A 56,913-nucleotide genomic window follows, 5' to 3' on the forward strand; every position below is an offset into this window, starting at 1 on the left:
CGCGAACGCGGCCAGGTAGGGCGCGAGCGCGTGCATGCCGTCGGGGGCGATCGGCAGGGCGATCCGGACGAAACCGTACGTACCCATCTTCAGCAGGACGCCGGCGAGGAGGACGGAGCCGACGGTCGGCGCGGCGGTGTGGGCGTCCGGCAGCCAGCTGTGCAGCGGCCACATCGGGGTCTTCACCGCGAGGCCGATCCCGATCGCGAGAACCGCGATGACCTGCACGGACGTGGTGATGTCGCGGCCGTTGTCAGTGGCGAGTGCCACCATGTCGAAGGTGCCGGCCTTCAGTCCGATGAGGAGCAGGCCGAGCAGCATGACGACCGAACCGAGCAGCGTGTACAGGATGAACCGCCAGGCGGCCGGCCGGCGGCCCTCGCCGCCCCAGCGGGCGATGAGGAAGTACATCGGGATGAGGACCATCTCGAAGGCCACGAAGAACAGCAGCAGGTCGAGGACGGCGAAGGTCGCCAGCGTGCCGGACTCGAGGACGAGCAGCAGGGCGACGAAGGCCTTCGGGGACGGGCCCGCGGGCATCTTGAAGTAGCTGTAGAGCGCGCAGAGGAAGGTCAGCAGCGCGGTCAGGACCAGAAGGGGGAGGGAAATGCCGTCGACACCGAGGTGGATCCGCACGTCGAGCGCCGGGATCCAGCTGATGTCCGTCGTGGCCTGCATCCTCGACGGCTGGTCGTGGTCGAACCCGAGCGTGAGGACGATCGCGGCGGCGAGGATCGCGCCGGTGACGGTCACGCCGTGGCGGAGCACGGCCTGGTCCGGGGTCCTCCCCCTCAGTCCGGGCGGGGCGGGCAGGAGGGCTGCCGCGGCGCCGATGAGCGGGCCGACGACGAGGAACGCGAGAAGGAACTGCATCACGGATTCGCTGATATCGATCACGGCTCACGCTCCGGCGGCTACGAGGACGGCGGCGATCGCCAGGACGACGGAGCCGGCGAGCAGGGCGCTGAGGTAGGTCTGCACATTGCCGGTCTGGGCGTGCCGGACTGCCCGGCCCAGCAGGTTGGTGCCGCTGCCCGCTCCGCGGACGTACGTCTCGACGACCTCCCGGTCGAGGAAGTCGACCAGTGAGGCCGCCGCCCTGACAGGGCGTACGAAGAGGGCCGAGTAGACGGCGTCGAGGTGGAAGCCGGCGGCGGCGTGGCGGTGCAGCGGGCCGAGCAGCAGGCGGCCGGGGTCGGCGGGGTCGGGTGCCGCGGCGATGTCGCCGTACGCGGGCGTGTGGGTGGCGATCGCCTCGGCCTCGGAGACGGCGGGTTCGGCCTCGGGGTGGGCGGCGACCGCACCCATCGGGTGATGGGCGGCCATCGCGGTGGTGTGACGCCAGGTGGCGTAGGTGACGAGCCCGCCGACGAGGGCGATGCCCGTGCCCAGCACGGCGGTGGTGAGGGTCGGCGTCAGGGCGTGGCCGTCGAACCAGTCCCCGAGCACGCCGACCGTCAGGCCGAGGGCCAGGGAGGGGACGGCGAGCACCCACAGCACGGCGTTCATGACGATCGGCTGCCTGCTCGGGGGCTCTCCCGCCCGATCGGAGCCGAGGGCCCGAGCGGGGTCCAGGGCCTCGGCGCCCCGGCCCCGGAAGGCCAGCAGCCACAGACGGGTCGCGTACGCGGCGGTGAGGAGGGCGGCGAGGAGACCGGACACGAGGATGATCCAGCCCGCCCCGGCCGGGGCGACGGTCCGGTCGCCCAGGGCGGTGTGCTCGGCGGCCACCAGGACGGCTTCCTTGGAGAAGAAGCCGGCGAAGGGCGGGATCGCGGCCAGCGCGAGCAGGGCGACCGTCATCGTCCAGTAGGCATCGGGGATGCGGGCGGCGAGGCCCCGCATGCGGGACATGGCGGCCAGCGAGTTGGTGCCGGCGGCGTGGATGATCACGCCGGCGGCGAGGAAGAGGAGCGCCTTGAAGGCGCCGTGCGACAGGAGGTGGAAGACGGCCGCGCCCCGGTCGCCCACGGCCAGGGCGCCCGACATGTAGCCCAGCTGTCCGATGGTCGAGTAGGCGAGAACCCGCTTGATGTCGTCCTGTGCGAGGGCGGCGAGTCCGGAGCCGATCATCGTGACCGCGGCCATCACGGCGAGCACGGTCATGGCCACCGCGGAGGCGGCGAAGACGGGAAGGAGCCGGGCCACGAAGTACACGCCGGCGGTGACCATCGTCGCGGCGTGGATCAGCGCGGAGACGGGCGTCGGGCCGGCCATGGCGTCCGGCAGCCAGGTGTGCAGCGGGAACTGCGCGGACTTGCCGGCGACACCCGCGAGCAGCAGCAGCGCCACGAGGGTGGGGTGGTCGATGCCTCCGGCGGCGACCGCGCCGAGGATGCCGGTGATCCGGAACGTGCCGGCGTCGGCGGCCAGCGCGAACAGACCGATCAGGAAGGGGACGTCGCCGAGCTTGGTGACGAGGAAGGCCTTGAGGGAGGCGGCCCGCGCCTCGGGGGTCTCCCAGTAGTGGCCGACGAGGAAGTACGAGCAGATGCCCATGATCTCCCAGCCGACCAGCAGCACCATCAGGTCGCCGGAGTAGACGACGAGCAGCATCGCGGAGGTGAACAGGGAGACGAGCGCCGCGTACGAGGGGTAGCGCGGATCGTCACGGAGGTAGCCCGTGGAGTAGAGCTGGACGCACGAGGCGACGAGGCCCACCAGGACGGCGGTCAGGACCGCGAAGCCGTCCAGGCGCAGGGCCAGGTCGATCGGAACGGAGCCGGTCGGGGTGAGCTGGGTCGCCGCGTCGAGCGCCTTGCCGCCGCCCTGCCGTACGGCGACGAGGACGGCGAGCAGGAGGGCGGCGAGCGTCGGGAGCACGGCCAGCGGGCGCACGAACCCGGGGGCGGCGCGGCCGAGCAGCAGCCCGGCGACGGCGCCGAGGAACGGAAGGAGGGGAACGAGGACGGCGAGGGTCGTCGTGGTCACGCGGCGGCCTCGGCCTTCTCGTCGGGGCCCGCGGTCCCGTCGGAGCCCGGGCTCCCGTCGGGGCCCGCGGTCTCGGCGTTGTCGCGGAGCTTGTCGATGTCCGAGGTGCCGCGGTTGCGGTGAACCATCAGGACGATCGCCAGGCCGATGCCGATCTCGGCGGCGGCGATGGCGATGGTGAAGAGGGTCAGCGCCTGGCCGGCGTGGAGGGTGTCGCGCAGCCACACGTCGAAGGCGACCAGGTTCAGGTTGACGGCGTTGAGCATCAGCTCGACGGACATCAGGACCAGGATCGCGTTGCGGCGGGCGAGCACTCCGTACAGGCCGGTGCAGAACAGCAGGACGGCGAGGACCGCCGGGTAGGCGAGGTGCATCAGTTGCCGTCCTCCCGCTCGCGGTCCTTACGGGACAGGACGATGGCGCCGACGAGCGCGGCCAGGAGGAGGACGGAGAGCGCCTCGAAGGGCAGCACCCAGTGCCGGAAGAGGATGGCGCCCGACACCTTGGTCGAGCCCTGGGCGGGCCCGTCGAGGTCGATCCAGGTGGCGCGGAACGCGTCGACCACCACCCAGATCAGGGCGGCCGCGGCGGCGAGGGCCACCGCCAGGGCGGCCGGGCGGTTGCCCGAGTCGGCGTCGGGCGAGCGGCCGATGGGCGCCCTGGTGAGCATCAGACCGAAGAGGAGGAGGACGACGACGGAACCGACGTAGATCAGCACCTGGACCCAGGCGATGAACTCCGCGGTGAGGAGGAGGTACTCGACGGCGAGCCCACCGAGCGCCACGACCAGCCACAGCGCCGCGTGCACCAGTTGCTTGGTGGTGACGGTGATGACGGCGGCGCCGAGGGTGACGATCCCGACGAGGAGGAAGGCGATCTCGACGCCGGTGGGCGACAGGAAGCCGTGGGTGGCGGCGAGCGTCACGCGGTTCCTCCCTCGGCCGGGGGCTGCGGTTCGTCGGTGCCGGAGGCGGGGGGTGCCGGGTCCGCTCCGGCGGCTCGGGGGGCCTGAGTGGCTTCGGCGGCTCGGGTGGCGGCGAGCTTCTCCGCCGCCTTGCGGGCGGCGGCGAGTTCCTTGGGCTCCTCCGCGCCGGGGTCGAGGGCGGGCGGTTCGGGGACCGTCCACATCCACTCGCGGAGCTTGTCCCGCTCGTGGGTCAGGTCGTGGATGTCCGTCTCCGCGTACTCGAACTCGGGAGACCAGAACAGCGCGTCGAAAGGACAGACCTCGATGCAGATGCCGCAGTACATGCACAGGGCGAAGTCGATGGCGAACCGGTCGAGGACGTTACGGCTCCGCTCGCGGCCGCCGGGAGCGGCGGCGGGAATCGTCTCCTTGTGGGAGTCGATGTAGATGCACCAGTCGGGGCACTCACGCGCGCAGAGCATGCAGACCGTGCAGTTCTCCTCGAACAGGCCGATCACGCCGCGGGTGCGCGGCGGCAGGTCGGGCTGGGCGTCGGGGTACTGCGCGGTGTGGCTCTTCTTCGTCATCGTGCGGAGGGTGACGGCCAGGCCCTTGGCGAGGCCGGAGCCGGGAATCGGGGCCATTACTGGATCACCACCTTGACGACGCCGGTGAGGGCGATCTGGGCGAGGGCGAGCGGGACGAGCGTGGTCCAGGCGAGCTTCTGCAACTGGTCCTCGCGCAGCCGCGGGTAGCTCACACGCAGCCAGATCACGATGAAGGCGAGCACGGCGGTCTTGAGCAGGGTCCAGACCCAGCCGAGGCCCTCGGCCCCGAACGGACCGTGCCAGCCGCCGAGGAAGAGGACGGTGGTCAGACCGCACAGGACGACGATGCCGGCGTACTCGGCCAGGAGGAACAGCGCGAAACGGAGGCCCGTGTACTCGGTGTACGCCCCGAAGATGATCTCGGAGTCGGCGACCGGCATGTCGAACGGCGGGCGCTGGAGCTCGGCGAGGCCGGCGATGAAGAAGACGAGTGCGCCGACGATCTGCCACGGCAGCCACCACCACTCGAAGGCGTTGACGATGCCGGGGAGGGACACCGTGCCCGCCGCCATGGCGACGGACGCGGCCGCGAGGAGCATGGGCAGCTCGTAGGCGAGGAGCTGGGCGGCGGTGCGCAGGCCTCCGAGGAGGGAGAACTTGTTGGCTGACGCCCAGCCGGCCATGAGCGAGCCGAGCACGCCCACGCCCATGACGGCGAGCACGAAGAAGATGCCCGCGTCGACGACCTGTCCGACGGCTCCCTCGCTCGGGCCGATCGGGATGGCGACCAGGACGAGGAGGTACGGGAGCAGGGCGACGGCGGGGGCGAGCTGGAAGACGCGGCGGTCGGCGCTGGCCGGGACCACGTCCTCCTTCTGCGCGAACTTCACCCCGTCGGCGACGAGCTGGGCCCAGCCGTGGAACCCTCCGGCGTACATGGGCCCGAGGCGGCCCTGCATGTGGGCCATGACCTTGTGCTCGGTCTGTCCGATCACCAGAGGCAGGACCAGGAATACGGCGAAGACGACGAGCAGCCGGAGGGCGACGTCGAGTACGTCGTTCACGCGTCTCCTTCGATGTTCGTCCGTCGGTTCGTGTGTCGGTTCTCTGCGCTCGGTTCGGCACCGTCGGCGCTGTGGGCACCGTCGGCACCGTCCGCCCCGGGAGCCGCGTCGGACCTGTCGACCCCAGGGGGCGCGTCGGCCCTGTCGGCTCCGTCGTGGGTCGCGTTGGCACCGTCGGTCCCGTCGCCGCCGGGGGGCGCGTCGGCACCGTCGGCGCCGGGAGTCGCGGCGTCCCTCGCCTCGTCGCCGTTGCTCCCGGCCCCGGGCTTCGCCGCGGGCTCGGGGCGGCCGGTTTCGGGCGCGGGCTCGGGTGCCGGCTCCGGTGCGGGCGTCGGCTCGGGCGTCGAGGTGGGCGTCGGGTCCGGTGCGGGCGTCGGGTCCGGTGCGGGTGCCGGGGAGGAGTCCTTGGCCGCGTCCTGGGTCGGAGCCGGGTCCCGCGGCGCGTCCGGTGCCGGGGTTTCCGGGGCGGGCGTGTCGAAGGCGGGGCGCGGGTTGTTCCACGGGGCGTCCGCGCTGCGGGTGCGGGGCGGGGGCGTGGAGGACGTCTCCGTCCCCGGTTCGGCGCGCCCGCCGGCCGAGCCCGCGGCGGCGGAGCGCGTACGGCGGGGGGTGCCGGGGCCATCCGCCGGGGCGGCGGTCTGGCTCGCCGAGCCCTCCGAGGCGCTGCGCGCGCGGCGCGGCGGGGCCGTCTCCGGTGCGCCCGGCTCCGGGGCTGCCGCCTCCGGTGCCTGCCGGCTCGCCGAACCCTCGCCCGCCGTGCGCGTACGGCGGACCGGACGGTCGCCGGCTGCCCGCGCGGCACGGGCCGGGCGGGCGGGGGCGGGCGGCAACTGGCCCTTCAGCGGTCCCCAGTCGTTCGGGTCGGGGACGCCCGGCGGCAGCATCTGGCGCCGCTTGGGCCCGCCGTGCTCGGACTCCCCCGGCTCCTTGGCGCCCGGCCACGCCTTGGCCACGCGGGCGGCCAGCACGAAGTCCTTGCGCAGCGGGTGGCCTTCGAAGCCCTCCGGCAACAGCAGCGGCACCAGGTGCGGATGGTCGGTGAAGGTGACGCCGAACATCTCGTACGTCTCGCGCTCGTGCCAGCCCGCGCCCGCGTAGACGCCCACGGCGCTCGGCAGGGCGGGGGCGTCGTGCGGAACGGTCGTCCGCAGGAGGAGCCGCCGTACCCGGCCGCCCTCCAGGGCGACGACGTGGGCGCAGACGCGGAAGCCCGTGGCGGGCTCGTCGACCGCGCTCAGCCAGTCGAAGTACGTGCAGCCCAGCTCGTCGCGGGCGGTCTCCAGCGCGGTGATCCAGGACGCGGCGGGGACGTCGACCGTCAGCAGGTCGTACGCCCGCTCGGCCGTGGCCTCGTCGCCGAAGAGCTCGGTGGCGGCTTCCGGAAGGCGGTCGTACGCGTTCACGCCGTACCTCCCGGCGGGGGCACCAGGCCGCTGCGCAGCTGGCCGACCGACGACGGGCGTCCGTGGCCGTACCGCTCGCCGAGCGACTCGCGGGCGATCTTCTCCTGGAGCTTGAGGATGCCCTGGAGCAGCGCCTCGGGCCGCGGCGGGCAGCCGGGTACGTACACGTCGACCGGGATGATCTGGTCGACGCCCTTGGTGACGGAGTACGAGTCCCAGTAGGGGCCGCCGCAGTTGGAGCAGGCGCCGAAGGAGATGACGTACTTGGGCTCGGGCATCTGCTCGTACAGCCGCTTCACCGCGGGCGCCATCTTGTCGGTGACCGTCCCCGACACGACCATGAGGTCGGCCTGGCGCGGGCCCGGGGCGAAGGGGATCACGCCGAGCCGGATGAAGTCGTGCCGCGCCATCGACGCGGCGATGAACTCGATCGCGCAGCAGGCCAGCCCGAAGTTGAAGACCCACAGGCTGTAACGGCGGCCCCAGTTCAGGACCACCTTCATCGGCTCCGGCGCGAGCCGCGCGAGGGCTCCCAGCCTCTTCGGCTCGGGAAGATCGACAGGGGTCACGTCCATGTCAGGACGCCCTTCTTGTACGCGTAGAGCAGCCCCACGGCCAGGAAGCCGAGGAAGATGAACATCTCGACCAGCGTCGTGGCGCCGTAACCGGGTGCGGCGAAGACGGTCGCCCACGGGAAGAGGAAGATCGAGTCCACCGCGAAGATGACGTACAGAAAAGCGTAGACGTAATAGCGGACCTGCGTGTGGGCCCAGCCTTCGCCCACCGGGTCGACACCGCATTCGTACGTCAGCAGCTTCTCCGGCGTCGGCACCACCGGCCGCAGCAGCCGCCCGGCCGCGAAGGCGACCGCGACGAACAGCACGCCGATCAGGGCGAGCAGGCCGACGACCGAGTAGCTCTGGAAATAGTCGACGGCGAGTACGGTCGGTACGGTCCGCACAGTCGGTTCCGGCACGTCCGTCTCCCTCGCTCCCTGCCCTCGCGGCGATGTTTATGCGATCTGTACGCACGGGAGTCTAGGGCCTGGCAAAGCGCGGGTAATCAGCCGTACCGCACTTCAGGTGGGGCTAGCCCTACTTCATCTCCCCCCGCGGACCCCATGGCGTGCACGGGTCGCGCCCGGCAGGCTGGTCCGCATGACCGCACGCATCGCCTACGACCGGCACGTCTGGAAGGAGGTGGCCCATCTTCTGGCCAACCTCCCGATCGCCCTGATCGGCTTCGTCTACGTGGTGCTCATGGTCGCCGTCGGCGCGGGGCTGTCGGTGACCGTGGTCGGGCTGCCACTGCTCGCGGCCGGTCTGGGCGGAGCGCGCCGCCTGGGCCGGGCGGAGCGGGCGAGGGCGAGGGCGCTGCTCGGCATACGCGTCGAGGAGCCCAGCCCTCTGCCGCACAGGCCAGGCGGCGGCTTCTTCCCCTGGCTGTGGACGGTGCTGAAGGACTCGGTGGCATGGCGGACGGTGCTGTACGAGTTCATACGGCTCCCGTGGGGCGTGCTGACGTTCGTCGTGACGCTGGTGGGCCTCGTCGTCCTGTGGCCGGTGCTTCCGTATCTCGTCCGGGTGTTGAGCAACGCCGACCGGGCGATGGTGCGCGGTCTGTTGTCGCCGTCCGACGAACTGGAGCGGCGGATCGCGGAGCTGGAGTCGGACCGGGGCGTGGTCGTCGACACCGCCGCCGCCGACCTGCGCCGCATCGAGCGGGACCTGCACGACGGCGCCCAGGCCCGGCTGGTCGCCCTCGCCATGGGCCTCGGTCTGGCGAAGGAGAAGCTGCTGGAGGACCCGCAAGCCGCCGCCGCCATGGTCGACGAGGCACACGGCGAGGTGAAGCTCGCCCTCCAGGAGCTGCGCGACCTCGCACGCGGCATCCACCCCGCCGTCCTGACCGACCGCGGCCTCGACGCCGCCCTGTCCTCCGTCGCCACCCGCTGCACCGTCCCGGTGACCGTCACCGTCGACCTGCCCGAGCGGCCGGCGGAGGCGATCGAGGGCATCGCCTACTTCACCGCCTCCGAGCTGCTCCAGAACGTGTCCAAGCATTCCCGGGCGCGCAGGGCCGCGGTCGACGTGTGGCGGGCGGAGGACCGGCTGCTGATCCAGGTCACCGACGACGGGTGCGGGGGCGCCCGGCTCGACGGGGGCACGGGGATGGCGGGCCTGGCGGAGCGTCTGGGGGCGGTGGACGGCCTGTTCGTCCTCGACTCCCCGCCCGGTGGGCCGACGACGGTGACCGCCGAGTTGCCCTGGCGCCGCCGCGCCACATTCCGCCCCGCGTCCCGCAAGAGGAGCGGCGACTAGAGGAGCGGCGACCGGGTGCACCCCAGCCCGACGGGGGATAACCCCCGGCCGAAGACGGACGCGAGCCTCATGGTGCCCGTCCGCCCGGTCCAGCACGCTTGACGTACCGAACGCGCTCCCCGGGCCCGGCCCGCCCCAGCCCGGACCCACCGGCGCACCCCGCTTCGGCCCCACGCCCCGGCGCCGCGCACGCAGCGATCACACCGCGGTTCCCGCGGACCCTGCCGACGACGAGAAACGGACGGACGACCCGATGGCCCTGGCCTATGGACCGGAGACCCGGCACCACCGCCTTCCCGCGGCGCTGCGGGCGCCCTTCGAGGCCCGCACCTGGCGCGAGTTCGGTTACCTGGTGATCGGCCTGCCGCTGAGTGTCCTCTCTTTCGCCTTGTCCATAGCCATGGTGTCGCTCGGCGCAGGCTTGGTGGTGACCTTCCTGGGCATACCGCTGCTCGCCGCCGCCCTCTGCGTGTGCCGCGGCTTCGGCATGCTGGAGCGGGCGCGGGCGCGGGGCATGCTGGGAGTGGAGATAGCCGATCTCCCGCCCGTGCGCCGCCGGTCCGGGAGCGGGCTGATGGGCTGGGTGGGCGGTGTCCTCAAGAGCGGTGAGTCCTGGCGGCACTTCCTCTACTCGGTCCTGCACATGCCGTGGGCGATCTTCGCCTTCACCATCGCGGTGGCCTTCTGCGCGTACGGCTGGGGTCTGCTGACGTACCCGCTGTGGCGATGGGTCTTCCCGGTGTACGCGGGGGTGGACGGGCTTCAGCTGTACGGGGACGGAACGCACACGTTCTTTCTGGACTCGCCGGTGGAGATCGCCGTCACCAGCCTGTGCGGACTGTTCTTCGTGCTCGTCACCCCTTGGGTGATCCGGGCACTGGTGACGGTCGACCGGCTGATGGTGAGGGGCCTGCTGAGTCCCTCCCGGCTGGCGACCCGCGTCTCCGAGCTGGAGTCGGACCGGGGCGTGGTCGTCGACACCGCCGCCGCCGACCTGCGCCGCATCGAGCGGGACCTGCACGACGGCGCCCAGGCCCGGCTGGTCGCCCTCGCCATGGATCTGGGCCTGGCGAAGGAGAAGCTGCTGGAGGACCCGCAAGCCGCCGCCGCCATGGTCGACGAGGCACACGGCGAGGTGAAACTCGCCCTCCAGGAGCTGCGCGACCTCGCACGCGGCATCCACCCCGCCGTCCTGACCGACCGCGGCCTCGACGCCGCCCTGTCCTCCGTCGCCACCCGCTGCACCGTGCCCGTCCGCGTGGAGGTGGACCTGCCGACCCGGCCGATACCGGCCATCGAGGGCATCGCCTACTTCACCGTCTCGGAGCTGCTCCAGAACGTCTCGAAGCACTCGCGAGCAAGCCGTGCGACGGTCGACGTATGGCGAGTGGAGGACAGGCTGATGCTCCAGGTGACGGACGACGGTCGTGGCGGCGCGGACGTGACCAAGGGCGGGGGCCTTGCCGGGCTGACGGAGCGACTGGACGCGGTGGACGGCATCTTCGCCGTGCACTCCCCGGTCGGCGGCCCGACGACGATCACCGCCGAGCTGCCCTGGCGGGGCTGACCCCGCCGCCCTCCTGCCGCTGTCGCCGGCCCCCGGGCTCGACGACCGCTCCGACCCCCGTCCCCGCGCACCTCGATGTCCACCTCCGTCGCGTCCGGAAGGCCGCCGGCCCGGGTGTTATCCACAGGCCGGCCCATCGGCATCCGGCTGCTGGGATGCTGGGGCACAGACGCGGGAATCGCGTGGTGTACATCGATTCATGGGGGTTGCGGCTCGTGGTGGAGGACAGGGTGCGCGTGGTCATCGCGGAGGATTCGGTACTGCTCCGGGAGGGCCTGACCCGGTTGCTGACCGACCTGGGCCACGACGTCGTCGCCGGGGTCGGGGACGGTGAGGCGCTGGTCAAGACGGTGGGCGAGCTGGCCGACGAGGGCGCGCTGCCGGACGTGGTGGTGGCTGATGTACGGATGCCGCCGACCCACACCGACGAGGGGGTGCGGGCGGCGGTACGGCTCCGTGCGGAGTACCCGGGCATAGGGGTGCTGGTGCTGTCGCAGTACGTGGAGGAGCGGTACGCCACGGAGCTGCTGGCCGGCAGCAGCCGGGGGGTGGGCTATCTGCTGAAGGACCGGGTCGCCGAGGTGCGGGAGTTCGTGGACGCGGTGGTGCGGGTCGCCCGGGGCGGCACCGCGCTGGACCCGGAAGTGGTGGCGCAGCTGCTCGGCCGCAGCCGTAAGCAGGATGTGCTGGCGGCACTGACGCCCCGCGAGCGCGAGGTCCTCGGACTGATGGCGGAAGGCCGGACGAACTCGGCGATCGCGCGCCAGCTGAACGTGAGCGAGGGCGCGGTGGAGAAGCACGTGAGCAACATCTTCCTGAAGCTCGGCCTGTCGCCGAGCGACGGGGACCATCGCCGGGTGCTCGCGGTGCTGACCTACCTGAACGGCTGACGTGCGGCGCCCGCCGGGCGGGCGCCGCACGCCGCGGCACCTGCCGCACGGACCGGAACCGAAGACTGAGTCTGGAGCGTCGTTACCGAACGGCGCGGGGGGAGACAAAGCATGATGATCCACGGTGTGCGGACGCTTCGGAGAGGCGTCCATCATGTGAGCGATCCAGGGAGGGCGCCCCTTACGGACGTAGGGTGGGCCTTGGGACGGCCGGTGGGCCGGCTGTCTCCCGAGCGTTCCCCCGCCGACGGCGGGGAGGCCCCTTGTCTCGAGGGAGGTCCAGTTCAGTGACCAGCCAGGTCAGTAGCCCAGCCGATCGGGCCGACGGGTCCGGTGGGACCCACACGGCCGGCGAGGCTGTCGTCGGGGAACAGCGCGACGGCCCCGGCCAGCAGGGTGCGGAGAAGGAAGTACGCCGTCTGGACCGGGTGATCATTCGTTTCGCGGGTGACTCGGGCGACGGTATGCAGCTGACGGGCGACCGTTTCACGTCGGAGACGGCGTCGTTCGGGAACGACCTGTCGACGCTGCCGAACTTCCCCGCTGAGATCCGGGCGCCCGCCGGCACCCTGCCGGGTGTCTCGTCGTTCCAGCTGCACTTCGCCGACCATGACATCCTCACGCCGGGCGACGCGCCGAACGTGCTGGTGGCCATGAACCCCGCCGCGCTGAAGGCGAACATCGGGGACGTGCCTCGCGGCAGCGAGATCATCGTCAACACCGACGAGTTCGCCAAGCGGGCCATGGCGAAGGTCGGCTATGAGACGTCCCCGCTGGAGGACGGCTCGCTGGACGGCTACCGGGTGCACCCGGTGCCCCTGACGACGCTGACGATCGAGGCGCTCAAGGACTTCGGCCTGCCCCGCAAGGAGGCCGAGCGTTCCAAGAACATGTTCGCGCTCGGGCTGCTCAGCTGGATGTACCACCGGCCGACCGAGGGCACGGAGAGGTTCCTGCGGCAGAAGTTCGCCAGGAAGCCGGAGATCGCCGAGGCCAACGTGGCGGCGTTCCGGGCGGGGTGGAACTTCGGCGAGACGACCGAGGACTTCGCCGTCTCGTACGAGGTCGCCCCCGCCACCAAGGCGTTCCCCGCCGGCACCTACCGCAACATCTCCGGGAACCTGGCCCTCGCCTACGGTCTGATCGCCGCGTCCCGGCAGGCGGACCTGCCGCTGTACCTGGGCTCATACCCGATCACTCCGGCGTCCGACATCCTGCACGAGCTGTCCAAGCACAAGAACTTCGGTGTGCGGACCTTCCAGGCCGAGGACGAGATCGCCGGTATCGGCGCCGCCCTGGGCGCGGCCTTCGGTGGGTCCCTGGCCGTCACGACCACGTCCGGCCCCGGTGTGGCTCTGAAGTCCGAGACGATCGGTCTCGCGGTCTCGCTGGAGCTGCCGCTGCTGATCGTCGACATCCAGCGCGGCGGCCCGTCCACCGGCCTGCCGACCAAGACCGAGCAGGCGGATCTGCTCCAGGCGATGTACGGGCGCAACGGCGAGGCGCCGGTGCCGGTCGTGGCGCCGAGGACTCCGGCGGACTGCTTCGACGCGACGCTGGAGGCGGCGCGGATCGCGCTGACCTACCGCACCCCGGTGTTCCTGCTCTCCGACGGCTATCTGGCCAACGGCTCGGAGCCGTGGCGCGTCCCGGACCTCGACGAGCTGCCCGACCTGGGTGTCCGGTTCGCCACCGGCCCCAACCACACCCTGGACGACGGCACCGAGGTGTTCTGGCCGTACAAGCGCGACCCCGAGACGCTGGCCAGGCCGTGGGCACTGCCCGGTACACCGGGGCTGGAGCACCGCATCGGCGGCATCGAGAAGCAGGACGGCACGGGCAACATCTCGTACGACCCGGCCAACCACGACTTCATGGTCCGCACCCGTCAGGCCAAGGTCGACGGCATCGACGTCCCCGACCTGGAGATCGACGACCCGGGTTCCGCGGCCCGCACCCTGGTGCTGGGATGGGGCTCGACGTACGGGCCGATCACGGCCGCCGTGCGACGGCTGCGCGCCGCGGGCGAGTCCATCGCCCAGGCCCACCTGCGCCACCTCAACCCCTTCCCGAAGAACCTCGGGGTTGTGCTGAAGCGGTACGACAAGGTCGTCGTGCCGGAGATGAACCTGGGCCAGCTCGCCACTCTCATCAGGGCGAAATATCTGGTCGCCGCGCACAGCTACAACCAGGTGAACGGGATGCCGTTCAAGGCGGAGCAGCTCGCCACGGCTCTCAAGGAGGCCATCCATGACTGAGGCGCTGAAGCTGGTCCCCAAGGCCGAGGCCAAGCAGTCCATGAAGGACTTCAAGTCCGATCAGGAAGTGCGCTGGTGCCCCGGTTGCGGTGACTACGCCATCCTCGCCGCCGTGCAGGGCTTCATGCCCGAGCTCGGTCTGGCGAAGGAGAACATCGTCTTCGTCTCGGGTATCGGCTGCTCGTCCCGGTTCCCGTACTACATGAACACGTACGGGATGCACTCGATCCACGGCCGGGCGCCCGCGATCGCGACCGGCCTGGCCTCCTCCCGCACCGACCTGTCCGTCTGGGTCGTCACCGGTGACGGGGACGCGCTGTCCATCGGCGGCAACCACCTCATCCATGCCCTGCGGCGCAACGTCAACCTCAAGATCCTTCTGTTCAACAACCGGATCTACGGCCTGACCAAGGGGCAGTACTCACCGACCTCGGAGGTCGGCAAGGTCACCAAGTCGACACCGATGGGCTCGCTCGACGCGCCGTTCAACCCGGTGTCCCTCGCCATCGGCGCGGAGGCGTCCTTCGTGGCGCGGACCGTCGACTCCGACCGCAAGCACCTCACGGAGGTCCTGCGGCAGGCGGCCGACCACCCCGGCACGGCGCTGGTGGAGATCTACCAGAACTGCAACATCTTCAACGACGGGGCCTTCGACGCGCTGAAGGACAAGGAGAAGGCCGAAGAGGCGGTGATCCGGCTGGAGCACGGGCAGCCTGTCCGCTTCGGCCCGGACAGCCGCAAGGGTGTCGTGCGGGACGCGGCCACCGGCGACCTGAAGGTCGTGACGGTCACGCCCGAGAACGAGAGCCAGGTCATCGTCCACGACGCGCACGGCGCGAGCCCGACCACGGCGTTCGCCCTGTCCCGGCTCGCGGACCCGGACACGTTGCACCACACGCCCATCGGCGTGTTCCGCGCGGTCCGGCGTCCCGTCTACGACACGCAGATGGCCGACCAGCTCGACGCGGCCGTCGAGCAGAACGGCAAGGGCGACCTCGCCGCGCTGCTCGCGGGCAACGACACCTGGACGGTCGTCGGCTGACGTCCGGCGCGCACGGCTGCGAAGGCCCGGGTCTCCCTGAGGAGGCCCGGGCCTCGTCGTAGGCGTCCGTGCCCGCCGGACACCGCCGACGTGGCGTTCGGTCCATCGCGCCGGCGCGTACACCCGCCCGGCGGTCTCCCTCCCGGGCACGGTGAGCGAGCGGTCGGGCGCGTGGCGGGACGACGGGGCCGGCGTCGCGGCGGAGGAGCGCGTCCCGCGACGGGCACGGAGCGTCTGGGCGAGCGTCTTCCCGCGGACGAGGGACTCGGCGTCGTCGCCGACGCGGTGGCGCGGGCGCCCGGCCGACTGTGACGCAGGCGTCATGACCGTATCGCGGTACGGGCATGACAGGCCGGCCCGCACGGCGTTACCTTCGTCCGCAGGACATGTTCAGGGCATGTCCAGGGCGTGTGCGGGACAGGGCGCGGAAGGGCGGCGGCCGGTGGCGGCGAAGAGCGGCGGCGAGCAGCGGGCGGGGTTCCTCTACGGCGTGAGCGCCTACGGCATGTGGGGCCTCGTGCCGTTGTTCTGGCCGCTGTTGAAGCCGGCCGGGGCGGTTGAGATCCTGGCCCACCGCATGGTCTGGTCCCTGGCCGTCGTCGGCGTCGCGCTCCTCGCGCTGCGCCGCTGGGGCTGGATACGCGAGTTGCTGGGACAGCCCCGCAAGCTCGGCCTGATCGCGCTCGCCGCGACCGTGATCACCGTCAACTGGGGCCTGTACATCTGGGCCGTGAACGCCGGCCAGGTGGTGGAGGCCTCGCTCGGCTACTTCATCAACCCGCTGGTCACCATCGCCATGGGCGTCCTCCTGCTGAAGGAACGGCTCCGGCCGGCGCAGTGGGCGGCCGTAGGCACCGGGTTCGCGGCGGTGGTGGTCCTGGCGGTGGGATACGGCCGGCCGCCGTGGATCTCACTGATCCTCGCCTTCTCCTTCGCGGTCTACGGCCTGGTGAAGAAGAAGGTCAACATCGGGGGCCTGGAGTCGCTGGCGGCGGAGACCGCCGTCCAGTTCCTGCCGGCGCTGGCGTATCTGGTGTGGCTGGGCTCGGTGGGCTCGGCCCACTTCGGTACGGAGGGGGCGGGGCACGCGGCGCTGCTCGCCGCGACGGGCGTGGTCACCGCGGTGCCGCTGGTCTGCTTCGGCGCGGCGGCGATCCGGGTGCCGCTGTCGACGATGGGGCTGCTGCAGTACCTCGCGCCGGTGTTCCAGTTCCTGCTCGGCGTCGTCTACTTCCACGAGGCGATGCCGCCGGAGCGGTGGGCGGGCTTCTCCCTCGTCTGGCTGGCCCTGACGATCCTGACGGTGGACGCGCTGCGGACGTCGCGGCGTACGAGGGCGGAGGCGGCGGCGCTGCGGCTGTCGGCGGCGACCGCGGCGGCGACCCCGGCGGCGGCGGACGGCCCGCTGGACCAGCCGCGTGCGGACGCCCCGAAGGTCTAGGGCACCAGTTCCGCCACCACCCGGCGCATGACGTCCTGCCAGTGCGTGCGGCGCCGCTCACGCTCGTCCGCGCTCGCGAGGCGCTCCTGGTGGAAGCGGAGGACCGCCTTTGCGGGGCCGGCCGCCGAGACGGCGACCTGGAGCGTCGTCCCGCCGTAGGTGAGGCGTACGCGGTCGCCGGGCCGGTAGCCGCGCACTTCGCCGGTGACGCCGTCGACCGTCTCGTACGCCGCCCCCTTCTCCGTGGGCAGCCCGCCCCGCACGCCGCCCAGCCACAGCGCGACACCTCGCGGGCCGGCGATGAAGTCCCAGACGGCGTCGGCGGGCAGCGGCAGGGTCTTCGACACGCCGATCTCCCAGCCCGCGTCGCGGGTCAGTCCTGTGGGCATGGTTCCTCTCCTTCGCTCCGGGTACGGGCGCGATGCGCGCGCACCTTGTGGCGGTTGCCGCACCGCTCCATCGCGCACCAGCGGCGCCGGCCGGGGCGGGAGGTGTCGACGAAGAGCAGGTAGCAGTCGTGGCTCGCGCACTCGCGGATCCGGCCCGCCGCCGCGTGCGGGCCCGTGAACAGGTCGATCGCGTCGCGGGCGACCGTCGACAGCAACCCGGCCACACTCGCGCCGGGCGCCCACTCCCGCTGCCCCGTGGCCGTCATGCGCACGGCCAGCGGCGGTACGGCCGCGGCCGCGTTCACCACGGCCAGGCCGGCGGCCGCGAGAGGGCGGCCGTGTGCCCGGGCGGCGGTGAGCCCGAGCAGGGCGTCGCGCACCTCCCGTACGGCGGCGAGGTCGCCCTCGTCCACCGGCGGCAGCCGGAGGCCCGGCGGCTCCAGGCGGCTGGCCGCGACCCAGTCGAGCAGGCCGGCGGGGGTGTCGAGCACCTCGAACCGGGCGAGCGGGCCGGGCCCGCCGGTGAGCAGCAGCTCCAGGCAGAGCGCGCCGGGGTCGAAACGGAAGGAGCCGCCATCCGGCGGATTCAGGATCATGCCCGTTGCGCACTCACTCACATAACCAATATAACTGGTTACATGACCACGCTCCACTGGAAACTCGTGATCGACGCGGCCGACCCGCACGCCCAGGCCGACTTCTGGGCCGAGGCCCTGGGATACCTGGTCGAGGACAACAGCGCCCAGATCGACCGGTTGATCGGCCTCGGATACGTGACGGAGGCCGAGACCGTCGAGGCGCACGGCCGTCGCGCGTGGCGCGATCTGGTCGCCGTCCGGCATCCGGACGATCCGTATCAGGAGGAGACGGGCATCGGGCTCGGTAGGCGGCTGCTCTTCCAGCGGGTGCCCGAGCCGAAGACGGGGAAGAACCGTCTCCACCTCGACCTGCACGCCCCGCCGGGCCGGCGCGACGCGGAGGTGGTCCGCCTGGAGGCGCGCGGCGCGTCCGTGCTGCGCCACGTCAAGGAGCCGGGCGGCGAATGGACCCTCATGGCGGACCCGGAGGGCAACGAGTTCTGCGTGCAGTAGCGACGGAACGGACGTGCCGCGCCCTTACGGGGCCGCGGCAGCCCCTCGGCGGGCGCGTATCCCCTCGGCGGCGCGGCGGCCCCGCCGCGGGACGCCCCCGCCCGGACGGTCCGCGACCAGTAGCGCGGGCACAGAGCAGCACGCCCCCGGATGCCGGGCAACTCCCCGGCCCGCGCTCGCGCCCGTGCTCACGTCCGTGCTCGCGCCCGTGCTCGTGCTGACGCATGCGGGCGGCACCCCCGCCGCAACCCCGCAAGGGCGGTCATGGCCGAAAAGCCGCACGGCGGTGTTCGTTCCGCGACCACTCCATACCGGGATTCTTCCGATATCCGAACACTCGTGACCGGTTTACGCCCTTGACGCTGAGTCAAACTCTCGCTGAACATTCAGCACGCACGTCGCAGCAGTAGCTCCACCGGCTCGATCAGCTCCAACGCCCCGCGCCAGCAAGGCCGCGGGGCGTCTCGCACGTTCCGTCCCATCCCCGTACGGAATCCGGAGCCCCCACATGAAACTCTCCGCGCACCACCGCATACCCAGACGCACCGCCACGACCGCCGTGACCGCCGCGCTCGCCCTGGCCGGCCTCCTGGGCACCGCCGCACCGGCAGCCACCGCATCCACCGCCGCCGCCACCGCCGCACCGGCAGCCGCCTCGCCCACCACCGCGGCGGCGCTCGCCGCACCCGACATCCCCCTCGCCAACGTCAAGGGGCACCTCACCCAGTTCCAGTCCATAGCCGGCAGCAACGGCGGCAACCGCGCCCACGGCAGGCCCGGTTACAAGGCGTCGATCGACTACGTGAAGGCCAAGCTCGACGCCGCCGGGTTCATCACCACCGTCCAGCAGTTCACGTACAACGGCACCACCGGCTACAACCTGATCGCCGACTGGCCCGGCGGCGACACCAACCGGGTGATCATGGCCGGCGCCCACCTCGACTCCGTCTCCTCCGGCGCCGGCATCAACGACAACGGGTCCGGCTCGGCCGCCGTACTGGAGACCGCGCTCGCCGTCTCCCGCGCCCAGCTCAAGCCCGCCAAGCACCTGCGCTTCGGGTGGTGGGGCGCGGAGGAGCTCGGCCTGGTCGGCTCGAAGTACTACGTCAACAACCTTCCCGCCACCGAGCGCGCCAAGGTGTCCGGGTACCTGAACTTCGACATGATCGGCTCGCCGAACCCCGGCTACTTCGTCTACGACGACGACCCGGCCATCGAGAAGACCTTCAAGGACTACTTCGCGGGCCTCGGCGTCCCGACCGAGATCGAGACGGAGGGCGACGGCCGCTCCGACCACGCCTCGTTCAAGAACGTCGGCATCCCGGTCGGCGGCCTGTTCACCGGCGCGAGCCGTACGAAGACCAGCGCCCAGGCGCAGAAGTGGGGCGGCACGGCCGGCCAGGCCTTCGACCGCTGCTACCACTCCTCGTGCGACACCACGTCCAACATCAACGACACCGCCCTCGACCGGAACAGCGACGCGGTCGCGCACGCCATCTGGACGCTGTCGGCCGGTACGACCGAACCCCCGACCGGCGACACGTTCGAGAACACCGCCGACGTGGCGATCCCGGACAACGGCACGGCCGTGACCTCCACGGTCACCGTCTCCGGTCGCACCGGCAACGCGCCGGCCGCGCTGAAGGTGGGCGTCGACATCATCCACACGTGGCGCGGCGACCTGGTCGTGGACCTTCTCGCACCCGACGGCACGGCGTACCGCCTGAAGAACTCCAGCGGCAACGACTCGGCCGACAACGTCCAGACCACCTACACGGTCGACGCGTCGAGCGAGGCGGCGAACGGAGCATGGAGGCTGCGCGTCCAGGACGTGGCGGCCCAGGACACGGGATACATCAACGCGTTCCGCCTCACGTTCTGACAACCGGCGCCCCGGCGGCCGGCGGCACGCCTCCCGCACCGACCGCGCCGCCGCACCAACCGCACGTCCGCCGTGAACCGGCGCCCCGCTCGGAGACCGGCAGAGCCGCTCCGAGCGGGGCGCCCCCAAGCACCCGGGCGTGTCCAAGCACCCAAGCGCCCGCGCGCCCACCGCCCGGGCACCGGCCGCTACTTGTCGCCGTTCGCCGCGTCGACCAGCGCCTCGGGGGTGACGGCGCCCACGTAGACCTTGCCGTCGTCGGTCATCAGGGCGTTGACCAGACGGGTCTTGAACACCGTGCCGGAGCCGAACTTCCCGGTCACCTTGTCGCCGAGCGCGTCCAGGAACCGCTGCGCCTCCGCCGGGGCGTCCTCCGGCAGGTCGGACGGGACACCTCCGGCCGGGCCGGACAGCCGGGCGATGGAGGTCCAGCCCTCGCCGATGACGTTCAGGTCCTCGTGACCCGCGGGCCCTTCCGGAGCACCCTTGGGGGCGCCCTTCGGGGTCGCCTCGGGAGCGGCGTGCTCCTCTCCCGGAGCCGGCTCCTCGATCACCTTCGCGCCCTTGGGCGGGGTGAAGTCGAACGTCGACGCGGCCGGCCTGGCGAAGTCCACCTTCGTGAACCCCGCGTCGATCGCGGCCTTGCCGCCGCCGCTCGGGGTGAGGGTGAACTTCAGCGGCACGCCGTTGCCCGCGTCCACCGCGACCTTGATCGAGCCGACCGTCGAACCGCTCTGCTTCGGCTTGATCACCAGCTGGTACGCGTCGCGTCCGGCGATGCGCGCCGTTCCGTCGACCGTCACGGACGTCGTGGCGTCGACGGCCTTCAGCGCCTCGTCCACGAGGGCCTTCGGGGTGGCCGGGCCGGCCGGCAGCCCGGGCTCGGTGTCGTCCCCGGCCGCCGGTCCCGCCCCGGTCGAGTGCACCGCCTCCTTGGAGGCGCCGTCGTACGCCCACACGTCGGCGCCGTTGCGCACCAGGCTGTACTCGGCGGAGGCGTCGTCCACGACGGTCAGCCGCTGTTTGTCCGGGCCGTCCGCCGCCACGCGCAGGGTGTGCGTGCCCGAGGCCAGCTCCATCAGCTTGCCGAGGCCCTCACCGCCCCCCGCGCCGCCGCCCCCGAGGTCGCCCCCGAGGCCGGCCAGCGACGGCAGCCCCAGGTCCGTCGTCACCTTCACCGTGCCGGACAGCTGCTGCACGTCCGACGCGGCGATCCTCTCCACCAGTTGCTGTGCCGTGATCTCCGGCAGTTCGGGGTCCCCGGATGCCGCGAGCGCCGGGACGAGCCCGATCGTCGCCGCCGCCACCCCCGCCACCGCGACCGGAACCGCGTACCGCGCCGTCCTGCGGCGTCCGGCGCTGTCGTTCGGTGCCATGTGTGCCTACCTCCGTGGTCAGCGATCCTTCTGTATCCATCTGACCAAGGCGGCGCCCCCGGGGCGTCAGCCCGCAGGCTCAACTTCCGTACTGCTCAGGGATGACAGGAACCCCGAGACGGCTACCCCGCGCGGTGCACCACCAGGTCGCACAGCTCCTCCAGCGCGGCCTTCGCGTAGCAGTCCCGCAGCGGCCCCAGCGTCGCCCGCGCCTCCTGGGCGTACCGGACGGTGTCCCGCCGCGCCTGCTCCAGCGCCGGGTGGACGCGCAGCCGCCGCAGGGCCTCCGCGTGCCGGGCGTCGTCCGTCAGGTCGCCGTCCAGCAGCGCGACCAGCTCCAGGTCCTCCGCCCCGCCACCCGAGGCCGCCTGTGCCCGCAGGCGCAGCACCGGCAGCGTGGGGATGCCCTCCCGCAGGTCGGTGCCCGGCGTCTTGCCCGACTCGTGGGAGTCGGAGGCGATGTCCAGGACGTCGTCGGCGAGCTGGAAGGCGACGCCGAGCCGCTCGCCGTACTGCGTGAGGATGTCCACGACGTGCTCGTCGGCACCCGACATCATGGCGCCGAAGCGGCCCGACACGGCGATCAGCGAGCCGGTCTTGCCCGCGATGACGTCCAGGTAGTGCTCGATCGGGTCGCGCCCGTCGCGCGGGCCGGCCGTTTCGAGGATCTGCCCGGTGACCAGGCGTTCGAAGGCCTCCGCCTGGACGCGTACGGCTTCGGGTCCGAGGTCCGCCAGGATGTGCGAGGCGCGGGCGAAGAGAAAGTCACCCGTCAGGACGGCCACCGAGTTGCCCCAGCGGGCGTTGGCGCTGTCCACCCCACGGCGTACGTCCGCCTCGTCCATCACGTCGTCGTGGTAGAGGGTCGCGAGGTGCGTGAGCTCGACGACGACGGCGGAGGGCACGACGCCCGGCGCGTGGGGGTCGCCGAACTGGGCGGCGAGCATCACCAGCAGCGGACGGAAGCGCTTCCCCCCGGCCCGTACCAGGTGCTGTGCGGCCTCCGTGATGAACGGCACGTCACTCTTGGTGGCATCGAGGAGTCCTGCCTCGACGGCCGCCAATCCGGTCTGGACATCGGCCTCAAGAGCCTGGTCCCGCACGCTCAGCCCGAACGGCCCGACTGCGGTCACGAGGGGGTCTCCTGTCTGGTGACGATCACACGGATTGTCGATGTGTCGCTGGATTCACTCAAGTCAGCGTATCCGGTCCCCTTTCGATCACCGTGGGCGCCTTCCGCCCTCCCCCGGTATGTTCAAGAACAGCTCATATGACCGGGAGCGCTCCCTTTGCCCCACGCTGCCGAGGAAACCCCAGGAACATCGACGAGACGGGTCCCGAGGCCCATGAAGATCCGCACCTCCTTCCCGTACGAAACGGACCACGAGGACGTCCGCATCCCCCTCACGGACGGCACGAGGCTCTACGCCCGCGTCTGGCGCCCCCTCACCGACGAGCCCGTCCCGGTCCTCGTCGAGTACGACCCGTACCGGCTGACCGACTGGACCGCGCCCCGTGACCGGCAGCGCCACCCCTGGTACGCGGGCCACGGCTACGCCTCGGTACGGGTGGACGCACGCGGTCACGGCAACAGTGAGGGGCTGCCCGGCGCCGTGCGCTCCGAGGCGGAAGCCGCCGATCTCGTCGAGGTGATCGAGTGGCTCGCCTCCCGGCCCTGGTGCGCCGGCCGCGTGGGCGTGTTCGGCATCGGCCGGGGCGGCACCACCGCGCTGCGGGCCGCCGCCCTGGCCCCCGGACCCCTCCGGGCGGTCGTCGCCGTCGCCTCTCCCGACGAGCGGTACGGCGCCGACGTCACCCGCCTGGGCGGCTCCGGCCCCGGCGCCGGGGCGCACGCCCGGGCGGCCCGGCTGCTCGCCTTCGCCGCGCGCCCGCCTGACCCGCTGTACGTCGGGGACGCCTGGCGCGACATGTGGCTGGAGCGCCTCGAAGCGCTGGAACCGCCCGCGCACACCCTGCTCGCCCACCGGAGCGGCGACGACCACGGGCGGGACGGCGCCCCCCACCACCGCGACGACGCCCAGGACCCGCACCGCGACGCCCCCGACCCCCACGACGACGCCCCCGAGTCCCACCGCGACGCGCATGACGGCTACGGCGCCCTCCGGTACGACAACATCCGGGCGGCCGTCCTCGCGGTGGGCGGCTGGCACGACCCGTACCGCGACACGGTGCTGCGGCTGGTCGAGCACCTGCCGGACGACCGGGTCCGGGGGATCATCGGGCCCTGGACGCACCGGTACCCGGACCGGGAGGGGCCGGCCGGCACGGCGATCGGCTTCCTCCAGGAGACGCTGCGCTGGTGGGACCACCACCTGAGGGACGAACCGACCGGAGCCATGTCCGAGCCGCTCCTCCGGTCCTGGATGGGCGGGCCGCGCCCCTCGGCCGGCGCCCACCCCGCGCCCGGCACCCAGCCCCACCCCGGCACCCAGCCCGGGCCCCTCCCGCAGCCGCACGTCCCGGCGGAGCCGGAGGTCCACGGCCGCTGGGTCGGCGACGGCGCCTGGCCTTCCCCGAACGTCACGCCGATCACGTACGCCCTCCAGGGCCCGCCCGTCCTCGTCCGCTCCCCGCAGCACACCGGCCTGGACGCGGGCCGCTTCGTCCCCTGCGGTGACGTCGCCGACCTGCCGCCCGACCAGCGCGCCGAGGACGCCCACTCCGCCTGCTTCGACTTCCCGGTCCCCCCGGACGGCGCGCCCGTCGAGATCCTCGGCCGGCCCCGCGTCTCCCTCACCCTGGGCGTGGAGGCCCCCACCGGGCACGTCGTCGCCCGCCTCTGCGACGTCGCGCCGGACGGCTCGTCCGCCCTCGTCACCCGGGGCGCGCTCAGCCTGTCCGACCGGCCCGGCGGCCCGGCGGAGCACGTCTTCGAACTGGACGGCACCGGTCACGCCTTCGCGCCCGGCCACCGGGTCCGGCTCGCGGTCTCCTCCGCGTACTGGCCCTGGGTCTGGCCCGGTCCGCGGGCCGCCGGGTTCACCCTCGACCCCGCGGCCTGCTCCCTGCGGCTCCCCGTCCGCCGCCCGACCACCGACGCCGTCGCCTTCGAGGAGCCGGAACAGGCCGAGCCCCTCGGCGTCACCGTCCCCACCGCCCTGGACGACACCGAAACCCGCCGCCCCGCGCGCCTGATCGTCCGGGACGTCGCCAAGGGCGAATGGCGCCTGGAGGAGAACCCCCGCCAGGACGGCGCGCGCGCCTATCCGGACGGCCTGGAGATCACCGAGGACACCGTGGAGACCCGCGTCATCACCGAACGGGACCCCCTCTCCGCCCGCGCCCGCTCCGAGTGGAGGATCCGGCTGCACCGCCCCGACATCCCCTGGAACGTCACCGTCGACACCCGCTCCGAGATCACCTGCGACGCCACGCACTTCCTCACCACCGACGAGGTGATCTGCACGGAGGGCACCGAGGTCCTCTTCCATCACACCTGGGAGAAGCGCGTCGCCCGCGAGCCGGGCTGATCTAACGTGTCCCCCACACACGTGGAAAGCGAGGCAAGCACCGATGCCCGAGCAGAGCCCGCTCGACCTGGCCGAAGGCGATCCCTTCGGCCCGCACAACCTCCCGTACGGCGTCTTCACCACCGCCGACGAACCCGGCCGCCGCCGGCTCGGCGTCCGCATCGGCGACCACGTCCTGGACGCGGGTGCGGCGGCGCACGCGCTGGGCTCGCCGTACGCGGCACTGCTGGCCCAGCCGAGCCTGAACCCGCTGCTCGCCGCCGGCCGTACCGCCTGGCGCGACGTCCGCCGCGCCCTCACCGCCTGGGTGACCGTCCCGGCGCACCGCCCCGACATAGAGCCACTGCTGCACCCGCTCGGCGACGTCACCCTGCACCTGCCGTACGAGGTCGCGGACTACGTCGACTTCTACGCCTCCGAGCACCACGCCACCAACGTCGGCAAGATCTTCCGTCCGGACGGGGAGCCCCTCACCCCGAACTGGAAGCACCTGCCGATCGGCTACCACGGCCGCTCCGGCACGGTCGTCGTCTCCGGCACCGACATCACGCGCCCCGCCGGGCAGCGCAAGGCACCCACGGACCCCGCCCCCGTCTTCGGGCCGTCCGTCAAGCTCGACATCGAGGCGGAGGTCGGCTTCCTCGTCGGCACTCCCTCCGAGCTCGGCCGGCCCGTGCCCCTCGCCTCCTTCCGCGACCACGTCTTCGGCCTGACGCTGCTCAACGACTGGTCGGCGCGCGACATCCAGGCGTGGGAGTACGTCCCCCTCGGCCCCTTCCTGGGCAAGTCCTTCGCGACCTCCGTGTCGGCCTGGGTGACCCCGCTGGAGGCCCTGGACGCCGCCCGGGTGGCGCCGCCCACCCGCGACTTCCCGCTCCTGCCGTACCTGGACGACAGCTCCGACGAGGAGCCGGGCGGCTTCGACCTGCACATCACGGTGCGCGTCAACGGCGAGACGGTCTCCGAGCCGCCCTTCTCGACCATGTACTGGACGGCCGCCCAGCAGCTGGCGCACATGACGGTCAACGGCGCCTCCCTCCGTACCGGCGACCTCTTCGGCTCCGGCACGGTCAGCGGCCCGGAGGTCCACCAGCGCGGCTCGCTGCTGGAGCTCACCTGGAACGGTCAGGAGCCGCTGGAACTGTCCACCGGCAAGCGGACCTTCCTGGAGGACGGCGACGAGGTCACCCTCACGGCCTGGGCGCCTGGCCCGGACGGCACGAAGGTCGGCCTCGGCGAGGTCAGCGGCCGGATCACCCCCGCGCACTGACCCGCCCGACGGCGGGCGGGGCCGCGGGCGGACCCAACCGGCGCCGGAGGGGGACCGGGGCGCGAGCGCCCGCCCGGGCGCGGGCGGCGCCAGGGCGGGCGCCCCGCCCCTCCCCCGCCCGCGTCCTCGCCCCCCGCCCTCCGTCAGCCGATCGGCCCGCCCGGTGTGCGAGGCCCTGCCTGCGACCGCAGGCTGGCGAGTGGGCCCTGGGGGGAGCCCCGGCCCTGGCCCCCACCCCCTGGAGCAGCAGCATGCGTCGCCGCCCACTCGTGTCCGCGCTCGCCCTCACCGCCCTCACCGCCCTCACCCTGGGCGCGGCGGCGCCGCCCGCCGACGACGACGACGTCCGCGCCGACCTGCTGACGGCGTACCGCGCGACGGTGACGTACCACTCGGTGGAGCGTGCCCTCGCGGACGGGTACAAGCCCATGCGTGGCTGTGTCGCCAGGCCCGAGGGCGGTATGGGCTACCACTACGTCAACCCGGCCCTCAACAACTCCACCGACCCGGCAAGGCCTTCCGCGTTGATGTACGAGGAGACGGAGAGGGGCAAGCGGCTGGTCGGCATCGAGTTCTTCGTCGAGGACCGCGACCAGGACGTCACCACGGACGACGACCGCCCGACGATGTTCGGGCAGCCGTTCCTCGGCCCGACGCCCGGTGTCGAGGCGGGCGTACCGGTCCACTACGACCTGCACGTCTGGCTCTACAAGCAGAACCCCAAGGGGATGTTCACCGAGTGGAACCCGCGGGTGCGCTGCCCGGGGAGCGCGGCCTGACCGGTCGGCCCGGGGCCCGGCCGGTCAGCCGGCCCGCCACAGGGCCGGCGCGCGCGGCGGCTCCCAGCCCGGCTGTGCCGTGTGGCTCTGGAGGCAGCCGTACACCGCTCCCCCGTAGGTGACGCGGTCGCCGGTCCGGTACGTGGTGCCCGCCGCCCAGGTGGACCCGCCGGGCGGCGGGGTGGGGCCGGGCCCCGGGGGCTGCGGCACGTCCAGGACGAAGTCGAACGCCGCCTCCCTGCCGCCGCCCGCGTCCCGCACCGTCATCAGCAGCCGGGGGTCGAACAGCGGGTCGGTGTTGTTGCGGGGCTCTCCGGGGAAGTAGAGCTGCGTCGTCAGCACCGGGCGGCCGGGCGCCTGGACCTTGACATGCAGATGCCTGGTCCGGCCCGGGTACAGCCCCGGCACGATGGTGCTCAGGGTGAACGCGCCTCCCTCGCCGGTGAACTGGTGGCCACGGAAGCGGAAGCCCGTGTTGTCGTAGGCCCCGTTGACGTCGGCCTGCCAGAAGTCCAGCAGCACGCCGCTCAGCGGACGGCAGGCGAGCCCGAAGACATAGCCGGTGACGGTGAGGCGCACTCCGGGGGTGTCCGGCTCCAGCAGCGAGGTGCGCCGGGGGGAGTTCGGCTTGAAGTAGGGGCCCTCCATCTGCGGCGGGGTGGGGTCGTCCCCGTCGTCACAGGAAGGGGTGAGCGGAGGCGCGGTGCCGTTCGCCGTGCCGTTCGCGGTGACCGTACGGGCCAGCGCCGGCACGCCCATCAGCGCGGCGGGCGTGGTGACGCCGGCGGCGAGCGCGGCGCGCAGCACGGCCTTTCGGCTGGGGTGTCCGTCCATGCCTGCTCCTCATGAGGGGGCGTCGGGGATCGGCACCGAACCTACGCAGCCGGTTCCGGGCGGGCGATGGACTCGATCCGGTGGTCGTGGTGAATACCGCCGCCGCCGTGCGTCTCGCCGCCCCTCCGGAACGCGCCGGGGCTGAGCCCGGTCTCCCGCCGGAAGAAACGGCAGAAGTACGCCGGGTCGGCGAACCCGGCGCGCGCCGCGACCTGGCGGACCGTCAGATCGGTGTGTGCCAGCAGCCGCTTCGCCTCGTGGGCGCGGGCTTCCCGGACCAGTTGGCCGGGGGTCCGGCCGGTGGCCGCCTTGACGGCCTCGGTGAGGTAGCCGGTCGTGACGCCGATCCGCTCGGCACAGGCGCGTACCGACCAGAGGTCCGGATCGGTACGGGCGAGGAGCCGGGCGAACGCGTCCGCGACCGCTCCGGGCCGGGTGGCCGGACCGGACGGTACGGCGGCGGTGATGGTGGTCACGGGGGCGGGCAGCCGGGCCGTACGTACGACGAGGATGTGCAGCAGGGCGCGCAGGACGCTCTCGAACCCCTCGGCACCACGCCGGTACTCCTCGTGGAGCTCGGCCACCAGACGGCCGGTCCGCTCGTGGTCGTGCTCGTCGAGCGTCAGCCAGGGGTGTCCGGCCAGGCCCCGCAGCACGTCCCGGTCACCGGGGTGGTCGAGCAGGAAGTCCTCGGTGAACAGCACCACGGACCCGTCGAGGCCCGCCGCGTTCTCCCAGTGGTGGACCTGGCCCGGCGCGATGACGCACAGGTGGGGCGGGCGCAGTTCCCACCGGGTCAGGTCCAGCACGTGCGTGCCCGTCCCGGCGGTGACGTGGACGATCTCGTAGAAGGTGTGCCGGTGCGGGAAGGCGGCGCGTGACATCGGGCCGATGGTGTCGAAGGTGCCGATCGCGAACGGCAGGGCGTTGGGCATGGGCACTTCGAGGCGGTGCATGGGCAGCACGCCTGCTACGGGTGCGGCGCAGGGTGTGCCGGGTAAGACGGTGGTGCCGCGCATCTCCTGTTCCCCTTCCTGGAGGTCCAGACCAATCTCCCGGGGTCACGATGGCACGCGCACGCAGGGCCCGGCACCCCGTACGGGATGCCGGGCCCTGCGAGGCTCGCCTCCCGGCGGGCCTTCCAGTGGGTCAGCGGACGAAGACGCCGGCCTGTCCGGCCAGTTCGAGGAAGTACTGCGGCGCCACGCCCAGCGCGAGGGTGACCGCCACTCCCACGGCGATCGTCGTCATCGTCAGCGGTGACGGCACGGCGACCGTCGGGCCCTCCGGCTTCGGCTCGCTGAAGAACATCAGCACGATGACCCGGACGTAGAAGAACGCGGCGATCGCCGACGAGATGACACCGACGACCACCAGTGTCCCCGCGCCGCCCTCCGCCGCCGCCTTGAAGACGGCGAACTTGCCCGAGAACCCCGAGGTCAGCGGGATACCGGCGAAGGCCAGCAGGAACACCGCGAAGACGGCCGCGACGAGGGGCGAGCGCCGCCCCAGCCCTGCCCACTTGGAGAGGTGGGTCGCCTCGCCGCCGGCGTCCCGCACCAGGGTGACGACGGCGAAGGCCCCCACCGTCACGAACGAGTAGGCGCCCAGGTAGAAGAGGACGGACGACACCCCGTCGGGCGTGGCCGCGATGACACCGGCGAGGATGAAGCCCGCGTGGGCGATCGACGAGTACGCGAGCAGCCGCTTGATGTCGGTCTGGGTGATGGCGACGATCGCGCCGGCGAGCATGGTGACGATGGCGACGCCCCACATGACGGGCCGCCAGTCCCAGCGCAGTCCGGGAAGCACCACGTACAGCAGCCTCAGCAGCGCGCCGAACGCCGCGACCTTCGTGGCGGCCGCCATGAAGCCGGTGACCGGCGTCGGGGCTCCCTGGTAGACGTCCGGGGTCCACATGTGGAACGGCACCGCGCCGACCTTGAACAGCAGGCCCATCAGCACCATCGCGAAGCCGATGAGCAGCAGCACGTCGTTGCCCATGGTCTGGGCGAGCGCCGGGGTGATGTCGGCGACGGACCCGTCCACCACGTCGGCGATCCGGGCGTACGACACCGAGCCCGCGTACCCGTACAGCAGGGCGATGCCGAACAGCAGGAACGCCGACGAGAAGGCGCCCAGCAGGAAGTACTTCACCGCGGCTTCCTGCGACATCAGCCGCTTGCGGCGGGCCACCGCGCACAGCAGGTACAGCGGCAGGGAGAAGACCTCCAGCGCGATGAACAGCGTCAGCAGGTCGTTGGCCGCCGGGAAGACGAGCATCCCGCCCACGGCGAACAGCACCAGCGGGAAGACCTCGGTCGTGGTGAACCCCGCCTTGACGGCGGCCTTCTCGTGGTCGCTGCCCGGTACGGCGGCGGCCTCGGCCGCGAAGGAGTCGACCCGGTGCCCGTGATGGGCGGGGTCGAGCCGTCGCTCCGCGAAGGTGAACACGGCGACCAGCGAGGTCAGCAGGATGGTGCCCTGGAGGAACAGGGCCGGTCCGTCGACCGCGATCGCGCCCATGGCGACGATGCCGGCCTTGGTCGTGGCGTGGCCGCCGACCGCCAGGGCGACGACGGCCGCGAAGGCGGCGGCCAGTGCCACGACGGTCAGGAACACCTGCGCGTAGTAGCGGGCGCGGCGCGGTACGACGGCCTCCAGCAGCACGCCCACCACCGCGGCGCCCACCACGATCAGCACGGGTGCCAGCTGGGCGTACTCGATGGCCGGCGCCCCGATCTTGTCGACGGCGGCCGGTTCGGCTGCCGTCGTCCACAGGCTGTGGACAGCCACTGCGGCTGATGCGCTCACTTGGCCGCCTCCACTTCCGGTCGCGGGTCCTTCTGCTGTACGTCGGACATGGTGTGCCGCACGGCCGGGTCGACGATCTCGGTGAGCGGCTTGGGGTAGACGCCAAGGAAGAGCAGCAGGGCGATCAGCGGAGTGATCACGGCCAGCTCACGCGCCTTGAGGTCGGGCATGGCCCGCACCTCCTCCTTCACCGGACCGGTCATCGTCCGCTGGTAGAGCACCAGCGTGTAGAGCGCGGCCAGCACGATGCCGAAGGTCGCGATGACGCCCGCCACCGGATAGCGGGCGAAGGTGCCCACCAGGACCAGGAACTCGGAGACGAACGGCGCGAGGCCGGGCAGCGACAGCGTGGCCAGGCCGCCCACCAGGAACGTCCCGGCGAGCACCGGCGCCACCTTCTGCACCCCGCCGTAGTCGGCGATGAGCCGCGATCCGCGGCGCGTGATCAGGAACCCGGCCACCAGCATCAGCGCGGCCGTCGAGATGCCGTGGTTGACCATGTACAGCGTCGCCCCGGACTGGCCCTGGCTGGTCATCGCGAAGATGCCCATGATGATGAAGCCGAAGTGGGAGATCGACGCGTACGCGATCAGGCGCTTGATGTCGCGCTGGCCGACCGCGAGCAGCGCCCCGTAGACGATGCTGATCAGCGCCAGCACGATGATCGCGGGCGTGGCCCACTTCGACGCCTCCGGGAAGAGCTGGAGGCAGTAACGGAGCATCGCGAAGGTGCCGACCTTGTCGACGACCGCCGTGATCAGCACCGCCACCGGCGCGGTGGCCTCACCCATCGCGTTGGGCAGCCAGGTGTGCAGCGGCCACAGCGGGGCCTTCACCGCGAAGGCGAGGAAGAACCCGAGGAACAGCAGCCGCTCGGTGTTGGCCGCCATCTCGAGCTCGCCGCTCGCCCGCGCCGCGGCGATCTCCGTGAGGGAGAAGTTGCCGGCGACGACGTACAGCCCGATGACGGCGGCCAGCATGATGAGCCCGCCGGCCAGGTTGTAGAGCAGGAACTTGACCGCGGCGTACGAGCGCTGGGCCGCCGCGTTGTCGTCGGTGCCCGTGTGGGCCCGGTCCCCGAAGCCGCCGATGAGGAAGTACATCGGGATGAGCATGGCTTCGAAGAGGATGTAGAAGAGGAAGACGTCGGTGGCGGCGAAGGAGAGGATCACCATCGCCTCGACCATCAGGATCAGGGCGAAGAAGCCCTGGGTCGGCCGCCACCGCTTCGACTGGGTCTCCAGGGGGTCGGCGTCGTGCCAGCCGGCCAGGACGATGAACGGGATCAGCAGTGCGGTGAGCGCGATGAGCGCCACCCCGATGCCGTCCACGCCCAGTTCGTACCGCACGCCGAAGTCCTTGATCCAGGCGTGGGACTCGGTGAGCTGGTAGCGCTCGCCGCCCGGTTCGAACCGGACGACCACGAGCGCGGCCAGGACCAGCGTGCCCAGGGAGACCAGCAGCGCCAGCCACTTGGCGGCCGTGCGGCGCGCGGCCGGGACGGCGGCGGTGAGGATCGCGCCGGCGGCCGGCAGGACCGCCGTCACCGTCAGGAGGGGGAACGACATCGTGGTCACACCCCCCTCATCAGCAGGGTCGCGGCGATCAGCACCGCCGTACCTCCGAACATCGAGACCGCGTAGGAGCGGGCGAAGCCGTTCTGCAGCTTGCGCAGCCGGCCGGACAGTCCGCCGACCGAGGCGGCGGTTCCGTTGACCACCCCGTCGACCAGGGTGTGGTCCATGTACACCAGCGAGCGGGTGAGGTGCTCGCCGCCGCGGACCAGGACGACGTGGTTGAAGTCGTCCTGGAGCAGATCGCGCCGGGCGGCGCGGGTGAGCAGCGAACCGCGCGGGGCGACGACCGGGACGGGCCGGCGGCCGTACTGCGCGTACGCGATGCCGACGCCGGTCAGCAGGACGACGACCGTGGAGGCGGTGACCGCGCCCGCGCTGATGGGCGGGTGCCCGTGCTCGAACGCGGTGACCGGCTCGAGCCAGTTGACAAAGGCGCTGTTGAACGAGAAGAGCCCGCCCGCGAAGACGGATCCGAACGCCAGCAGGATCATCGGAATCGTCATGGACTTCGGCGACTCGTGCGGGTGCGGCATCCGGCCCGCGTGGTCCTCGGCGGCCGGTTCGGCGCTGGGCACCGCGCCGGCGTCGGGGGCCGGCTGCCAGCGCTTCTCACCGAAGAACGTCATGATCATCACGCGGGTCATGTAGTACGCGGTGATGCCCGCGCCCAGCAGGGTGACCGCGCCGAGGATCCAGCCCTCCGTGCCGCCCTTGGCGAAGGCCGCCTCGATGATCTTGTCCTTGGACCAGAAGCCGGACAGTCCCGGGAAGCCGATGATCGCCAGGTACCCGAGCCCGAAGGTCACGAAGGTCACCGGCATGTACTTCCGCAAGCCCCCGTACTTCCTCATGTCGACCTCGTCGTTCATGCCGTGCATGACCGAACCGGCGCCGAGGAACAGCCCGGCCTTGAAGAAGCCGTGCGTCACCAGGTGCATGATCGCGAAGGCGTACCCGATCGGGCCGAGCCCGGCCGCCAGGATCATGTAGCCGATCTGCGACATCGTCGAACCGGCCAGCGCCTTCTTGATGTCGTCCTTGGCACAACCGACGACGGCACCGAACAGGAGCGTGACCGCGCCCACCACCACGACCGCCAGCTGCGCGTCCGGGGCGGCGTTGAAGATCGCACCCGACCTGGTGATCAGGTAGACGCCGGCGGTCACCATCGTGGCCGCGTGGATCAGGGCCGAGACCGGGGTCGGGCCCTCCATCGCGTCACCGAGCCAGGACTGGAGCGGCACCTGCGCGGACTTGCCGCACGCGGCGAGCAGCAGCATCAGGCCGATGGCCGTCAGCATGCCCTCGCTCGCCTGCCCCGTCGCCGCGAGCACCGGCCCGAAGGCGAACGTCCCGAAGGTGGTGAACATCAGCATGATGGCGATCGACAGGCCCATGTCGCCGACCCGGTTGACCAGGAAGGCCTTCTTCGCGGCGGTGGCCGCGCTGGGCTTGTGCTGCCAGAAACCGATCAGGAGGTACGAGGCCAGGCCGACGCCCTCCCAGCCGAAGTACAGCAGCAGGTAGTTGTCGGCGAGGACCAGCAGCAGCATCGCCGAGAGGAACAGGTTCAGGTAACCGAAGAAGCGGCGCCTGCGCTCGTCGTGCTCCATGTACCCGATCGAGTACACATGGATGAGTGTGCCGACACCGGTGATGAGCAGGACGAACGTCATCGACAGCTGGTCGAGCTGGAAGGCGATGTCCGCCCGGAAGCTCTCCACCGGCACCCAGCTGAACAGGTGCTGGTGCAGCGCCCGTTCCCCGGTGTCCCTGCCCAGCATGTCGAAGAAGAGCACCGCCCCGATGACGAAGGAGGCGGCGGCGAGCAGGGTGCCGAGCCAGTGCCCGGCCCTGTCCAGCCGCTTCCCGCCGCAGAGCAGGACGGCCGCTCCCAGCAGGGGCGCCGCGACGAGCAGCGCGATCAGATTCTCCACGATTCAGCCCCTCACAGCTTCATCAGGCTGGCGTCGTCGACCGAGGCCGAGTGGCGGGAACGGAACAGCGACACGATGATCGCGAGCCCGACCACGACCTCCGCGGCGGCGACGACCATGGTGAAGAAGGCGACGATCTGGCCGTCGAGATTGCCGTGCATCCGGGAGAAGGCGACGAGCGTCAGGTTGCAGGCGTTGAGCATCAGCTCGACGCACATGAAGACGACGATCGCGTTCCGCCGGATCAGCACCCCGGCCGCACCGATGGTGAACAACAGGGCGGCCAGGTACAGGTAGTTGACCGGATTCACTGCGCGTTCTCCTCCTTACGGCCCTGGGGCCGGGACGCCTGCGGCTCCGACGGGCCGCGTCCCAGGCGTTCCTCCGCGCGCTGCTCCAGCGCCTTGAGGTCCTCCAGCGCCTGCCGCGACACGTCGCGGACCTGGCCGCGCGCCCGCAGCGTCTGGCTGACGGTGAGTTCGGACGGCGTGCCGTCGGGCAGCAGACCGGCGATGTCCACGGCGTTGTGGCGGGCGTAGACACCGGGCGCCGGCAGCGGCGGCAGGTGCTTCCCCTCCCGTACCCGCTGCTCGGACAGTTCCCGCTGGGTCCGGGCCCGCTCGATGCGCTCCCGGTGCGTCAGCACCATCGCGCCGACGGTGGCGGTGATCAGCAGGGCGCCGGTGATCTCGAAGGCGAAGACGTACGTGGTGAAGATCAGTGCCGCGAGGCCCTCCACATTGCCCCCGGCGTTCGCCGTGCCGAGGCCCTCGAAGGTGTCCAGCGAGGCCCTGCCGAGTCCGGAGACGAGGAGGATGCCGAAGCCCAGCCCGCAGGCGACGGCAAGCCAGCGCTGCCCCTTGATGGTCTCCTTCAGCGAGTCGGCGGCGGTGACGCCGACGAGCATGACGACGAAGAGGAAGAGCATCATGATCGCGCCGGTGTAGACGATGATCTGCACGACGCCCAGGAAGTACGCCCCGTTGGCGAGGTAGAAGACAGCAAGAATGATCATGGTCGCGGCCAGGCTCAGCGCGCTGTGCACGGCCTTCTTCAACAGGATCGTGCCCAGCGCGCCGATGACGGCGATCGTGCCGAGCACCCAGAACTGCACGGCCTCACCGGTGGAGGCCGCGTTGGCGGCGGCGAGCGCGCTCATGTGCCGATCACCTTCTTCGACGCGGGCTCGTCGGGCCCGAAGTCCGACGCGCCCTGCTGCGGCTCACCGGTGTCGGCCGCGGTCTGCGGGGTGGTGCCGGGCGCGGCCTCGGTGACCAGTCCCCGGTAGTAGTCCTGCTCGGTCATGCCCGGGAAGATGGCGTGGGGCGAGTCGACCATGCCCTCCTCCAGCCCCGCGAGGAGCTGCTCCTTGGTGTAGATCAGGTTCTCGCGGGAGCTGTCGGCCAGCTCGAACTCGTTCGTCATCGTCAGCGCCCGGGTCGGGCAGGCCTCGATGCACAGTCCGCACAGGATGCAGCGGGCGTAGTTGATCTGGTAGACGCGGCCGTACCGCTCACCGGGCGAGTAGCGCTCCTCGTCCGTGTTGTCCGCGCCCTCCACGTAGATGGCGTCGGCCGGGCAGGCCCAGGCGCACAGCTCACAGCCGACGCACTTCTCCAGGCCGTCCGGATGGCGGTTGAGCTGGTGCCGCCCGTGGAAGCGCGGCGCCGTCGTCTTCTGCTGCTCCGGGTACTGCTCGGTGAGCCGCTTCTTGAACATGGCCTTGAAGGTCACGCCGAAGCCGGCGACCGGATTCTGGAAGTCGTTCTCAGGCACCGTCAGCCTCCTTTCCGTCACTGTCAGTATTGACCCCACCACTGACAATCAACTCGCCGTCACGGCGCGGCCGTCGTCGGGGCACCGGCGGCAGGGTCTGACCCGGCAGCGGCGGTACGGGGAATCCGCCGGCCATCGGGTCGAACTCGGCGGGCGGCGCGGCTGCCTCCGCCCCCCGCCCGGCCTTCTTGTCGCGGAAGATGTCGACGACGAAGGAGAGGATGAGGACCACGATGACCGCGCCCGCCACGTACAGCACGATCTCCTGGAAGTCGTAGTTCTCGTTGCGCAGCGCCCGCACGGTCGCCACCAGCATCAGCCAGACGACCGACGCGGGGATGAGGACCTTCCAGCCGAGCTTCATCAGCTGGTCGTAGCGGACGCGCGGCAGCGTGCCGCGCAGCCAGATGAAGAAGAAGAGCAGCAGCTGCACCTTGACGACGAACCAGAGCATCGGCCACCAGCCGTGGTTCGCGCCCTCCCAGAAGGCGGAGACCGGGTACGGGGCCCGCCAGCCGCCCAGGAAGAGCGTCACCGACACCGCCGAGACGGTCACCATGTTCACGTACTCGGCGAGCATGAACATCGCGAACTTGATGGAGCTGTACTCCGTGTTGAAGCCGCCGACCAGGTCGCCCTCGGACTCGGGCATGTCGAACGGAGCACGGTTGGTCTCACCGATCATCGTGACGACGTAGATGACGAAGGAGACCGGCAGCAGGATGACGAACCAGCGGTCCGCCTGCGCCTCGACGATCGCCGAGGTCGACATCGACCCGGAGTAGAGGAAGACGGAGGCGAAGGCGGCGCCCATGGCGATCTCGTAGGAGATCATCTGCGCGCACGACCGCAGGCCGCCGAGGAGCGGGTAGGTGGAGCCGGACGACCACCCGGCGAGCACGATGCCGTAGATGCCGACGGAGGCGACCGCGAGGATGTACAGCATCGCGATCGGCAGGTCGGTCAGCTGCATCGTGGTGCGCTGGCCGAAGATCGAGACCTCGTTGCCGGCCGGGCCGAAGGGGATCACCGCGATCGCCATGAACGCGGGGATCGCGGCCACGATCGGGGCCAGGATGTAGACGGCCTTGTCGGCGCGCTTGACGACCACGTCCTCCTTCAGCATCAGCTTGATGCCGTCCGCGAGGGACTGGAGGAGGCCCCAGGGGCCGTGCCGGTTGGGGCCGATACGCAGCTGCATCCAGGCGACGACCTTGCGCTCCCACACGATGGAGAAGAGCACGGTGACCATCAGGAAGGCGAAGCAGAAGACCGCCTTGACCACCACGAGCCACCAGGGGTCGCGGCCGAACATGGACAGGTCCTCCAGCGCGAGGACGCTCTGCGGCTCTGCCGCGAGCTGGACCAGGGCGGTCATGCGCGCACCTCCGGGACGCGGGTGGGACGGTGGGAGTCACGGGTCATGACCGCGCCTCCGCCGCTCGGGGGGCGCCGGCCGGGGCGAGGCGCACCAGGTGTCCGGGTGTGGTGCCCAGGACGGACAGGACGCCGCCGGGGGTCGAGTTGAGGGGAAGCCAGACCACCCGGTCGGGCATCTCCGTCACGCGGAGGGGGAGTTCGACCGCGCCCGCCGGGCCGGCCACCGACACCAGGTCGCCGTCCTTGACGCCCGTCTCCACCGCCGTGGCCACCGACAGGCGGGCCACCGAGGCGTGGCGGGTGCCCGCCAGGGCCTCGTCACCCTCCTGCAGGACGCCCAGGTCCAGCAGCATCCGGTGGCCGGCCAGCACCGCCTCGCCCTCGCCCGCGCGGGGCAGCGGCGCGGCGGACTCGACCGGGTCGCCCGACCGCGCCCCGGCCCAGGCGCCGAGCCGGTCCATCTCACGGCGTACGGCCTTCACGTCCGGCAGCGCGAAGTGCGCGTCCATGGTGTCGGCCAGCATGTGCAGCACCCGCGCGTCCGTCGGGGCGAGGGCGCGCGTCATGTGCTCCGGCTTCAGCGCGGCCTCGAACATCCGCACCCTGCCCTCCCAGTTGAGGAAGGTGCCGGACTTCTCCGCGACCGCCGCGACCGGGAGGACGACGTCCGCCCGCTCGGTGACCTCGCCCGGCCGCAGCTCCAGCGACACCACGAAGGCCGCGTCCAGGGCCTCACGCGCGCGTGCCGGGTCCGGCAGGTCCGCCACCTCGACGCCCGCGACCAGCAGGGCGGCCAGCTCGCCGGTGACCGCGGCCTCCACGATCTGGCCGGTGTCCCGGCCGTACCGGTGCGGCAGTTCCCGTACGCCCCAGGCGACGGCGACCTCGTCACGCGCGCGGGGATCGGTCGCGGGGCGCCCGCCCGGCAGCAGCGACGGGATCGCGCCCGCCCACACCGCGCCGCGCTCACCGGCCCGGCGCGGGATCCACACCAGCTCCGCCCCGGTCGCCGCCGCGGCGCGCACGGCCGCGGTCAGCGCGCCCGGCACTCCCGCCAGCCGCTCACCGACCGCGATGACCGCGCCCGGCTCCCGCAGCGCCCCGGAGGCGGCGGCTCCGTCCGCGTCCAGCCCCGTCCCGGCGGCGAGGGCGGCCAGCCACTCGGGCTCGGTCCCGGGGGCGGCCGGCAGCAGGGTGCCGCCCGCCTTCTCCAGGCCCCGGGTGGCGTGGGAGGCGAGCGCGTACGTCCTCTGCCCGTGCTTGCGCCACGCCTTGCGCAGCCGCAGGAAGACGCCCGGCGCCTCCTCCTCCGCCTCCAGCCCGACGAGGAGCACCGCCGGGGCCTTCTCCAGGGAGGTGTACGTGACGCCCGCCCCGTCCAGGTCCCGGCCGCGTCCCGCGACGCGGGCGGCCAGGAAGTCGGCCTCCTCGCTGCTGTGCACGCGCGCGCGGAAGTCGATGTCGTTGGTGTCGAGGGCGACGCGGGCGAACTTGGCGTACGCGTACGCGTCCTCGACGGTCAGCCGGCCGCCGGTCAGGACGCCCGTGCGACCCCGGACCAGGCCGCGCGCCGCCACCTCCAGGGCCTCCGGCCAGGAGGCCGGCTCCAGGACGCCGTCGGCGCCGCGCACCAGCGGAGTGGTGAGCCGGTCACGCTGCTGCGTGTACCGGAACGCGAAGCGCCCCTTGTCGCACACCCACTCCTCGTTGACCTCCGGGTCGTTGGCGGCCAGCCGCCTCATGACCTTGCCGCGCCGGTGGTCGGTGCGCGTGGCGCAGCCGCCCGCGCAGTGCTCGCAGACGCTCGGCGAGGAGACCAGGTCGAAGGGGCGGGAGCGGAACCGGTACGCCGCCGACGTCAGCGCGCCGACCGGGCAGATCTGGATGGTGTTGCCGGAGAAGTACGACTCGAACGGGTCGCCCTCCCCCGTACCGACCTGCTGGAGCGCGCCGCGCTCGATCAGCTCGATCATCGGGTCGCCCGCGACCTGGTTGGAGAACCGGGTGCAACGGGCGCACAGCACGCACCGCTCACGGTCGAGCAGCACCTGCGTGGAGATCGGCACGGGCTTCTCGTAGGTCCGCTTCCGCCCCTCGAAGCGGGAGTCGGCCTGCCCGTGGGACATGGCCTGGTTCTGCAGGGGGCACTCGCCGCCCTTGTCGCAGACCGGGCAGTCCAGCGGGTGGTTGATGAGCAGCAGCTCCATCACCCCCACCTGGGCCTTCTCGGCGACGGGCGAGGTGAGCTGCGACTTGACGACCATGCCGTCGGTGCAGGTGATGGTGCAGGAGGCCATCGGCTTGCGCTGGCCCTCCACCTCGACGATGCACTGCCGGCAGGCGCCGGCCGGGTCCAGCAGCGGGTGGTCGCAGAACCGGGGGATCTCGATGCCCAGCTGCTCGGCGGCGCGGATGACCAGCGTCCCCTTGGGGACGGAGACCTCGATGCCGTCGATGGTCAGGGTGACCAGTTCCTCGGGCGGGACGGCGGGGCCGCCGCCCCCGCCGGAGCCGGATGCCATGACGGTCACGCCGTCACCTCCACGTGGTTGTCCGCCCAGGCGGTCGACTTGGCCGGGTCGAAGGGGCAGCCCTTGCCCGTGATGTGCTGCTCGTACTCGCCGCGGAAGTACTTCAGCGACGAGAAGATCGGCGAGGCGGCGCCGTCACCGAGGGCGCAGAACGACTTGCCGTTGATGTTGTCGGCGATGTCGTTCAGCTTGTCGAGGTCGCCCAGCGTGCCCTTGCCGGCCTCGATGTCCCGCAGCAGCTGGACGAGCCAGTAGGTGCCCTCGCGGCACGGGGTGCACTTGCCGCAGGACTCGTGGGCGTAGAACTCGGTCCACCGGGTGACCGCCCGCACCACGCACGTCGTCTCGTCGAAGCACTGGAGCGCCTTGGTGCCGAGCATCGAGCCGGCCGCGCCGACGCCCTCGTAGTCGAGGGGGACGTCGAGGTGCTCGTCGGTGAACATCGGGGTCGACGAGCCGCCGGGCGTCCAGAACTTCAGCCGGTGGCCGGGCCTCATGCCGCCGCTCATGTCGAGCAGCTGGCGCAGGGTGATGCCGAGCGGCGCCTCGTACTGGCCGGGCGAGGCGACATGGCCGCTGAGCGAGTAGAGGGTGAAGCCGGGGGACTTCTCGCTGCCCATCGACCTGAACCAGTCCTTGCCCCGGTTCAGGATCGCGGGAACCGAGGCGATCGACTCGACGTTGTTCACCACAGTGGGGCACGCGTACAGACCGGCGACCGCGGGGAAGGGGGGGCGCAGCCGGGGCTGGCCGCGACGGCCTTCGAGCGAGTCGAGCAGCGCGGTCTCCTCGCCGCAGATGTACGCGCCGGCGCCGGCGTGCACGGTGAGTTCGAGGTCGAGTCCGCTGCCGAGGATGTTCGTGCCGAGGTAGCCCGCCGCGTACGCCTCGCGCACGGCCTCGTGCAGCCGGCGCAGGACCGGCACGACCTCGCCGCGCAGGTAGATGAAGGCATGGCTGGACCTGATCGCGTAGCAGGCGATCACGATCCCCTCGATGAGGGAGTGCGGGTTGGCGAAGAGGAGCGGGATGTCCTTGCAGGTGCCGGGCTCCGACTCGTCGGCGTTGACCACGAGGTAGTGGGGCTTGCCGTCCCCCTGGGGGATGAACTGCCACTTCATCCCGGTGGGGAAGCCCGCGCCGCCACGGCCGCGCAGGCCGGAGTCCTTGACGTACGCGATGAGGTCGTCGGGCGTCATGGCGAGGGCCTTGCGCAGACCCTCGTAGCCCTCGTGCCGCCGGTAGGTCTCCAGCGTCCAGGAGTCCGGCTGGTCCCAGAACGCGGACAGGACCGGTGCGAGCAGCTTCTCGGGGCTGGTCATCTCGGTTGCCAACGTCATCACTCCCCCTCCTCGGTGGCCGGGCCGTCCTGGCGGGCCGGTCCGACCGGTCCGGACGGGTGCTTCGGGTCGGAGGCCGAAGTCGGCTGAGGCGCGTCGTGCGAACTCAGGTGACCCGAGCCGGGTGTGGGCTCGTCCTGCGGGGCCTCGCCGCGCGGGTGGACCACGCGCGCGCCGGGTGTGGTCTCGCCCTTGGCGAGCTTCAGGCCGACCAGCGAGGCGGGGCCGGCGCCGCCGGTCGCCTCGACCGCGCCGGGACGCTCGTCGGGGAAGCCGGCCAGGATGCGGGCGGTCTCCTTGTACGTGCACAGGGGCGCGCCGCGGGTCGGTTCGACGGGGCGGCCGGCGCGCAGGTCGTCGACGAGCCGCTTGGCGGAGTCGGGCGTCTGGTTGTCGAAGAACTCCCAGTTGACCATCACCACGGGGGCGAAGTCGCAGGCGGCGTTGCACTCGATGTGTTCGAGGGTGACCTTGCCGTCGGGCGTGGTGCCGTTGTTGCCGACGCCGAGGTGCTCCTGGAGCTCCTCGAAGATCGCGTCGCCGCCCATGACCGCGCACAGGGTGTTGGTGCACACCCCGACCTGGTAGTCGCCGGACGGCTTGCGGCGGTACATCGAGTAGAAGGTGGCGACCGCCGTGACCTCGGCCGTGGTCAGGCCGAGCACCTCCGCGCAGAACCGCATGCCGGTCCGGGTCACGTACCCCTCCTCCGACTGCACCAGGTGCAGCAGCGGCAGCAGCGCGGACCGGCTGTCGGGGTAGCGGGCGATGACCTCCCTGGCGTCCGCTTCGAGCCGGGCCCGCACGTCGTCGGGGTAGTCGGGGGCGGGGAGCTGCGGCATCCCCAAGCTGACGTCCGTCACCGGTCGACGCCTCCCATCACGGGGTCGATGGACGCGACGGCGACGATGACGTCGGCGAGCTGGCCGCCCTCGCACATCGCCGCCATGGCCTGCAGGTTGGTGAACGACGGGTCGCGGAAGTGGACCCGGTAGGGGCGGGTGCCGCCGTCGCTGACGACGTGGACGCCGAGCTCGCCCTTGGGCGACTCGACGGCCGTGTAACTCTGGCCGGGCGGCACCCGGAAGCCCTCGGTCACCAGCTTGAAGTGGTGGATCAGGGCCTCCATGGAGGTACCCATGATCTTCTTGATGTGGTCGAGGGAGTTGCCGAGGCCGTCGGGGCCCAGGGCCAGCTGGGCGGGCCAGGCGATCTTCTTGTCGGCGACCATCACCGGGCCCGGCTCCAGCCGCTCCAGGCACTGCTCGACGATCCGCAGCGACTGGCGCATCTCGTCCAGCCGGATGAGGAAGCGGCCGTAGGCGTCGCAGGTGTCGGCGGTCGGGACGTCGAAGTCGTACGTCTCGTAGCCGCAGTACGGGTCGGTCTTGCGCAGGTCGTGCGGGAGGCCGGTCGAGCGCAGGATCGGGCCGGTGGCGCCGAGGGCCATGCAGCCGGCCAGGTCCAGGTAGCCGATGTCCTGCATACGGGCCTTGAAGATGGGGTTGCCGGTGGCGAGCTTGTCGTACTCCGGCAGGTTCTTCTTCATCGTCTTCACGAACTCGCGAAGCTGGTCGACGGCGCCGGGCGGCAGGTCCTGGGCGAGACCGCCGGGGCGGATGTACGCGTGGTTCATCCGGAGGCCGGTGATCAGTTCGTACAGGTCCAGGATCATCTCGCGGTCCCGGAAGCCGTAGATCATGATCGTGGTGGCGCCCAGCTCCATACCGCCGGTGGCGATGCACACCAGGTGGGAGGAGAGCCGGTTGAGTTCCATCAGCAGGACGCGGACGACCGTCGCCCGGTCGGGGATCCGGTCCTCGATGCCGAGGAGCTTCTCCACGCCCAGGCAGTACGCCGTCTCGTTGAAGAACGACGTCAGGTAATCCATGCGCGTGACGAAGGTGGTGCCCTGCGTCCAGGTCCGGTACTCGAGGTTCTTCTCGATGCCGGTGTGGAGGTAGCCGATGCCGCAGCGGGCCTCGGTGACGGTCTCGCCGTCGATCTCCAGGATGAGCCGGAGCACGCCGTGCGTGGACGGGTGCTGCGGGCCCATGTTGACGACGATCCGCTCGTCGTCGGCCTTGGCCGCGGCCTGGGCGACTTCGTCCCAGTCGCCGCCGGTGACCGTGTAGACGGTGCCCTCGGTGGTCTCGCGGGCGCTGGCAGGTGGAGTGGTCACGAGTACGACCTCCGCTGGTCCGGAGCCGGGATCTGGGCGCCCTTGTACTCGACGGCGATGCCGCCGAGGGGGTAGTCCTTGCGCTGCGGGAAGCCCTGCCAGTCGTCCGGCATCATGATCCGGGTCAGGGCGGGGTGGCCGTCGAAGACCAGGCCGAAGAAGTCGTACGTCTCGCGCTCGTGCCAGTCGTTGGTGGGGTAGACGCCGACGAGCGACGGGACGTGCGGATCGGCGTCCGGGGCGGAGACCTCGAGCCGGATCAGCCGGCCGTGGGTGAGCGAGCGCAGGTGGTACACCGCGTGCAGCTCGCGGCCCTTGTCCCCGGGGTAGTGGACGCCGCTCACTCCCGTACAGAGCTCGAAGCGCAGGGCGGGGTCGTCGCGCAGGGTGCGGGCGACGCGGACGAGGTGCTCGCGCGCGATGTGGAAGGTCAGCTCGCCGCGGTCGACGACCGTCTTCTCGATGGCGTTCCCGGGCAGGAGGCCCTGCTCCTCCAGGGCGCCTTCGAGCTCGTCGGCGACCTCGTCGAACCATCCGCCGTAGGGGCGGGTGGCCGGGCCCGGCAGGCGTACGGAGCGGACGAGGCCGCCGTAGCCGGAGGTGTCGCCGCCGCTGTTCGCGCCGAACATGCCGCGCTGGACCCGGACCTCCTCACCGTGCGAGCCGCGCTGGCCGGGCAGGTTCTGCGCGCTGAGGTCCTTCTCGGGATTCGGCTGGTCGCTCACCTCAGCAGCCCCTTCATCTCGATCGTGGGCAGCGCCTTGAGCGCGGCCTCCTCCGCCTCGCGGGCCGCTTCCCGGGCGTTGACGCCGAGCTTGGAGCTCTGGATCTTCTGGTGGAGCTTGAGGATCGCGTCCATCAGCATCTCCGGACGCGGTGGGCAGCCCGGCAAATAGATATCAACGGGGACGACATGGTCGACGCCCTGAACAATCGCGTAATTGTTGAACATGCCACCCGATGAGGCGCAGACCCCCATGGAAATGACCCACTTGGGGTTCGGCATCTGGTCGTAGACCTGGCGCAGGACGGGCGCCATCTTCTGGCTCACCCGCCCGGCCACGATCATCAGGTCGGCCTGGCGCGGTGAGCCGCGGAAGACCTCCATGCCGAAGCGCGCCAGGTCGTACCGCCCGGCGCCGGTCGTCATCATCTCGATGGCGCAGCAGGCGAGGCCGAAGGTCGCGGGGAAGACGGACGCCTTGCGCACCCAGCCCGCGGCCTGTTCGACGGTCGTCAGCAGAAAACCGCTCGGCAGCTTCTCTTCGAGTCCCATTGGTGCCCCTCAGCCCCTCAGTCCCATTCCAGGCCGCCACGCCGCCACACGTACGCGTAGGCGACGAAGACGGTGAGCACGAAGAGCAGCATCTCCACGAGCCCGAAAAGCCCCAGGGCGTCGAAGCTGACGGCCCAGGGGTAGAGGAAGACGATCTCGATGTCGAAGACGATGAAGAGCATCGCCGTCAGGTAGTACTTGATGGGGAAGCGGCCCCCTCCGGCCGGAGTGGGTGTCGGCTCGATACCGCACTCGTAAGCCTGAAGCTTCGCCCGGTTGTACCTCTTTGGGCCGATAAGCGTGGCCATGACCACGGAAAAGATCGCAAACGCTGCGCCGAGGGCGCCGAGCACGAGGATGGGCGCGTAGGCATTCACGCTCCTCGCTCCTTCCAGTCGTCCTTGACCGATGGACCGCACCGGGCACCGTCTCGCCGCCTCGCGAAGATCGCGCATATGTGAGGCAGTTCACAAGCCCGACTGCTTCGCATCCTATGCCCGTCGATCTGTGATCTGCGACACGGGGTACGGCAACGCTCTTGTGATCTCCACCACCCGACGAAGGATCATGAATCACCGGCAGAGGTGATCTTCATACCGCCCGTGTCCAGACACTCACAAGACGTGACATTTTCCAAGATTGTGGCTGGTCAGAGGCGTGCGCCCTATCAAGACGAGGCGAGTGCGGGCAAATTCGCCCTGGACCCGCCCGGGTGATAAAGAGCCTCGCTTCACTCAGGCGGGGGGCCGATCGGTACCGAAGTGGACACGTGCGCGCTTTCACGATCTTCCGGGCACCTTCCACAGTGACCTCTCCGTGACCTGCGTCACCCCGGGAAGCGTCCGGTGAAAGCGGGCTTGGCCACCGGCGTCAAGGAGTGGTAAGCGAACGGCAATTCGGACGTTTCACGGAAAACCCATGATCACGGCCATGATCACCACAGTCCGCATTGTCCGTTACGGCGTCAATAAGGAGCACAGGGAACCGGATTCACCGATTCCGTGCGCAACTGTGGCGCAACACACGTTTCTTGAAGGGAACCGTGAAGCCCTGATAGCGGTTGTACTCATGTCCCACACCGCTCACATACCCAGCCACCGGAAGCCCCGCCGTAGCGCTTCGAAGCTCGCGCTGCGGGCCGGAGTTGCCGGTGGCGTCCTCGGCACCATCGCGGTGGCCGGTGCTGCCGGGCCGGCGAACGCCGAGCCGGTGACCGAGACCATCGAGATGCCCACCCTCAACGCGGACCTGTCCGCGGACCTGTCGAGCGCCGTGGCCGCCTCCGCCGAGGCGACCCAGCGGATCGCTCTCGACCAGGAACTGCAGGCCCAGGAGGACGCCGCGGCCGCCAAGGCCGCGAAGGAGGCCAAGACGGCCAAGGCCGAGGCCGAGCGCAAGGCGGAGGCCGAGGAGGCCCAGCGCAAGGCCGAGGCGAAGGCCCGGGCCGACGCCGCGGCCGAGGCCGCCGAGCGCGCCTCCCGCTCCTCCGAGCGCACCACGCTGTCCGCGTCCGCCGGTTCCTCCTCCTCCTCCGACGAGGACGGCGGTGGCTCCTCCTACGACTCCGGCCAGGCGACCGGCTCCGCCGCGGCGATCGTGGCCTTCGCCCGCGCCCAGGTCGGCGACGCGTACGTCATGGGCAGCACCGGCCCCAACTCCTGGGACTGCTCCGGTCTCGTGCAGGCCGCCTACCGCCAGGCCGGCATCGAGCTCCCGCGCGTCTCCGGCGACCAGTCGAGCCGCGGCACCTCCGTCTCGCTGGACAACCTCCAGCCGGGCGACATCCTCTACTGGGGCAGCCGGAGCAACTCGTACCACGTCGCGATCTACGTGGGCGGTGGCATGTTCGTCGGCGCGCAGAACCCCGAGACCGGCGTCGTCGAGCGGTCGCTCGACTACGACCGGCCGTCCGGCGCGGTGCGCGTGCTCTGAGGCGTACGCACAGGGCCTGAAGGGCCGTCGCTCCCCCGCTCGGGGTGGGAGCGACGGCCCTTCGCCGTGTCCCCGCCCAGCAGGAAGTGGGCGCCGACACCGGCGATCAGGCCCCAGAACGGCGAGCCGATCCCGGCGATCGTGACGCCCGACGCGGTGGCCAGGAACGTGATGACGGAGGCCTCCCGGTCCCGCTCGTCGGCGACCGTACGGGCCAGGCTCCCCGCGATCGAGCCGAGCAGCGCCACCCCGGCGAGCGTGGCGACCAGGGCGTCCGGCAGCCCGGTGAACAGCGCCACCAGCGTCGAGCCGAAGCAGCCCACCACCAGGTACCCGGCACCGCACGCCACTCCGGCGATCCACCGCTTCGCCGGGTCCCGGTGCGCGTCCGGCCCGGTGCAGATCGCCGCCGTGATGGCGGCCGGGTTCACCGCGTGCGACCCGAACGGCGCGAGGAGCACCGACACCAGGCCCGTCGACCCGCACACCACCCGGCTGTCCGGCCGGTACCCGGCGGCCTCCAGCACGGCGATGCCCGGCGCGTACTGCCCGGCCAGGGTCGCCACCAGCAGCGGCACGCCGATCCCGACGAGCGCCCCGACCGAGAACTGCGGCACCGTCAGGTGCGGTACGGCGAGCCCGAGCCCCGGCAGGTCCACCCGCAGGCCCCCGGTCGCCCCCGCCACCGCCAGCCCGGCCGCGAGCGCGCACACCACCGCGTACGTCGGCACCAGGCGCCGCGCCACCAGGTACGCCAGCAGCATCGCCCCGGCGAGCAGCGGGGCCGTACGCACCGAGGTGAACACGGCGGTGCCGAAGGAGAACAGCGTCCCGGCGAGCATCGCCGCCACCACACCGGCCGGGATACGGGCCATCACCCGCGCGAAGGCCCCCGTCGCCGTGAGCGCGGTGGCGGCCACGCCCGCCACCAGGAACGCGCCGACGGCCTCGGGGTAGCCGTGCTGGGGCAGGGCGGTGACCAGGATCGCCGCGCCGGGCGTGGAGAACGCGGTGATGACCGGGGCGCGGCTCCACCAGCTGAGCCCGACGCATGTGACGCCCGCCCCGATGGAGACCGCCCACACCCACGACGAGGTCTCCGCCCGCGACAGCCCGGCGGCCGACGCGGCGGCCAGCACGAGCGCGAGCGGCCCCGCGTAGGAGACCACCATGGCGACCGCCCCGGCGGTCACCGCGGTCAGGGGCAGCGCTCCACCGGTGCGTATCGGTCCACTGATCATGCGCTCATCGTGCCGTACCGCGATCAGGGGCGGCGTCCCGGGCGGTCAGGCCTTCGGCGCGACCTTCGACAGGCCGTTGATGATGCGGTCCATCGCGTCGCCGCCGGTCGGGTCGGTGAGGTTCGCCAGCATCTTGAGCGTGAACTTCATCAGCAGCGGGTGGGTCAGACCGCGCTGCGTGGCGATCTTCATGACCTTCGGGTTGCCGATCAGCTTCACGAAGGCGCGGCCCAGCGTGTAGTAGCCGCCGTAGGTGTCCTTGAGGATCTTCGGGTAGTTGTGCAGGGCCAGTTCGCGCTGCGCCGGCGTCGTACGGGCGTGCGCCTGGACGATGACGTCGGCGGCGATCTGCCCGGACTCCATGGCGTAGGCGATGCCCTCGCCGTTGAACGGGTTGACCAGGCCACCCGCGTCGCCGACCAGCAGCAGGCCGCGCGTGTAGTGCGGCTGGCGGTTGAAGGCCATGGGGAGGGCGGCGCCGCGGATCGGGCCGGTCATGTTGTCGGGGACGTACCCCCAGTCCTCCGGCATCGAGGCGCACCAGGCCTTGAGCACCTCGCGCCAGTCCAGTTCCTTGAAGGAGCCGGAGGTGTTGAGGACGCCGAGGCCCACGTTGGAGGTGCCGTCGCCCATGCCGAAGATCCAGCCGTAGCCGGGCAGCAGCCGGTCCTCGCCGGGACCGCGGCGGTCCCACAGCTCCAGCCAGGACTCCAGGTAGTCGTCGTCGTGGCGCGGGGAGGTGAAGTACGTGCGGACGGCCACACCCATCGGCCGGTCCTCGCGCCGGTGCAGGCCCATGGCGAGGGACAGGCGCGTGGAGTTGCCGTCGGCGGCGACGACGAGCGGCGCGTGGAAGGTGACCGGCGTCTTCTCCTCGCCCAGCTTGGCGTGCACGCCGGTGATCCGGCCGGTGCGGTCGTCGATCACCGGGGCGCCGACGTTGCACCGCTCGTGGAGCCGCGCCCCGGCCTTCTGGGCCTGGCGGGCGAGCTGCTCGTCGAAGTCGTCGCGCTTGCGGACCAGTCCGTAGTCCGGGTAGCTGGCCAGGTCCGGCCAGTCGAGCTGGAGGCGGACACCGCCGCCGATGATGCGCAGCCCCTTGTTGCGGAGCCAGCCCGCCTCCTCGGAGATGTCGATGCCCATGGCCACCAGCTGCTTGGTGGCGCGGGGCGTCAGGCCGTCGCCGCAGACCTTCTCGCGCGGGAACGCGGTCTTCTCCAGGAGCAGGACGTCCAGGCCGGCCTTGGCGAGGTAGTACGCGGTCGTCGAGCCGGCCGGACCGGCCCCGACGACGATCACATCCGCGGTGTGCTCGGTGAGGGGCTGCTGCTCGGTCACGGCGGGGTCTCCCGAATACTCGAAACTGCGTACCGGACGGCACGGGACGCGTGCAGTCTATGGGGACGTACCGATCACCGACCGGAAGGGCCACCCCGATGACCGAGCTGCTCCCCGCCTCCGTCGAGCCCGTGGTGCGGCTGCGTGTGCCCACCGACGAGGACGCGTACGCCTGGCACCGGGTGTTCGACGACCCGGAGGTGATGGAGTTCTTCCAGGGCGGCCCGGCCGAGCTGTCGGTCTACCACGAGTTCACCGCCCGGCAGCGCCGGCACGACGCCGAGCTCGGCTTCTGCCTGTGGACGCTGCTGGACGAGGACGGCGGGGTCATCGGCTTCACGGGCGCCCAGCCGTGGCCGCACGCCTGGGGGCCGGCCGGCGAGATCGAGATCGGCTGGCGGCTGGCGCGGTCGGCGTGGGGCAAGGGGTACGCGACGGCCGCCGCCCGCGCCACGCTGGAGCGGCTGCGGGCGGCGGGGGTGGAGCGGGTGGTCGCCATGGTGAACACCCGCAACGAGCGGTCGGTCGCGGTGACGCGGCGGCTCGGCATGGACCGGGCGGAGACGTACGCCATCCCCGGCAGCGGCGGGCAGGAGGGGTACTGCTTCCGCCTGGCGCTGGCCTCCTGATCCGCTCCCGTCCGGCGTCGCTCGGCATCCGCGCCGGCAGGGCCGCGCCGGACGCCTCGCGGGCGGCGCCCCGGCTGTCGTCCGTTTCCTGGAGCCGGCTTCCGGCGCCGTGAGTTCTCCGGGAAGGTGTACGGGGCGTCGTGGACGACGCCGACGAGGAGCGGGCGGGCGCGACGGGCCCTGTGATGAACGGTCACATCCGGCCCGGTGGCCGTTGCCCGCCGGTCGGCCCGGATCGCGTCATGCCGCCTTGGTGCCCCTGTGCAGCGCCACGATGCCGCCGGTCAGGTTCCGCCACGCCACCTTCGACCAGCCGGCCCGCTGGAGGCGCCGGGCGAGGGCGGGCTGGTCGGGCCAGCTCTGGATGGACTCGGCGAGGTACACGTACGCGTCCGGGTTGGACGACACGGCACGCGCCACCGGCGGCAGCGCGCGCATCAGGTACTCCTCGTACACGGTCCGGAACGGCGCCCAGGTGGGGTGCGAGAACTCGCAGATCACCACGCGCCCGCCGGGCTTGGTCACCCGGTACAGCTCGCGCAGCGCGGCGTCCGTGTCCTGGACGTTGCGCAGCCCGAAGGAGATGGTCACCGCGTCGAAGACGCCGTCCCGGAAGGGCAGCCTCGTGGCGTCGCCCGCCGTCAGCGGCAGCCACGGGTGACGCTTCTTGCCCTCGCGCAGCATGCCGAGCGAGAAGTCGCACGGCACGACGTACGCACCGGCATGCGCGAACGGCAGCGACGACGTGCCGGTGCCGGCCGCCAGGTCGAGGACCCTCTGTCCGGGGCGCGCGTCGACCGCCTTGGCGACCTCCTTGCGCCACCGCCGGTCCTGGCCGAGCGAGAGCACGTCGTTGGTGAGGTCGTAGTTCGCGGCGACGTCGTCGAACATCGAGGCGACTTCGTGCGGCTGCTTGTCCAGGGTTGCTCGCGTCACCCGCCCATTGTGGCAGGCGGCCCCGGCCGGCCTACGCGCGCCTGTGGACGAGGCGGCCGGCCACGACGGTGGCCACGCACGTCGAGGCGCCCAGACGCACGAGCGCGGCCGGGTCGGGGACGTCGAAGACCGCGAACCGCGCCGGTCCGCCGACGGTGAGCCCCGGCAGCAGCACCAGCGGCTTGGGCGAGAACGACGCCGGCCCCGGCAGGCTGGGCGGGCGGTGGCCGACGACCAGCCCCGCCCGCCGCACCGCGTCCAGGGCGGCACGGGCGCGCAGCTCACCGGCGACGGCGACCGTGCCGTGCGCCAGCATGCGCTGGACCCCGCGCCGGGCGCTGGCACCCTGCCGTGAGGGGTCCGCGCGGAAGACGGCCCGCGCCCGCTCGCCGGTGATCGGCTCGGTGCCGAGCGTGCCGGCCTCGCGGGGGTCGGGGTGGTACGCCTGCTCCAGGAGCTCGGGGCCGTAGGGGTTGAGCAGCCCGGGGGTGAGGATGCCGGGCCACCGCCGCACCCGCGCGGTGGGGTGGGCGGCGGCCAGCTCCTCGTACGGGCCGAGGGCGGCGATGTACGCGCCCTCGACGAGGACCGCGGCCCGGGGCGAGGCGTCGGCGGCGTGGATCGTCAGCACGGCCGGCTCAGGTGGCGGGGAGCAGCTTGAGCTCGGGGTGGGCCGTGCCGCCCTCGATCGCCGTGGAGGAGATGTGGGAGGCGACGCGCTCGTCGACCGGGTCGTCCGCCGGGTCGTCGTGGACCACGATGTGCTCGTACGTCGTGGTCCGCTGCGCCGGGACGCGGTCGGCGGTGCGGATCATGTCGATCATCTCGCGCAGGTTGGAGCGGTGCTTCGCGCCCGCCGACGAGACGACGTTCTCCTCCAGCATGATCGACCCCAGGTCGTCGGCGCCGTAGTGCAGGGTCAGCTGCCCGATCTCCTTGCCCGTGGTGAGCCAGGAGCCCTGGATGTGGGCGATGTTGTCGAAGAACAGCCGCGCGATGGCGATCATCCGCAGGTACTCGAAGAGCGTGGCCTGCGTGCGGCCCTTCAGGTGGTTGTTCTCCGGCTGGTAGGTGTACGGGATGAACGCGCGGAAGCCGCCCGTGCGGTCCTGGACGTCACGGATCATCCGCATGTGCTCGATGCGCTCGGCGTTCGTCTCGCCCGTGCCCATCAGCATGGTGGACGTCGACTCCACGCCCATCGTGTGCGCGGTCTCCATGATCTCCAGCCACCGCTCGCCCGACTCCTTCAGCGGCGCGATGGCCTTGCGCGGCCGTTCCGGCAGCAACTCCGCGCCGGCGCCCGCGAACGAGTCCAGTCCGGCGGCGTGGATGCGGGCGATCGCCTCCTCGACGGAGACGCCCGAGATGCGGGCCATGTGCTCGACCTCGGAGGCGCCGAGGGAGTGGATGACCAGCTGCGGGAAGTCCTTCTTGATGGCGGTGAAGTGCTTCTCGTAGTACTCGACGCCGTAGTCCGGGTGGTGCCCGCCCTGGAACATGATCTGCGTGCCGCCCAGCTCGACGGTCTCCGCGCAGCGGCGCAGGATGTCGTCCAGGTCCCGGGTCCAGCCCTTGGCGGTGTCCTTGGGCGGCGCGTAGAAGGCGCAGAACTTGCACGCCGTGACGCACACGTTCGTGTAGTTGATGTTCCGCTCGATGATGTACGTCGCGATGTGCTCCGTACCGGCGTAACGCCGCCGCCGCACCGCGTCCGCCGCCGCGCCCAGCGCGTGCAGCGGAGCCGACCGGTACAGGTCCAGCGCCTCCCCGGGGCTGATCCGCCCACCGTCGGCGGCACGGTCGAGCACGGACTGGAGGTCGGCCTTCTCGGTCACCGGGTGTCCCTTTCGGCAGGGTTGTGGACGGACCGAACCAGCCTACGCCAGCGTTTCGGCCGCCTCCGGGCGCACCCCACCGGCCCTCGGGGGGCGGGGGCGGCCCTTGCCCGGGGGCCGGCGAGCGCCCGCACGCCACCGCCCCGGGGCGCTAGGCCAGCAGCTCGACCGCCACGTCCGCCGGGAACCCGGTCGTCGGACCGGTCCGGCGGGCGAACTCCCGGACGCCGGCGAGCTGGTCCGCCCCGAAGCGGAAGTCCAGCGTCGTGAAGTACTTCTCCAGCAGCGCCGCGTCGAACGCCTCCCAGCGCGCGGCCTGCTCGGCGACCTTCGCGACCTCCTCCAGCGACACGTCGCGGGAGGCGAGGAACGCCTCGTGGACCAGGCGCACGACACGCGGCTCGCGCGCCAGGTACTCCTTGCGCACGGCCCACACCGCGAAGACGAACGGCAGGCCCGTCCAGTCCTTCCACATCTGCCCCAGGTCATGGACCTGGAGTCCCAGCCGGGGGGCGTCGTGCAGGGAGGCGCGCAGCGCGGCGTCGCCGATCAGGACGGCGGCCTCGGCCTCCTGCATCATCACGCCCAGGTCCGGCGGGCAGGTGTAGTAGTCGGGGGTGACCCCGTACCGCTCGGTGAGCAGCAGCTGCGCCAGGCGTACGGAGGTGCGGGAGGTGGAACCGAGCGCCACGCGCGCGCCGTCCAGGTCCTCCAGCGGCCGCTGGGAGACGATCACGCACGACATCACGGGGCCGTCGCAGCCGACCGCGAGGTCGGGGAAGGCGACCAGGTCGTCGGCGGCGCGCAGGAACTCGACGAGGGTGATCGGCGCGATGTCGAGGTCGCCCCGGACGAGCCGGTCGCTGAGCTTCTCCGGGGTGTCCTTCGTGAGTTCGAGGTCGAGGAGCGTTCCGGTGCGGGCCAGGCCCCAGTAGAGAGGGAGGCAGTTCAGAAACTGGATGTGTCCGACGCGGGGCCGGCTCCGCAGCTGGTGGGGATCGTCGGTTGAATTGTCCACATCGCGAGGCTAGCCCCGTCTCGTACGGCGGGCCGCGCCGGGTCCGGCGTCAGCGCGGAGGGGCTCCGCCGGACATCCGGGTGACGTGATCTTTCCCTCTACCCATGCGCGCACCCTGCGTGCTAGGCTCGACGCAAGTTGCAGTTTGGTTTCCCTTGCAGTACAGAGCCTGCGGAGCATGTGACCCGCAGGCTTTTGTAGTTTTCAGACTTGTTTGGCAGGTTCTGGAGCAGGGCAACCCTTTGGCCCATAGGAGGGCTTATGGCTACCGGAACCGTCAAGTGGTTCAACGCTGAAAAGGGCTTCGGCTTCATCGCCCAGGACGGCGGCGGCCCGGATGTCTTCGTCCACTACTCCGCGATCAACGCGTCCGGCTTCCGCTCCCTCGAGGAGAACCAGGTCGTGAACTTCGACGTCACCCAGGGCCCGAAGGGCCCGCAGGCGGAGAACGTCACCCCGGCCTAGTCGTTCGGGTCGGCGATCGCGCACGACTTTCAGTACCAGCTAGTAGCAGTACCCAAGGAGCCCTTTCCGTCCGGTCGCACGGCCGCGCGGAGAGGGCTCCTGCCTTGTCCGGCCCCGTCACCGGTCGTACAGCTCGTCGATCTCCGCCGCGTACCGCTCCAGCACCGCCTTGCGCCGCACCTTCAGCGTCGGTGTCAGTACGCCGTCGGCGACGCTGAAGTCCCCGTCCAGGATGGTGAACGCCCGGATCCGGGCCGGCCGGGACACCCGCGCGTTCGCCGCGTCGACCGCCTCCTGGACCAGGGCGCGCACGGCCGCCCCGTCCAGGCCGCGCACGGCGTCGGCGTCCACGGTGATCAGCGCGACCGGATAGGGGCGGCGGTCACCGGCCATGACGGCGTGCGAGACGACCGGCGCCCGCTCGATGAGCAGCTGGACCTCCGCCGGGCTGAGGTTCTTCCCCGACGACGTGATGATCAGGTCCTTCTTGCGGCCCGTGATGGTCAGGAACCCGTCCTCGTCCAGCGCCCCGAGGTCCCCCGTGTGCAGCCACCCGTCGCCGGCGACCTCACCGGCCGCCACCATCGGCCCGCGCGCCAGGATCTCCCCGTCCTCCGCGACGCGTACCTCGCACCCCGCCACGGGCCGCCCGACGGTCCCGTGACGCACCGCGCCGGGGTGGTTCAGCGAGATCACCCCCGCCGACTCGGTCATGCCGTACCCCTCGAAGACCTGGATCCCGCAGTCCCGCAGGAACTCCAGCGTCTCCGGCGCGATGGGCGCGGCTCCGGTGAGCGCCACGCGCAACCTGCCGCCGAGCGCCTCCCGCACCTGCCGCGGGGAGGCCCCGAACGACAGGGCCATGCCGTGCACCTTCTCGAAGAGGCGCGGCACCGACGGCAGATGCGTGGGCTGCGCCTCCGCCAGCTCCGCGACCACGTTCTCGACGCGCCCGCCGAAGTAGCACAGCTCACCGCCGTGCAGCAGGGTGGTGAACTGGATCATCTGGGCCAGCAGGTGGGCCAGGGGCAGGTAGAGATACGTGCGGTCGCCGGGGCCGGCCTCGATCAGCGGGAGCGTGGCGTCCTGGACGGCACCGAAGTTGCCGTGCGTGAGGCGGACGCCCTTGGGCGGGCCGGTGGTGCCCGAGGTGTACATGATGGCCGCCCCGTCGTCCGGGCGGACGGCCGCCGCCCGGTCGGGCGGCCCGTCCGGGGAGCCCTCCACCGCCGGGACGGTGCCGAGCTCCACCACGTGCCGCAGCGCGGGCAGCCCTCCCCGCACCGCCGCCACCCGCTCCCCCTGCGCCGCGTCCTCCACGAGCACCACCGAGGCTCCCGAATCACCGAGGACCCAGGCCAGTTCCTCCGGCCCGGCCGACGGGTAGACGGGCACCACCACCGCGCCCGCGGCGAGCACGGCCAGGTGCGCGTACGTCCACTCCACCCGGGTCTCGGACAGGATCGCGACCCGGTCCCCCGGGGCCACGCCCAGCGCGGCCACGCCCCGCCGCCAGTGCCGTACCGTCACCCGCAGCCGGTCGTAGCCGACCGAGGTCCAGGTCCCGTCGTCGCGCCTGTGCCGCAGCGCCGGCAGCTCGCCGTACCGCTCCGCCGCCCACTCGGTGAGGACCGCGAGTGTCACGGGCCGTATGTCGTCCATGGGCCGACGGTAAGGACGGCGAGGGCGGCGGGGACATGACGGAAAACGTCGGCCCCGCTGACCCCGGCGCTCAACACCGGTACGGTCCGGCCATGGCCATGGCCAAGCGGACCATCACCGTGCACCATGTGCGGGCCCTGGTGCGCGGCGCGCGGCGGCAGGGGCTCGACACCGTGCCGCTCCTCCAGGCCGCCGGGATCCCTCCGCTGCTGCTGGGGGACGACCGGGCGCGGGTCACCTCGGCGCAGTTCGCGCTGCTGTTCCGGGCGCTGTACCGGGCGACGGGCGACGAGTTCCTGGGGCTCGCCACCGCGCCGAGCCGGCCCGGGACGTTCGCGATGATGTGCCACGTCTCGCTCGGCTGCCGGGACCTGGGGGCGGCGATCGAGCGCGGTACGGCGTTCTACCGGCTGTTCCCGGGCGGGCCCGAGCTGGGCCTGCGGTGCGAGGGGGGCGAGGCGGCCCTGACGGTGGGCGGTGGTCTCGGGGACGAGGACCGGTTCCTCACCGAGTGCCTGGTGATCATCTGGCACCGGCTGTGCAGCTGGCTCGTCGGGCGCCGTATCCCGCTGCTGCGGGCCCGTTTCGCCTACCCGCCGCCGCCGCACCGGGACGAGTACGCCGGGCTGTTCGGGTGCCCGGTGGTCTTCGGCGCGGAGGCGACCGAGGCGGCGTTCCCGGCGCACTGGCTGACCGCCCCGCTCGTACGGGACGAGCGGGACCTGGACGAGATGCTGCGCCGCACGCCCTTCGAGCTGCTCAGCCGCCGGGCGTACGGCACGACCGTGGCCGAGCAGGTGCACTGTGTCCTCGCCCGGGCGCTGCGGGTCTCGCCCCGGCTGCCGTCGCTGGGCGAGGTCGCGGCGCGGCTGGCGGTGAGCCCCGCGACGCTGCGGCGCCGGCTCCAGCGGGAGGGGACCTCGTACCAGCGGCTGAAGGACACGGTACGGCGGGACGCGGCCATCGCGGGCCTGGCCGAGGGGCGCGAGCCGGTCGCCGAGCTGGCCGCGCGGCTGGGGTTCTCGGAGGACACCTCGTTCCACCGGGCGTTCCGCCGGTGGACGGGCACGACGCCGGGTGCGTACCGGGGCCGGGGAAGCTGAGCGTTCCGGTCAGCCCCTTCCTTACTCCGGGGTCACTACGGTCTCCCACACCGTCCCACCCCCACCGGACGTCGGGAGAGCCGCACATGCGCGTACGAACCACGGTGCCGGCCTGCGTGGCCGCACTCGCCCTGACCTTCGCCGCCCCCACCCCCGCCGCCGCCTCCGCCGGGGAGGCTCCGGGGTCCCCCGGCGACCTGGTGAGCGCCGAGCGCTCCGCCTTCCACCCCCTGCCCGGGCAGCCGACCGCCACCAGGGCCTGGAAGATCCACTACCGCTCGACGTCGGTGACCGGCACCCCGAACGTCGTCTCCGGCACCGTCATCGTCCCGCGGGACGGCCGCACCGGGCCCCGGCCGCTGATCACCTACGCCGTCGGCACCGTCGGGCTCGGCGACTCGTGCGCGCCCAGCGCGGGCTTCCCCAGGGGCACCACGATGGAGGCCAACCTGAT

General features: G+C 71.9%; 52 protein-coding genes (2 of these 52 cut by a window edge). 16 read left to right on the top strand and 36 right to left on the bottom strand.

Annotation, left to right across the window (positions count from 1 at the left end; all coding sequences use genetic code 11):
* The 9 genes in view from ABD347_RS19910 to ABD347_RS19950 are tightly spaced (at most 27 nt apart) and all read right to left on the bottom strand, a layout consistent with a single transcriptional unit that may run on beyond the window.
* A protein-coding gene (locus ABD347_RS19910) for a complex I subunit 4 family protein (RefSeq protein WP_344363424.1) crosses the window boundary here: on the bottom strand, window positions 1–873 show its 5' portion. The gene continues 681 nt to the left of window position 1, outside the view; the window shows 873 of its 1,554 coding nt (coding positions 1–873); the start codon lies at window positions 871–873; its stop codon lies off the left edge, out of view.
* A gap of 27 nt (window positions 874–900) precedes the next feature.
* A complete protein-coding gene (locus ABD347_RS19915; protein ID WP_344363155.1) occupies window positions 901–2,931 on the bottom strand; it encodes an NADH-quinone oxidoreductase subunit 5 family protein in 2,031 nt (676 codons plus the stop codon).
* The gene (nuoK, locus tag ABD347_RS19920) at window positions 2,928–3,305 is read right to left on the bottom strand and encodes an NADH-quinone oxidoreductase subunit NuoK (protein WP_344363158.1); all 378 of its coding nucleotides are present in this window, start codon (window positions 3,303–3,305) and stop codon (window positions 2,928–2,930) included. Before nuoK (ABD347_RS19920) ends, ABD347_RS19915 begins: the two co-directional genes overlap by 4 nt.
* Window positions 3,305–3,856, bottom strand: coding sequence for an NADH-quinone oxidoreductase subunit J family protein (locus ABD347_RS19925; RefSeq protein WP_344363160.1), 552 nt, complete (start codon window positions 3,854–3,856; stop codon window positions 3,305–3,307). Before ABD347_RS19925 ends, nuoK (ABD347_RS19920) begins: the two co-directional genes overlap by 1 nt.
* Entirely contained in the window at window positions 3,853–4,482 is a 630-nt protein-coding gene (locus ABD347_RS19930; RefSeq protein WP_344363163.1) for a NuoI/complex I 23 kDa subunit family protein, read from the bottom strand. The genes ABD347_RS19925 and ABD347_RS19930 overlap by 4 nt, the downstream gene beginning before the upstream one ends.
* The gene (locus ABD347_RS19935; protein WP_344363166.1) at window positions 4,482–5,450 is read right to left on the bottom strand and encodes a complex I subunit 1/NuoH family protein; all 969 of its coding nucleotides are present in this window, start codon (window positions 5,448–5,450) and stop codon (window positions 4,482–4,484) included. Before ABD347_RS19935 ends, ABD347_RS19930 begins: the two co-directional genes overlap by 1 nt.
* Window positions 5,447–6,853, bottom strand: a complete 1,407-nt coding sequence (locus tag ABD347_RS19940) for an NADH-quinone oxidoreductase subunit C (RefSeq protein ID WP_344363169.1) — start codon at window positions 6,851–6,853, stop codon at window positions 5,447–5,449. The genes ABD347_RS19935 and ABD347_RS19940 overlap by 4 nt, the downstream gene beginning before the upstream one ends.
* Window positions 6,850–7,428 carry an NADH-quinone oxidoreductase subunit B gene (locus ABD347_RS19945; RefSeq protein ID WP_344363171.1) on the bottom strand — a complete coding sequence of 193 codons (579 nt, stop codon included), beginning with the start codon at window positions 7,426–7,428 and terminating at the stop codon, window positions 6,850–6,852. Before ABD347_RS19945 ends, ABD347_RS19940 begins: the two co-directional genes overlap by 4 nt.
* On the bottom strand, window positions 7,419–7,829 hold the full coding sequence (locus ABD347_RS19950; RefSeq protein WP_073753384.1) for an NADH-quinone oxidoreductase subunit A: 411 nt from the start codon (window positions 7,827–7,829) through the stop codon (window positions 7,419–7,421). Before ABD347_RS19950 ends, ABD347_RS19945 begins: the two co-directional genes overlap by 10 nt.
* Window positions 7,830–8,010: 181 nt before the next feature.
* On the opposite strand from ABD347_RS19950, the gene ABD347_RS19955 reads away from it, so the two are divergent.
* The 6 genes from ABD347_RS19955 (at window position 8,011) to rarD (ending at window position 16,372) form a co-directional block, all read left to right on the top strand.
* Window positions 8,011–9,174, top strand: coding sequence for a sensor histidine kinase (locus ABD347_RS19955; protein ID WP_344363174.1), 1,164 nt, complete (start codon window positions 8,011–8,013; stop codon window positions 9,172–9,174).
* Between the two features lie 253 nt (window positions 9,175–9,427).
* Window positions 9,428–10,741, top strand: a complete 1,314-nt coding sequence (locus ABD347_RS19960; RefSeq protein ID WP_344363177.1) for a sensor histidine kinase — start codon at window positions 9,428–9,430, stop codon at window positions 10,739–10,741.
* Between the two features lie 230 nt (window positions 10,742–10,971).
* A complete protein-coding gene (locus ABD347_RS19965) occupies window positions 10,972–11,631 on the top strand; it encodes a response regulator transcription factor (RefSeq protein WP_344363427.1) in 660 nt (219 codons plus the stop codon).
* Between the two features lie 287 nt (window positions 11,632–11,918).
* Window positions 11,919–13,889 carry a 2-oxoacid:acceptor oxidoreductase subunit alpha gene (locus tag ABD347_RS19970; protein ID WP_344363179.1) on the top strand — a complete coding sequence of 657 codons (1,971 nt, stop codon included), beginning with the start codon at window positions 11,919–11,921 and terminating at the stop codon, window positions 13,887–13,889.
* Window positions 13,882–14,931 (top strand): 2-oxoacid:ferredoxin oxidoreductase subunit beta, encoded by a 1,050-nt coding sequence (locus ABD347_RS19975; protein ID WP_344363181.1) that lies wholly within the window; start codon window positions 13,882–13,884, stop codon window positions 14,929–14,931. The genes ABD347_RS19970 and ABD347_RS19975 overlap by 8 nt, the downstream gene beginning before the upstream one ends.
* A gap of 397 nt (window positions 14,932–15,328) precedes the next feature.
* Entirely contained in the window at window positions 15,329–16,372 is a 1,044-nt protein-coding gene (gene rarD, locus ABD347_RS19980) for an EamA family transporter RarD (RefSeq protein WP_425575708.1), read from the top strand.
* Here rarD and ABD347_RS19985 read toward each other — a convergent pair.
* Window positions 16,369–16,761, bottom strand: a complete 393-nt coding sequence (locus ABD347_RS19985) for an SRPBCC domain-containing protein (RefSeq protein ID WP_344363183.1) — start codon at window positions 16,759–16,761, stop codon at window positions 16,369–16,371. The genes rarD and ABD347_RS19985 overlap by 4 nt on opposite strands.
* Complete coding sequence (locus tag ABD347_RS19990; RefSeq protein ID WP_344363432.1) at window positions 16,746–17,357, bottom strand: CGNR zinc finger domain-containing protein; 612 nt, start codon at window positions 17,355–17,357, stop codon at window positions 16,746–16,748. The genes ABD347_RS19985 and ABD347_RS19990 overlap by 16 nt, the downstream gene beginning before the upstream one ends.
* A 42-nt stretch (window positions 17,358–17,399) precedes the next feature.
* Here ABD347_RS19990 and ABD347_RS19995 point away from each other — a divergent pair, with 42 nt between their 5' ends.
* Complete coding sequence (locus tag ABD347_RS19995; RefSeq protein ID WP_344363185.1) at window positions 17,400–17,852, top strand: VOC family protein; 453 nt, start codon at window positions 17,400–17,402, stop codon at window positions 17,850–17,852.
* Window positions 17,853–18,360: 508 nt separating this feature from the next.
* A complete protein-coding gene (locus ABD347_RS20000; RefSeq protein WP_344363188.1) occupies window positions 18,361–19,734 on the top strand; it encodes a M28 family metallopeptidase in 1,374 nt (457 codons plus the stop codon).
* 188 nt (window positions 19,735–19,922) lie between these two features.
* On the opposite strand, the gene ABD347_RS20005 is transcribed toward ABD347_RS20000, so the two are convergent.
* Window positions 19,923–21,110, bottom strand: coding sequence for a LolA family protein (locus ABD347_RS20005; RefSeq protein ID WP_344363190.1), 1,188 nt, complete (start codon window positions 21,108–21,110; stop codon window positions 19,923–19,925).
* 122 nt (window positions 21,111–21,232) lie between these two features.
* Window positions 21,233–22,243 carry a polyprenyl synthetase family protein gene (locus ABD347_RS20010; RefSeq protein ID WP_344363193.1) on the bottom strand — a complete coding sequence of 337 codons (1,011 nt, stop codon included), beginning with the start codon at window positions 22,241–22,243 and terminating at the stop codon, window positions 21,233–21,235.
* A 213-nt stretch (window positions 22,244–22,456) separates the two neighbouring features.
* Here ABD347_RS20010 and ABD347_RS20015 point away from each other — a divergent pair, with 213 nt between their 5' ends.
* The 3 genes from ABD347_RS20015 to ABD347_RS20025 all read left to right on the top strand — a co-directional run bounded on the left by ABD347_RS20015 (window position 22,457) and on the right by ABD347_RS20025 (window position 26,650).
* Window positions 22,457–24,601: a CocE/NonD family hydrolase gene (locus tag ABD347_RS20015; RefSeq protein ID WP_344363196.1), complete on the top strand. Its 2,145-nt coding sequence runs from the start codon at window positions 22,457–22,459 to the stop codon at window positions 24,599–24,601.
* Window positions 24,602–24,644: 43 nt separating this feature from the next.
* Window positions 24,645–25,871, top strand: coding sequence for a fumarylacetoacetase (gene fahA, locus ABD347_RS20020; protein WP_344363199.1), 1,227 nt, complete (start codon window positions 24,645–24,647; stop codon window positions 25,869–25,871).
* A 251-nt stretch (window positions 25,872–26,122) separates the two neighbouring features.
* Window positions 26,123–26,650 (top strand): hypothetical protein, encoded by a 528-nt coding sequence (locus ABD347_RS20025; RefSeq protein ID WP_344363201.1) that lies wholly within the window; start codon window positions 26,123–26,125, stop codon window positions 26,648–26,650.
* A gap of 24 nt (window positions 26,651–26,674) precedes the next feature.
* Here ABD347_RS20025 and ABD347_RS20030 read toward each other — a convergent pair whose 3' ends face one another.
* The 16 genes from ABD347_RS20030 to ABD347_RS20105 all read right to left on the bottom strand — a co-directional run bounded on the left by ABD347_RS20030 (window position 26,675) and on the right by ABD347_RS20105 (window position 44,674).
* A complete protein-coding gene (locus ABD347_RS20030; RefSeq protein ID WP_344363203.1) occupies window positions 26,675–27,484 on the bottom strand; it encodes a dioxygenase family protein in 810 nt (269 codons plus the stop codon).
* 41 nt (window positions 27,485–27,525) lie between these two features.
* Complete coding sequence (locus ABD347_RS20035; RefSeq protein WP_344363205.1) at window positions 27,526–28,503, bottom strand: helix-turn-helix transcriptional regulator; 978 nt, start codon at window positions 28,501–28,503, stop codon at window positions 27,526–27,528.
* Between the two features lie 130 nt (window positions 28,504–28,633).
* Window positions 28,634–30,298 carry an NADH-quinone oxidoreductase subunit NuoN gene (gene nuoN, locus ABD347_RS20040; RefSeq protein ID WP_344363207.1) on the bottom strand — a complete coding sequence of 555 codons (1,665 nt, stop codon included), beginning with the start codon at window positions 30,296–30,298 and terminating at the stop codon, window positions 28,634–28,636.
* Window positions 30,295–31,866, bottom strand: a complete 1,572-nt coding sequence (locus tag ABD347_RS20045; protein ID WP_344363435.1) for an NADH-quinone oxidoreductase subunit M — start codon at window positions 31,864–31,866, stop codon at window positions 30,295–30,297. Before ABD347_RS20045 ends, nuoN begins: the two co-directional genes overlap by 4 nt.
* Before the next feature lie 5 nt (window positions 31,867–31,871).
* The gene (gene nuoL, locus ABD347_RS20050) at window positions 31,872–33,812 is read right to left on the bottom strand and encodes an NADH-quinone oxidoreductase subunit L (protein WP_344363210.1); all 1,941 of its coding nucleotides are present in this window, start codon (window positions 33,810–33,812) and stop codon (window positions 31,872–31,874) included.
* An 11-nt stretch (window positions 33,813–33,823) separates the two neighbouring features.
* Window positions 33,824–34,123: an NADH-quinone oxidoreductase subunit NuoK gene (nuoK, locus tag ABD347_RS20055; protein ID WP_344363212.1), complete on the bottom strand. Its 300-nt coding sequence runs from the start codon at window positions 34,121–34,123 to the stop codon at window positions 33,824–33,826.
* Window positions 34,120–34,971: an NADH-quinone oxidoreductase subunit J gene (locus ABD347_RS20060; RefSeq protein ID WP_344363214.1), complete on the bottom strand. Its 852-nt coding sequence runs from the start codon at window positions 34,969–34,971 to the stop codon at window positions 34,120–34,122. The genes nuoK (ABD347_RS20055) and ABD347_RS20060 overlap by 4 nt, the downstream gene beginning before the upstream one ends.
* Window positions 34,968–35,594 carry an NADH-quinone oxidoreductase subunit NuoI gene (gene nuoI, locus ABD347_RS20065; protein ID WP_425575716.1) on the bottom strand — a complete coding sequence of 209 codons (627 nt, stop codon included), beginning with the start codon at window positions 35,592–35,594 and terminating at the stop codon, window positions 34,968–34,970. Before nuoI ends, ABD347_RS20060 begins: the two co-directional genes overlap by 4 nt.
* A complete protein-coding gene (gene nuoH, locus ABD347_RS20070) occupies window positions 35,581–36,966 on the bottom strand; it encodes an NADH-quinone oxidoreductase subunit NuoH (protein WP_344363218.1) in 1,386 nt (461 codons plus the stop codon). Before nuoH ends, nuoI begins: the two co-directional genes overlap by 14 nt.
* Before the next feature lie 43 nt (window positions 36,967–37,009).
* A complete protein-coding gene (locus ABD347_RS20075) occupies window positions 37,010–39,490 on the bottom strand; it encodes an NADH-quinone oxidoreductase subunit G (protein WP_344363437.1) in 2,481 nt (826 codons plus the stop codon).
* A 5-nt stretch (window positions 39,491–39,495) separates the two neighbouring features.
* On the bottom strand, window positions 39,496–40,839 hold the full coding sequence (nuoF, locus tag ABD347_RS20080) for an NADH-quinone oxidoreductase subunit NuoF (RefSeq protein ID WP_344363220.1): 1,344 nt from the start codon (window positions 40,837–40,839) through the stop codon (window positions 39,496–39,498).
* Window positions 40,839–41,681: an NADH-quinone oxidoreductase subunit NuoE gene (nuoE, locus tag ABD347_RS20085; protein WP_344363439.1), complete on the bottom strand. Its 843-nt coding sequence runs from the start codon at window positions 41,679–41,681 to the stop codon at window positions 40,839–40,841. The genes nuoF and nuoE overlap by 1 nt, the downstream gene beginning before the upstream one ends.
* Before the next feature lie 17 nt (window positions 41,682–41,698).
* Entirely contained in the window at window positions 41,699–43,021 is a 1,323-nt protein-coding gene (locus ABD347_RS20090; protein WP_344363222.1) for an NADH-quinone oxidoreductase subunit D, read from the bottom strand.
* Window positions 43,018–43,746 carry an NADH-quinone oxidoreductase subunit C gene (locus ABD347_RS20095; protein WP_344363224.1) on the bottom strand — a complete coding sequence of 243 codons (729 nt, stop codon included), beginning with the start codon at window positions 43,744–43,746 and terminating at the stop codon, window positions 43,018–43,020. Before ABD347_RS20095 ends, ABD347_RS20090 begins: the two co-directional genes overlap by 4 nt.
* The gene (locus ABD347_RS20100) at window positions 43,743–44,297 is read right to left on the bottom strand and encodes a NuoB/complex I 20 kDa subunit family protein (protein ID WP_344363227.1); all 555 of its coding nucleotides are present in this window, start codon (window positions 44,295–44,297) and stop codon (window positions 43,743–43,745) included. Before ABD347_RS20100 ends, ABD347_RS20095 begins: the two co-directional genes overlap by 4 nt.
* 17 nt (window positions 44,298–44,314) lie before the next feature.
* Window positions 44,315–44,674, bottom strand: coding sequence for an NADH-quinone oxidoreductase subunit A (locus ABD347_RS20105; RefSeq protein WP_344363229.1), 360 nt, complete (start codon window positions 44,672–44,674; stop codon window positions 44,315–44,317).
* Window positions 44,675–45,365: 691 nt separating this feature from the next.
* On the opposite strand from ABD347_RS20105, the gene ABD347_RS20110 reads away from it, so the two are divergent.
* Complete coding sequence (locus ABD347_RS20110) at window positions 45,366–46,229, top strand: C40 family peptidase (RefSeq protein ID WP_344363231.1); 864 nt, start codon at window positions 45,366–45,368, stop codon at window positions 46,227–46,229.
* On the opposite strand, the gene ABD347_RS20115 is transcribed toward ABD347_RS20110, so the two are convergent.
* Both ABD347_RS20115 and ABD347_RS20120 read right to left on the bottom strand, forming a co-directional pair.
* A complete protein-coding gene (locus ABD347_RS20115; RefSeq protein ID WP_344363234.1) occupies window positions 46,193–47,470 on the bottom strand; it encodes a benzoate/H(+) symporter BenE family transporter in 1,278 nt (425 codons plus the stop codon). The genes ABD347_RS20110 and ABD347_RS20115 overlap by 37 nt on opposite strands.
* Window positions 47,471–47,515: 45 nt before the next feature.
* Window positions 47,516–48,808 (bottom strand): geranylgeranyl reductase family protein, encoded by a 1,293-nt coding sequence (locus ABD347_RS20120; protein ID WP_344363236.1) that lies wholly within the window; start codon window positions 48,806–48,808, stop codon window positions 47,516–47,518.
* Between the two features lie 98 nt (window positions 48,809–48,906).
* On the opposite strand from ABD347_RS20120, the gene ABD347_RS20125 reads away from it, so the two are divergent.
* Window positions 48,907–49,437, top strand: a complete 531-nt coding sequence (locus ABD347_RS20125) for a GNAT family N-acetyltransferase (protein WP_344363239.1) — start codon at window positions 48,907–48,909, stop codon at window positions 49,435–49,437.
* A gap of 240 nt (window positions 49,438–49,677) precedes the next feature.
* Here the strand turns inward: ABD347_RS20125 and ABD347_RS20130 are convergent, their stop codons facing one another.
* From ABD347_RS20130 to ABD347_RS20145, 4 genes are all read right to left on the bottom strand, one after another.
* Window positions 49,678–50,373 carry a demethylmenaquinone methyltransferase gene (locus ABD347_RS20130; protein ID WP_344363242.1) on the bottom strand — a complete coding sequence of 232 codons (696 nt, stop codon included), beginning with the start codon at window positions 50,371–50,373 and terminating at the stop codon, window positions 49,678–49,680.
* Window positions 50,374–50,404: 31 nt separating this feature from the next.
* Window positions 50,405–51,004: an imidazolonepropionase-like domain-containing protein gene (locus tag ABD347_RS20135; protein ID WP_344363245.1), complete on the bottom strand. Its 600-nt coding sequence runs from the start codon at window positions 51,002–51,004 to the stop codon at window positions 50,405–50,407.
* Between the two features lie 7 nt (window positions 51,005–51,011).
* Window positions 51,012–52,211, bottom strand: a complete 1,200-nt coding sequence (mqnC, locus tag ABD347_RS20140) for a cyclic dehypoxanthinyl futalosine synthase (protein WP_344363247.1) — start codon at window positions 52,209–52,211, stop codon at window positions 51,012–51,014.
* Window positions 52,212–52,362: 151 nt separating this feature from the next.
* Complete coding sequence (locus ABD347_RS20145) at window positions 52,363–53,229, bottom strand: menaquinone biosynthetic enzyme MqnA/MqnD family protein (RefSeq protein ID WP_344363249.1); 867 nt, start codon at window positions 53,227–53,229, stop codon at window positions 52,363–52,365.
* Between the two features lie 261 nt (window positions 53,230–53,490).
* Between ABD347_RS20145 and ABD347_RS20150 the strand changes: the two genes are divergently transcribed.
* Window positions 53,491–53,694: a cold-shock protein gene (locus tag ABD347_RS20150; RefSeq protein WP_003967102.1), complete on the top strand. Its 204-nt coding sequence runs from the start codon at window positions 53,491–53,493 to the stop codon at window positions 53,692–53,694.
* Between the two features lie 117 nt (window positions 53,695–53,811).
* Here ABD347_RS20150 and ABD347_RS20155 read toward each other — a convergent pair whose 3' ends face one another.
* Window positions 53,812–55,356 carry an AMP-dependent synthetase/ligase gene (locus tag ABD347_RS20155; RefSeq protein WP_344363252.1) on the bottom strand — a complete coding sequence of 515 codons (1,545 nt, stop codon included), beginning with the start codon at window positions 55,354–55,356 and terminating at the stop codon, window positions 53,812–53,814.
* 98 nt (window positions 55,357–55,454) lie between these two features.
* On the opposite strand from ABD347_RS20155, the gene ABD347_RS20160 reads away from it, so the two are divergent.
* Window positions 55,455–56,459, top strand: a complete 1,005-nt coding sequence (locus tag ABD347_RS20160; RefSeq protein WP_344363441.1) for an AraC family transcriptional regulator — start codon at window positions 55,455–55,457, stop codon at window positions 56,457–56,459.
* Between the two features lie 86 nt (window positions 56,460–56,545).
* A protein-coding gene (locus tag ABD347_RS20165; protein WP_344363254.1) for a lipase family protein crosses the window boundary here: on the top strand, window positions 56,546–56,913 show its 5' portion. It continues 787 nt past the right edge of the window; the window shows 368 of its 1,155 coding nt (coding positions 1–368); the start codon lies at window positions 56,546–56,548; the stop codon falls past the right edge of the window.

The organism is Streptomyces gobitricini (assembly GCF_039532985.1).
Taxonomy (GTDB): domain Bacteria; phylum Actinomycetota; class Actinomycetes; order Streptomycetales; family Streptomycetaceae; genus Streptomyces; species Streptomyces gobitricini.

What these genes read in the sequence shown, in the direction of transcription:
- nuoK (WP_344363158.1), bottom strand. Translation starts at nt 3,305, where the DNA reads ATGCACCTCGCCTACCCGGCGGTCCTCGCCGTCCTGCTGTTCTGCACC.
- ABD347_RS19930 (WP_344363163.1), bottom strand. Translation starts at nt 4,482, where the DNA reads ATGGCCCCGATTCCCGGCTCCGGCCTCGCCAAGGGCCTGGCCGTCACC.
- ABD347_RS19945 (WP_344363171.1), bottom strand. Translation starts at nt 7,428, where the DNA reads ATGGACGTGACCCCTGTCGATCTTCCCGAGCCGAAGAGGCTGGGAGCC.
- ABD347_RS19955 (WP_344363174.1), top strand. Translation starts at nt 8,011, where the DNA reads ATGACCGCACGCATCGCCTACGACCGGCACGTCTGGAAGGAGGTGGCC.
- ABD347_RS19960 (WP_344363177.1), top strand. Translation starts at nt 9,428, where the DNA reads ATGGCCCTGGCCTATGGACCGGAGACCCGGCACCACCGCCTTCCCGCG.
- ABD347_RS19975 (WP_344363181.1), top strand. Translation starts at nt 13,882, where the DNA reads ATGACTGAGGCGCTGAAGCTGGTCCCCAAGGCCGAGGCCAAGCAGTCC.
- rarD (WP_425575708.1), top strand. Translation starts at nt 15,329, where the DNA reads ATGTCCAGGGCGTGTGCGGGACAGGGCGCGGAAGGGCGGCGGCCGGTG.
- ABD347_RS19985 (WP_344363183.1), bottom strand. Translation starts at nt 16,761, where the DNA reads ATGCCCACAGGACTGACCCGCGACGCGGGCTGGGAGATCGGCGTGTCG.
- ABD347_RS19990 (WP_344363432.1), bottom strand. Translation starts at nt 17,357, where the DNA reads ATGATCCTGAATCCGCCGGATGGCGGCTCCTTCCGTTTCGACCCCGGC.
- ABD347_RS19995 (WP_344363185.1), top strand. Translation starts at nt 17,400, where the DNA reads ATGACCACGCTCCACTGGAAACTCGTGATCGACGCGGCCGACCCGCAC.
- ABD347_RS20000 (WP_344363188.1), top strand. Translation starts at nt 18,361, where the DNA reads ATGAAACTCTCCGCGCACCACCGCATACCCAGACGCACCGCCACGACC.
- ABD347_RS20005 (WP_344363190.1), bottom strand. Translation starts at nt 21,110, where the DNA reads ATGGCACCGAACGACAGCGCCGGACGCCGCAGGACGGCGCGGTACGCG.
- ABD347_RS20015 (WP_344363196.1), top strand. Translation starts at nt 22,457, where the DNA reads ATGAAGATCCGCACCTCCTTCCCGTACGAAACGGACCACGAGGACGTC.
- fahA (WP_344363199.1), top strand. Translation starts at nt 24,645, where the DNA reads ATGCCCGAGCAGAGCCCGCTCGACCTGGCCGAAGGCGATCCCTTCGGC.
- ABD347_RS20025 (WP_344363201.1), top strand. Translation starts at nt 26,123, where the DNA reads ATGCGTCGCCGCCCACTCGTGTCCGCGCTCGCCCTCACCGCCCTCACC.
- ABD347_RS20030 (WP_344363203.1), bottom strand. Translation starts at nt 27,484, where the DNA reads ATGGACGGACACCCCAGCCGAAAGGCCGTGCTGCGCGCCGCGCTCGCC.
- ABD347_RS20035 (WP_344363205.1), bottom strand. Translation starts at nt 28,503, where the DNA reads ATGCGCGGCACCACCGTCTTACCCGGCACACCCTGCGCCGCACCCGTA.
- ABD347_RS20045 (WP_344363435.1), bottom strand. Translation starts at nt 31,866, where the DNA reads ATGTCGTTCCCCCTCCTGACGGTGACGGCGGTCCTGCCGGCCGCCGGC.
- ABD347_RS20060 (WP_344363214.1), bottom strand. Translation starts at nt 34,971, where the DNA reads ATGAGCGCGCTCGCCGCCGCCAACGCGGCCTCCACCGGTGAGGCCGTG.
- nuoH (WP_344363218.1), bottom strand. Translation starts at nt 36,966, where the DNA reads ATGACCGCCCTGGTCCAGCTCGCGGCAGAGCCGCAGAGCGTCCTCGCG.
- ABD347_RS20075 (WP_344363437.1), bottom strand. Translation starts at nt 39,490, where the DNA reads ATGGCATCCGGCTCCGGCGGGGGCGGCGGCCCCGCCGTCCCGCCCGAG.
- nuoF (WP_344363220.1), bottom strand. Translation starts at nt 40,839, where the DNA reads ATGACGTTGGCAACCGAGATGACCAGCCCCGAGAAGCTGCTCGCACCG.
- nuoE (WP_344363439.1), bottom strand. Translation starts at nt 41,681, where the DNA reads ATGCCGCAGCTCCCCGCCCCCGACTACCCCGACGACGTGCGGGCCCGG.
- ABD347_RS20100 (WP_344363227.1), bottom strand. Translation starts at nt 44,297, where the DNA reads ATGGGACTCGAAGAGAAGCTGCCGAGCGGTTTTCTGCTGACGACCGTC.
- ABD347_RS20110 (WP_344363231.1), top strand. Translation starts at nt 45,366, where the DNA reads ATGTCCCACACCGCTCACATACCCAGCCACCGGAAGCCCCGCCGTAGC.
- ABD347_RS20115 (WP_344363234.1), bottom strand. Translation starts at nt 47,470, where the DNA reads ATGATCAGTGGACCGATACGCACCGGTGGAGCGCTGCCCCTGACCGCG.
- ABD347_RS20125 (WP_344363239.1), top strand. Translation starts at nt 48,907, where the DNA reads ATGACCGAGCTGCTCCCCGCCTCCGTCGAGCCCGTGGTGCGGCTGCGT.
- ABD347_RS20150 (WP_003967102.1), top strand. Translation starts at nt 53,491, where the DNA reads ATGGCTACCGGAACCGTCAAGTGGTTCAACGCTGAAAAGGGCTTCGGC.
- ABD347_RS20155 (WP_344363252.1), bottom strand. Translation starts at nt 55,356, where the DNA reads ATGGACGACATACGGCCCGTGACACTCGCGGTCCTCACCGAGTGGGCG.
- ABD347_RS20160 (WP_344363441.1), top strand. Translation starts at nt 55,455, where the DNA reads ATGGCCAAGCGGACCATCACCGTGCACCATGTGCGGGCCCTGGTGCGC.